General features: G+C 68.0%; 50 protein-coding genes, 2 tRNA genes and 1 pseudogene (2 of these 53 cut by a window edge). 10 read left to right on the top strand and 43 right to left on the bottom strand.

Features of this window, described 5'->3' with window-relative positions:
* The 3 genes from ACT9AS_RS11305 to ACT9AS_RS11295 form a co-directional block, all read right to left on the bottom strand.
* A protein-coding gene (locus ACT9AS_RS11305; RefSeq protein ID WP_445100225.1) for a class III poly(R)-hydroxyalkanoic acid synthase subunit PhaC crosses the window boundary here: on the bottom strand, positions 1-644 show its 5' portion. 448 nt of this gene lie to the left of the window's left edge; 644 of the gene's 1,092 nt are visible here — the first part of the coding sequence; the start codon lies at positions 642-644; the stop codon falls past the left edge of the window.
* 1 nt (position 645) lies between these two features.
* Positions 646-1,866, bottom strand: a complete 1,221-nt coding sequence (phaE, locus tag ACT9AS_RS11300; RefSeq protein WP_445100224.1) for a class III poly(R)-hydroxyalkanoic acid synthase subunit PhaE — start codon at positions 1,864-1,866, stop codon at positions 646-648.
* A 183-nt stretch (positions 1,867-2,049) separates the two neighbouring features.
* Complete coding sequence (locus ACT9AS_RS11295) at positions 2,050-2,670, bottom strand: CDP-alcohol phosphatidyltransferase family protein (RefSeq protein WP_445100223.1); 621 nt, start codon at positions 2,668-2,670, stop codon at positions 2,050-2,052.
* A 91-nt stretch (positions 2,671-2,761) separates the two neighbouring features.
* Here ACT9AS_RS11295 and dinB point away from each other — a divergent pair, with 91 nt between their 5' ends.
* On the top strand, positions 2,762-3,871 hold the full coding sequence (dinB, locus tag ACT9AS_RS11290; protein WP_445100222.1) for a DNA polymerase IV: 1,110 nt from the start codon (positions 2,762-2,764) through the stop codon (positions 3,869-3,871).
* Between the two features lie 123 nt (positions 3,872-3,994).
* On the opposite strand, the gene ACT9AS_RS11285 is transcribed toward dinB, so the two are convergent.
* Entirely contained in the window at positions 3,995-4,651 is a 657-nt protein-coding gene (locus tag ACT9AS_RS11285; RefSeq protein ID WP_445100221.1) for a UdgX family uracil-DNA binding protein, read from the bottom strand.
* A 373-nt stretch (positions 4,652-5,024) separates the two neighbouring features.
* Here ACT9AS_RS11285 and lexA point away from each other — a divergent pair, with 373 nt between their 5' ends.
* The 5 genes and pseudogenes from lexA (at position 5,025) to ACT9AS_RS11260 (ending at position 12,359) form a co-directional block, all read left to right on the top strand.
* Entirely contained in the window at positions 5,025-5,693 is a 669-nt protein-coding gene (gene lexA / locus ACT9AS_RS11280; protein ID WP_445100220.1) for a transcriptional repressor LexA, read from the top strand.
* A pseudogene (gene imuA / locus ACT9AS_RS11275) lies at positions 5,693-6,292 on the top strand (translesion DNA synthesis-associated protein ImuA); the annotation flags it as partial. The gene lexA and the pseudogene imuA, both read left to right, overlap by 1 nt.
* 450 nt (positions 6,293-6,742) lie before the next feature.
* On the top strand, positions 6,743-8,167 hold the full coding sequence (locus ACT9AS_RS11270) for a Y-family DNA polymerase (protein ID WP_445100219.1): 1,425 nt from the start codon (positions 6,743-6,745) through the stop codon (positions 8,165-8,167).
* 4 nt (positions 8,168-8,171) lie between these two features.
* Positions 8,172-11,435, top strand: a complete 3,264-nt coding sequence (locus tag ACT9AS_RS11265) for an error-prone DNA polymerase (protein WP_445100218.1) — start codon at positions 8,172-8,174, stop codon at positions 11,433-11,435.
* 174 nt (positions 11,436-11,609) lie between these two features.
* Positions 11,610-12,359, top strand: coding sequence for a DUF4336 domain-containing protein (locus tag ACT9AS_RS11260; protein WP_445100217.1), 750 nt, complete (start codon positions 11,610-11,612; stop codon positions 12,357-12,359).
* 21 nt (positions 12,360-12,380) lie between these two features.
* Here ACT9AS_RS11260 and ACT9AS_RS11255 read toward each other — a convergent pair whose 3' ends face one another.
* The 10 genes from ACT9AS_RS11255 to ACT9AS_RS11210 form a co-directional block, all read right to left on the bottom strand.
* Positions 12,381-13,553 carry a hypothetical protein gene (locus ACT9AS_RS11255; protein ID WP_445100216.1) on the bottom strand — a complete coding sequence of 391 codons (1,173 nt, stop codon included), beginning with the start codon at positions 13,551-13,553 and terminating at the stop codon, positions 12,381-12,383.
* 135 nt (positions 13,554-13,688) lie between these two features.
* A complete protein-coding gene (pnp, locus tag ACT9AS_RS11250; RefSeq protein ID WP_445100215.1) occupies positions 13,689-15,797 on the bottom strand; it encodes a polyribonucleotide nucleotidyltransferase in 2,109 nt (702 codons plus the stop codon).
* Positions 15,798-15,915: 118 nt separating this feature from the next.
* Positions 15,916-16,176 carry a 30S ribosomal protein S15 gene (rpsO, locus tag ACT9AS_RS11245; RefSeq protein ID WP_445100214.1) on the bottom strand — a complete coding sequence of 87 codons (261 nt, stop codon included), beginning with the start codon at positions 16,174-16,176 and terminating at the stop codon, positions 15,916-15,918.
* Positions 16,177-16,366: 190 nt separating this feature from the next.
* Positions 16,367-17,302: a tRNA pseudouridine(55) synthase TruB gene (gene truB, locus ACT9AS_RS11240; RefSeq protein WP_445100213.1), complete on the bottom strand. Its 936-nt coding sequence runs from the start codon at positions 17,300-17,302 to the stop codon at positions 16,367-16,369.
* A 151-nt stretch (positions 17,303-17,453) separates the two neighbouring features.
* A complete protein-coding gene (gene rbfA, locus ACT9AS_RS11235) occupies positions 17,454-17,825 on the bottom strand; it encodes a 30S ribosome-binding factor RbfA (protein WP_445100212.1) in 372 nt (123 codons plus the stop codon).
* A 6-nt stretch (positions 17,826-17,831) separates the two neighbouring features.
* Entirely contained in the window at positions 17,832-20,429 is a 2,598-nt protein-coding gene (gene infB, locus ACT9AS_RS11230) for a translation initiation factor IF-2 (protein ID WP_445100211.1), read from the bottom strand.
* A 117-nt stretch (positions 20,430-20,546) separates the two neighbouring features.
* Complete coding sequence (gene nusA / locus ACT9AS_RS11225) at positions 20,547-22,034, bottom strand: transcription termination factor NusA (protein WP_445100210.1); 1,488 nt, start codon at positions 22,032-22,034, stop codon at positions 20,547-20,549.
* A gap of 4 nt (positions 22,035-22,038) precedes the next feature.
* Positions 22,039-22,650 (bottom strand): ribosome maturation factor RimP, encoded by a 612-nt coding sequence (rimP, locus tag ACT9AS_RS11220; protein ID WP_445100209.1) that lies wholly within the window; start codon positions 22,648-22,650, stop codon positions 22,039-22,041.
* Between the two features lie 308 nt (positions 22,651-22,958).
* Entirely contained in the window at positions 22,959-24,446 is a 1,488-nt protein-coding gene (locus tag ACT9AS_RS11215; RefSeq protein ID WP_445100208.1) for an ATP-binding protein, read from the bottom strand.
* Positions 24,443-25,171 (bottom strand): winged helix-turn-helix domain-containing protein, encoded by a 729-nt coding sequence (locus ACT9AS_RS11210; protein WP_445100207.1) that lies wholly within the window; start codon positions 25,169-25,171, stop codon positions 24,443-24,445. The genes ACT9AS_RS11215 and ACT9AS_RS11210 overlap by 4 nt, the downstream gene beginning before the upstream one ends.
* Before the next feature lie 150 nt (positions 25,172-25,321).
* Between ACT9AS_RS11210 and msrB the strand changes: the two genes are divergently transcribed.
* From msrB to msrA, 3 genes are read left to right on the top strand one after another with little or no spacing between them, the layout of a single operon-like run.
* Positions 25,322-25,831 carry a peptide-methionine (R)-S-oxide reductase MsrB gene (gene msrB / locus ACT9AS_RS11205; RefSeq protein WP_445100206.1) on the top strand — a complete coding sequence of 170 codons (510 nt, stop codon included), beginning with the start codon at positions 25,322-25,324 and terminating at the stop codon, positions 25,829-25,831.
* A gap of 36 nt (positions 25,832-25,867) precedes the next feature.
* Positions 25,868-27,652: a redoxin domain-containing protein gene (locus ACT9AS_RS11200; protein WP_445100205.1), complete on the top strand. Its 1,785-nt coding sequence runs from the start codon at positions 25,868-25,870 to the stop codon at positions 27,650-27,652.
* A 19-nt stretch (positions 27,653-27,671) separates the two neighbouring features.
* On the top strand, positions 27,672-28,400 hold the full coding sequence (gene msrA / locus ACT9AS_RS11195) for a peptide-methionine (S)-S-oxide reductase MsrA (RefSeq protein WP_445100204.1): 729 nt from the start codon (positions 27,672-27,674) through the stop codon (positions 28,398-28,400).
* 138 nt (positions 28,401-28,538) lie between these two features.
* Here msrA and ACT9AS_RS11190 read toward each other — a convergent pair.
* The 18 genes from ACT9AS_RS11190 to tpiA form a co-directional block, all read right to left on the bottom strand.
* Positions 28,539-28,615, bottom strand: a tRNA-Met gene (locus ACT9AS_RS11190).
* Between the two features lie 60 nt (positions 28,616-28,675).
* Entirely contained in the window at positions 28,676-30,124 is a 1,449-nt protein-coding gene (nuoN, locus tag ACT9AS_RS11185) for an NADH-quinone oxidoreductase subunit NuoN (protein ID WP_445100203.1), read from the bottom strand.
* Between the two features lie 36 nt (positions 30,125-30,160).
* A complete protein-coding gene (locus ACT9AS_RS11180; protein ID WP_445100366.1) occupies positions 30,161-31,660 on the bottom strand; it encodes an NADH-quinone oxidoreductase subunit M in 1,500 nt (499 codons plus the stop codon).
* Between the two features lie 40 nt (positions 31,661-31,700).
* Complete coding sequence (gene nuoL / locus ACT9AS_RS11175; RefSeq protein ID WP_445100202.1) at positions 31,701-33,773, bottom strand: NADH-quinone oxidoreductase subunit L; 2,073 nt, start codon at positions 33,771-33,773, stop codon at positions 31,701-31,703.
* 19 nt (positions 33,774-33,792) lie between these two features.
* Positions 33,793-34,116 (bottom strand): NADH-quinone oxidoreductase subunit NuoK, encoded by a 324-nt coding sequence (gene nuoK / locus ACT9AS_RS11170; RefSeq protein ID WP_445100201.1) that lies wholly within the window; start codon positions 34,114-34,116, stop codon positions 33,793-33,795.
* Complete coding sequence (locus tag ACT9AS_RS11165) at positions 34,113-34,766, bottom strand: NADH-quinone oxidoreductase subunit J (RefSeq protein ID WP_445100200.1); 654 nt, start codon at positions 34,764-34,766, stop codon at positions 34,113-34,115. Before ACT9AS_RS11165 ends, nuoK begins: the two co-directional genes overlap by 4 nt.
* A 9-nt stretch (positions 34,767-34,775) precedes the next feature.
* A complete protein-coding gene (gene nuoI / locus ACT9AS_RS11160) occupies positions 34,776-35,264 on the bottom strand; it encodes an NADH-quinone oxidoreductase subunit NuoI (protein WP_445100199.1) in 489 nt (162 codons plus the stop codon).
* A gap of 7 nt (positions 35,265-35,271) precedes the next feature.
* Positions 35,272-36,321 (bottom strand): NADH-quinone oxidoreductase subunit NuoH, encoded by a 1,050-nt coding sequence (gene nuoH, locus ACT9AS_RS11155; RefSeq protein ID WP_445100198.1) that lies wholly within the window; start codon positions 36,319-36,321, stop codon positions 35,272-35,274.
* A gap of 2 nt (positions 36,322-36,323) precedes the next feature.
* Positions 36,324-38,555 (bottom strand): NADH-quinone oxidoreductase subunit NuoG, encoded by a 2,232-nt coding sequence (gene nuoG / locus ACT9AS_RS11150; protein ID WP_445100197.1) that lies wholly within the window; start codon positions 38,553-38,555, stop codon positions 36,324-36,326.
* Positions 38,552-39,910, bottom strand: coding sequence for an NADH-quinone oxidoreductase subunit NuoF (nuoF, locus tag ACT9AS_RS11145; protein ID WP_445100196.1), 1,359 nt, complete (start codon positions 39,908-39,910; stop codon positions 38,552-38,554). Before nuoF ends, nuoG begins: the two co-directional genes overlap by 4 nt.
* Entirely contained in the window at positions 39,910-40,437 is a 528-nt protein-coding gene (gene nuoE, locus ACT9AS_RS11140) for an NADH-quinone oxidoreductase subunit NuoE (RefSeq protein ID WP_445100195.1), read from the bottom strand. The genes nuoF and nuoE overlap by 1 nt, the downstream gene beginning before the upstream one ends.
* A 38-nt stretch (positions 40,438-40,475) precedes the next feature.
* On the bottom strand, positions 40,476-41,774 hold the full coding sequence (locus tag ACT9AS_RS11135) for an NADH-quinone oxidoreductase subunit D (RefSeq protein WP_445100365.1): 1,299 nt from the start codon (positions 41,772-41,774) through the stop codon (positions 40,476-40,478).
* A gap of 17 nt (positions 41,775-41,791) precedes the next feature.
* Complete coding sequence (locus ACT9AS_RS11130) at positions 41,792-42,514, bottom strand: NADH-quinone oxidoreductase subunit C (RefSeq protein WP_445100364.1); 723 nt, start codon at positions 42,512-42,514, stop codon at positions 41,792-41,794.
* A gap of 20 nt (positions 42,515-42,534) precedes the next feature.
* Positions 42,535-43,077: an NADH-quinone oxidoreductase subunit NuoB gene (locus ACT9AS_RS11125; RefSeq protein WP_445100363.1), complete on the bottom strand. Its 543-nt coding sequence runs from the start codon at positions 43,075-43,077 to the stop codon at positions 42,535-42,537.
* Positions 43,078-43,115: 38 nt separating this feature from the next.
* Positions 43,116-43,472, bottom strand: coding sequence for an NADH-quinone oxidoreductase subunit A (locus ACT9AS_RS11120; RefSeq protein WP_445100194.1), 357 nt, complete (start codon positions 43,470-43,472; stop codon positions 43,116-43,118).
* A gap of 113 nt (positions 43,473-43,585) precedes the next feature.
* A tRNA-Leu gene (locus tag ACT9AS_RS11115) sits at positions 43,586-43,670 on the bottom strand.
* Between the two features lie 152 nt (positions 43,671-43,822).
* Positions 43,823-44,275, bottom strand: coding sequence for a preprotein translocase subunit SecG (gene secG, locus ACT9AS_RS11110; RefSeq protein WP_445100193.1), 453 nt, complete (start codon positions 44,273-44,275; stop codon positions 43,823-43,825).
* Between the two features lie 45 nt (positions 44,276-44,320).
* Entirely contained in the window at positions 44,321-45,073 is a 753-nt protein-coding gene (tpiA, locus tag ACT9AS_RS11105; RefSeq protein ID WP_445100192.1) for a triose-phosphate isomerase, read from the bottom strand.
* A 92-nt stretch (positions 45,074-45,165) separates the two neighbouring features.
* On the opposite strand from tpiA, the gene ACT9AS_RS11100 reads away from it, so the two are divergent.
* The gene (locus ACT9AS_RS11100) at positions 45,166-45,690 is read left to right on the top strand and encodes a DNA-deoxyinosine glycosylase (RefSeq protein ID WP_445100191.1); all 525 of its coding nucleotides are present in this window, start codon (positions 45,166-45,168) and stop codon (positions 45,688-45,690) included.
* 12 nt (positions 45,691-45,702) lie between these two features.
* On the opposite strand, the gene ACT9AS_RS11095 is transcribed toward ACT9AS_RS11100, so the two are convergent.
* The 11 genes from ACT9AS_RS11095 to prmB all read right to left on the bottom strand — a co-directional run.
* A complete protein-coding gene (locus tag ACT9AS_RS11095; protein ID WP_445100190.1) occupies positions 45,703-46,644 on the bottom strand; it encodes a 2-oxoglutarate and iron-dependent oxygenase domain-containing protein in 942 nt (313 codons plus the stop codon).
* A gap of 65 nt (positions 46,645-46,709) precedes the next feature.
* Positions 46,710-48,053 carry a phosphoglucosamine mutase gene (gene glmM, locus ACT9AS_RS11090; protein ID WP_445100189.1) on the bottom strand — a complete coding sequence of 448 codons (1,344 nt, stop codon included), beginning with the start codon at positions 48,051-48,053 and terminating at the stop codon, positions 46,710-46,712.
* Positions 48,050-48,958, bottom strand: a complete 909-nt coding sequence (accD, locus tag ACT9AS_RS11085; RefSeq protein ID WP_445100188.1) for an acetyl-CoA carboxylase, carboxyltransferase subunit beta — start codon at positions 48,956-48,958, stop codon at positions 48,050-48,052. Before accD ends, glmM begins: the two co-directional genes overlap by 4 nt.
* Positions 48,959-49,060: 102 nt before the next feature.
* Positions 49,061-49,873, bottom strand: coding sequence for a tryptophan synthase subunit alpha (gene trpA / locus ACT9AS_RS11080; protein ID WP_445100187.1), 813 nt, complete (start codon positions 49,871-49,873; stop codon positions 49,061-49,063).
* Between the two features lie 5 nt (positions 49,874-49,878).
* Complete coding sequence (gene trpB / locus ACT9AS_RS11075; RefSeq protein ID WP_445100186.1) at positions 49,879-51,096, bottom strand: tryptophan synthase subunit beta; 1,218 nt, start codon at positions 51,094-51,096, stop codon at positions 49,879-49,881.
* A gap of 14 nt (positions 51,097-51,110) precedes the next feature.
* Positions 51,111-51,770 (bottom strand): phosphoribosylanthranilate isomerase, encoded by a 660-nt coding sequence (locus ACT9AS_RS11070; protein WP_445100185.1) that lies wholly within the window; start codon positions 51,768-51,770, stop codon positions 51,111-51,113.
* Entirely contained in the window at positions 51,767-52,576 is an 810-nt protein-coding gene (truA, locus tag ACT9AS_RS11065; RefSeq protein WP_445100362.1) for a tRNA pseudouridine(38-40) synthase TruA, read from the bottom strand. Before truA ends, ACT9AS_RS11070 begins: the two co-directional genes overlap by 4 nt.
* 85 nt (positions 52,577-52,661) lie before the next feature.
* Positions 52,662-54,518, bottom strand: a complete 1,857-nt coding sequence (locus ACT9AS_RS11060; protein ID WP_445100184.1) for a FimV/HubP family polar landmark protein — start codon at positions 54,516-54,518, stop codon at positions 52,662-52,664.
* 78 nt (positions 54,519-54,596) lie between these two features.
* Positions 54,597-55,622: an aspartate-semialdehyde dehydrogenase gene (locus tag ACT9AS_RS11055; protein ID WP_445100183.1), complete on the bottom strand. Its 1,026-nt coding sequence runs from the start codon at positions 55,620-55,622 to the stop codon at positions 54,597-54,599.
* 114 nt (positions 55,623-55,736) lie between these two features.
* On the bottom strand, positions 55,737-56,837 hold the full coding sequence (gene aroC / locus ACT9AS_RS11050; RefSeq protein WP_445100182.1) for a chorismate synthase: 1,101 nt from the start codon (positions 56,835-56,837) through the stop codon (positions 55,737-55,739).
* A 10-nt stretch (positions 56,838-56,847) separates the two neighbouring features.
* Positions 56,848-57,483, bottom strand: partial view of a 50S ribosomal protein L3 N(5)-glutamine methyltransferase gene (gene prmB / locus ACT9AS_RS11045; protein ID WP_445100181.1) — the 3' portion only. The gene runs 336 nt beyond the window's last position; the window shows 636 of its 972 coding nt (coding positions 337-972); the start codon falls outside the window, past its right edge; the stop codon is at positions 56,848-56,850.

The following is a 57,483-nucleotide window of genomic DNA, read 5'->3' as shown; positions in this document are numbered from 1 at the left end:
ATGATGTCGGCCGGCACGTTGCCGAGGGTGTCGACGAAAGCGTCGACGTCGACCCCGCGCACCCAGTTGGCCAGCATGTTGTCGTCGGTGTGGAAGTCGACCGGCGTGACCATGGTGACCAGATTGCGCACCTTGGACGGGTTGAGCGCGCTGTAGCACAGCGAGAACGCGCCGCCCTGGCAGATGCCGAGCAGGTTGATGGCGTCGAGCCGGTGCGCGCCGCGCAGGTGGTCGACCGCGCCGCCGAGGTAGCGCTGGATGTAATCCTCCAGCTCGAGGTAGCGGTCGGAGCGATCCGGGTAGCCCCAGTCGAGGATGTAGACATCCTCGCCACGCTCGAGCAGGCCACGCACGATGGACTTGTCGGCCTGCAGGTCGACCATGTAGGGCCGGTTGACCAGCGCGTAGGCGATCAGCAGCGGGACTTTCGCGGTGGGTGCTTTGTCGCCACGGAAGCGGTACAGCACCACCTTGCCGTCGCGCCAGACTTCCTCCTTTTCCGTCGCGCCGTAGTCGACGTCGTCGACCTCGCGCAGGGTGTCGAGGCCGGCGCGCAGCTTGTCCTGCGCGCGCATCGCCTCCTGCGCCAGCGTGTCGGGGCTGAAGTTGAGCGGGCCGGTGTTGAACGTGTCCTGCTTGTCCATGTCAGCGTGCCTTTGGGGCCGGCTTGGCTACCGAAGCGCGGGTGGCGGATTTTTTTGCGGGCGCCTTCTTCGCGGTCGAAGCCTTCCTGGTCGCGGCCTTCTTCACGACCGGCTTCTTCGCGGCAGCTTTCCGGGCAGGAGCTTTCGTCTTCGTGGAGGGTCTACTTGCGGCAGGCCGCTCCTCCCTCTGGCCGGACGACGACGCACCCACCATCTGGTCGCGCAAACGCCGCAACTCACGTTCCAGTTGCACGATCTTGCGGTGGGCCGCATCGACCTCGGTCCGGGTCGGCATGCCGAGCGCTTCGCCCGCCTGTTCGACCTGCCCCTGCACCGCCGCGCGCAGGCGCATCTGCGAATTCACCAGCGCGCCATAGGCATCGCGGAAACGGGGCGACAGGGCGATGTCGGCATAGGCCTCCTCGGCGGCGTCGATCCACAGGTCGAACAAGGCGCGCACCGATTCCAGTTGCCTGCCCGGCTCGCTGCGCTCGGTCAGCTTCTGCTCGAAGCGCTTGAACGCGTCCTGCGCGGCTTCGGCCATCAAGGTCTGGTAGGCCTGGCCCTGCTGCTGGTAGTCCGCCTGCGCCCGGGCGAGGTGCTGCAAGCGCTCCTGATGTTCGCGGGTGAACCCGAACGCGGGCATGCCCGACCACGACTGGCCGTCACGCTGCAGCTTCTCGATGAACGGCGCGGCCTGCTCGAACCATTGCTCGAAACCCTGCTGGCCCGGCCCCTGCATGCCGCGCAGGACCTCGGCGAACGGGTTGCCGAAATCGCCGCCAAGCGCCCGCTTCCATGCATCGGCGATGTCGGCGGCATCGGCATCCTGACCGGCGAACTGCGCCGCCAGTTGCTGCATCTGGGCATACCAGCCACGGGCCTGGGCATTGAACCGGTCGATGGTGGCGTCGGCCTGGTTGCCCGGGCTGCTGCCGAATCCGTTGCCAAGCCCGCCGCCCAGTCCGGCATTGCCCTGGGCCAGCTTCGACCACCATGCGACGGCCTCGTTCCAGCCCGGCATCGCCGCGCTCGAGCCGGGCAGGCCGGCGCCGCCGGGGACGCCCATGCCGGGAAACCCCGCACCGGAAAAATTCGCACCCGGGAATCCATTCGATGCCGGCGCCGTATCCGCGCCGGCGCGCAGCATCTCGCCCCAGCGGCTCCAGTACTGCCGCGCCAGCGCCTCGAAATCCTCGCCGCCGAAACCCTGATTGGCCATCTCGTCCTCCAAGCGTTGCCGCGATCATAGCAACGCGGATGTTGCAGGCCGTGGTCCGCTGGCGTCGCCCCCCGTTCGCGTAGGAGCGACGTAAGTCGCGACCTGTACATCGCTTCCGGCGTTCGGCGGGTCGCGACTTACGTCGCTCCTACAGGAAGCCCGGGCAGATCGCCGCCCGACGGACTACGGCTTCGGAATCCGCAACGTCTTGCTCACCATCAGCGTGCCCGACAGCGCGAACATCAGCACCAGCGGATGGAACTGCCACGGCCCCAGCTGGACCATGCCCAGCCACAAGTCGGCACCGATCGCGCCCTGCCCGGCGGCGATCCACAGCACCACCACCAGCGCCAGGCTGGTGGGGATCGGCGTGCCCTCGAAGTGCTTGACCTTGCCCTCGTCGCCCGAGAGCTGTTCGGCGGTGACGTTGTAGCGCGCCAGCCGGCTGACCCCACAGCCGACGAAATAGCTCAGCACCACCCAGTCCCAGCCGCCCTGCAGGCCGCAGGCGTAACCCAGCGCGGCGGGGGCGACGCCGAACGAGATCACGTCGGCCAGCGAATCCAGCTCGCGTCCCAGGGTCGACGCCGACTTGCGCCAGCGTGCGACCCGGCCGTCGACCGCATCGAAGATGAAGGCGGCCGGGATCAACGCCATTCCGATCATCAGGTCGCGCACCCCGCCTTCCTGCAGGAAGCGCATCGCCGCGAAGATCGCGCCGGTGCCGCAGAAGGCGTTGGCGAGGGTGACCCAGTCCGCGAGATGGAATTCGCGGAGCATCGAGAAATGGCGGCGTTGCGTCATGGGGTGCTCCGGTGGGATGCGCATCCGCCAGCCTGCCAAAGGCGGCGTGACGGCGGCAAGTGCGGGTGCAGGATGACAGAATGCCGGGGCCATGACCGCCCCGCCCTGCCCCGTGCCGCCCCGCAAGATCCTGCACGTGGACATGGATGCGTTCTATGCGTCGGTCGAGCAGCGCGACGACCCGTCGCTGCGGGACCGGCCGGTCGTCGTCGCCTGGCGTGGCAACCGCTCGGTGGTGTGCGCCGCCAGCTACGAGGCGCGCAAGTTCGGGGTGCGCTCGGCGATGCCGGCGGTGCGGGCCGAACGGCTGTGCCCGCAGGCGGTGTTCGTGCCGCCGGATTTCGTGCGCTACAAGGCGGTATCCAAGCAGGTGCGCGAGATCTTCGCCCGCCACACCGAACTGATCGAACCGCTGTCGCTGGACGAGGCCTACCTCGACGTCACCGCCCTCGCCTCCGGCCTGCCCTCGGCCACCGCGACCGCCGAAGCGATCCGCGCCGCGATCCGTGAGGAAACCGCGCTGACGGCCTCGGCCGGGGTCGCGCCGAACAAGTTCATCGCCAAGATCGCCTCGGACTGGAACAAGCCCGACGGCCTCTGCGTGGTGCGGCCGCGGCAGGTCGACGCGTTCCTGCTGCCGCTGCCGGTCGGCCGCCTGCCCGGCGTCGGCAAGGTGATGCAGGGCAAGCTGGCCGAGCTGGGCGTCGCCACCGTCGGCCAGCTGCGTGCGCTGCCGGCGGCCGAGCTGGAACTGCGCTTCGGCCGCTGGGGCCGGCGTTTGCACGAGCTGTCGCTGGGCATCGACAACCACCCGGTGCGGCCGGAACGCCCGACCGTGCAGATTTCCTCGGAGGACACCTTCGAGCACGACCTGGCACTGGAGGAACTGGCACCGCACATCCGCCGCCTCGCCGAAAAGACCTGGGCCGGCTACCAGCGCGAGCGCGCGCAACACCATGGCCGGCTTGCGCGCACGGTGGTGCTCAAGCTCAAGACCGCCGACTTCCGCATCCTGACCCGCAGCCTGACCCCGGCGCAGCGACCGTCGACGCTGGAGGCTCTGGCCGACATCGCCTGCGAGTTGCGCGCGCGGGTGGAGTTGCCGGCCGGGACGCGCTATCGGCTGGTCGGTGTGGGGTTGTCGGGGTTCGTCGACGAGGATGATGTTCGCGCGCAGTCGGACCTGTTCGAACTGGCGTAAGCCGCGCGGTGGCTGGGGGCACTGTTTTTTGTAGGAGCGACGTAAGTCGCGATCGGAACCTCAACCGCCACACGATTGGCCATCGCGACTTACGTCGCTCCTACAGAAAAGCAAAAGACCGCGCTAGGCCAGCCCCCTGACCACCTTCGCCACCTTCCCCAGATCCTCCACCAGCTCCGCATAGCCCGCCTCACGCCGCTCCCCCGGCATCCGCAGCACCGCCGACGGATGCCAGCTGGCAATCCCCTGCACATCCCCGGGCAAGTCCCGCCACTGCCCACGCTCGCGGGTGACCCGGAAGCGGTTGCCGAACACCGTATGCGCGGCCATCGCGCCGAGGGCGACCACGACCCGCGGCCGCACCTGCAGCAGTTCCGCCGCCAGCCACATCCGGCAGGCCTCCTGCTCGGCCGCATTGGCGCGCTTGTGCAGGCGCGCCTTGCCGCGCATCTCGAACTTGAAATGCTTGACGGTGTTGGTCAGGTACAACGTGTCGCGATCGAGGCACGCATCGTCGAGCGCACGGTCGAGTAGCCGACCCGCCGGACCGACGAAAGGCGCGCCGGCCAGGTCCTCCTGGTTGCCGGGCTGCTCGCCGATCAGCATCGCCAGCGCATCGGCCGGACCCTGGCCGAACACGGTCTGGGTGGCAGGTCGCCAGAGCGGGCAAGCCTGGCAGTCGCGCGCCTTGCGTTGCAGGGTGCGCAGCTTGCCGGTGGGGATCTCGTCGACCGGCTTGGCGAGTGGCAACGAGGAAAGATCGGGAGCGGCGCGCGGCATCGGGTCGTCGTCGGCTCGGGAGTCCGATGCTGCCGCAAGCGCAGTGAAGGGCTTGAAGCTGCGCAAGCAGGGGCCTCGCGTGTAGGAGCGACGTAAGTCGCGACCCGCTGACTTCGGAACCGGAGTCGGCATTGCAGCAACGCGAGGGAGACGATCGGGCGGTTGTTGGAGTGTGTTTGGCGCGGGGCTTTGATGTGTCAGTGGGTCGCGACTTACGTCGCTCCTACACAGGGCGGAGCTCGTCCGAACAGATGAGACGGGCGCAAGAGAAGCTGGGACCAATTCCAAGCGAATCCACATCAGCTATCTATTGCAACTTGTTGAATAGAAAAGCTTCAGGTTCGTCCGCTTCATTGTTACTACAATTAGTACCATGCACCTGACCGACACCCAGCGCCGTCTGTTCGACTTCCTCCGCGAACACCTCGCCAGCCACGGCTACCCGCCGTCGCAGATGGAGATCGCGCGCGCGTTCGGCTTCCGCCAGAACCGCTCTGCGCGCTATCACCTGGAAGCGCTGGAACAGGCTGGCTTGATTGAGCTGTCGTCCGGACGTGCGCGCGGGATCCGGCTCACTTCCCCACGTCATTTCTCGCAGCCGTCCACGCCGCATCTTTTCGCATCCGCCACCGGTGCCACGGCGATGCCGCCCGCCGATTTGCTGCAGGTGCCGTTGCTCGGCCGGGTCGCCGCCGGCACCCCGATCGGCTCCGACCCCGAAGTCCGCCACGACGTCAGCCTCGACCCGTCCCTGTTCCGCCTGCGCCCCGACTACCTGCTGGAAGTCGAAGGCGAATCGATGCTGCTCGACGGCATCCTCCCCGGCGACCTGATCGGCGTGCACCGCGTCGAACAGGCCCGCAGCGGCCAGACCGTGGTCGCCCGGGTCGAAGGCGAGCTGACGGTCAAGCGACTCGACAGCGGCAAGTCACACCTGCGCCTGCTGCCGCGCAACCCGGCCTACGCACCAATCGAGATCGACGCCAGCGTCACCGACTTCGCGATCGAAGGCCTGTTCGCCGGACTGGTGAGGCCCAGCTGATGGCCGCCGTCGTCGCCCTCGATGCCCTGCTGGAATCGCGCCGCATCTGGCGCGGCCAACCCGCCCCACGCGCACCCTCCACGCAGCCCACCGGTTTCGACCTGCTGGACGAAGCCCTCCCCGACGGCGGCTGGCCCGAGACCGCCCTGACCGAACTGCTGCTGCCGGCCGACGGCATCGGCGAACTGCGCCTGCTGTGGCCAACCCTCGCCCGGCTGTCCCGCACCGACGGCATGATCGCTCTGATCGCCCCGCCCTACCTCCCGTTCGCCCAAGCCTGGGCCAACGCCGGCGTCCAACTCAACCGCCTGCAGGTGATCCGCACCGACCCGCGCAACGCCCTGTGGGCGGCCGAACAATGCCTGCGCTCGGCCGCCTGCTCGGCCGTGCTCTGCTGGCCCCACCAAGCCAATGACCATGCCCTCCGCCGCCTGCAGGTCGCCGCCGAAACCGGCCAGTGCCTCGGCTTCGCAATGCGCCCGATGAAGGCCGCCGCAAACCCCTCTCCGGCCGCCCTGCGAATCGCCATCGACGCCGCCCCCACCCAACTGCGCGTACTCAAGTGCCGCGGCGGCAACCCACCCACGCGCCCCATCCCGTTTCCCTCCGTCGCAGCCTCACTCTCCCAGTCGCCGACAAACCCCGCTTTCCCTGCCCGGTCGCCCACAACAATCGGACAGGAGCCGGCCGGTGGGGGTATTGCGCAGAAGCCGGCCATGGATGGCCGGCGGCCCGCCTCAGGGCAGGAAGCCCTGATGAAGGGCCGGAGCAATACCCCCACCGGCCGGCTCCTGCGCGACCAAGCCACGCGCACTTCCACCAACCGCCAGCTGCACGCCCAAGCCACACGCACTCCCACCGACCACCCGCTGCACGACCAAACCACGCGCATTCCCACCAACCACCTGCTGCGCGCCCCAACCACACCTTCCGCCGGCAACTTCCTGCACGACCAACCAGTACGCGCCCCAACCACCATGCTTCCGGCACCAGCCACCATCCCCTTCCGTCCCCGCCTCCTGCCCACGCAGGCGCAGTGAGCCCGACCCATGCTCTGGGCCTGCATCCTCCTGCCACAACTGGCGCTCGACGGCGTCCTGCGCCGCCACCCCGACCCCGACGCCCCCCTGGCCCTCGTGACCGGCCCGGAGCAACGCCGCGTGCTGCGCGCAGTCAACCCCGCAGCGAAAGCCGCCGGCCTCCGCCCCGGCCAATCCCTCGGCGCCGCCCAAGCCATCTGCAGCCGCTTCGCCGCCATCGAACACGACCCCACCGAAGTCGACCGTTGGCACGACTTCCTCGCCGCCTGGGCCTACCGCTACAGCTCGCTGGTCAACCGCAGCATGCCCTCGGCCCTCCTGCTGGAAGTCGAAGCCAGCTTCAAACTGTTCGGCCCCTGGCCCCGGTTCGAAGCCCAGTTGCGCGCCGACCTGACCGGACTCGGCTTCCGCCACCGCATCACCCTCGCCCCCAACCCCTACGCCGCCCGCGCACTGGCGAACGTGCATGACGGCCTGGCGATCACCGACGAGATGCCGCTGCACAACGCCCTCGGCCAGTTGCCGGTCGATCGCAGCGGACTCGCGCCCGAAGTCGCCACCAGCCTCAACCGCATGGGCCTGCGTAAACTGCGGCAGGTCCTCGCCCTGCCCCGCGCCGCCCTCGGAAAGCGGATCGGCAAGGACGCGCTCGCCCACCTCGACCGCCTGACCGGCGCCCTGCCAACCCCGCTGCGTTACTACCAGCCGCCGGACTCGTTCGCGTCGAGGATCGAACTCAACTACGACGTCGAATCCAGCCAGGCCCTGCTGTTCCCGCTGCGCCGCCTGACCGCCGACCTCGCCGCCTACCTCGCCGGTCGCGACGGCGGTGTGCAGCGTTTCACCCTCGTGCTGGAGCACGAACGCTGCGCCGACAGCGAACTCGTCATCGGCCTGCTCGCCCCCGAACGCAACCCGGCGATGCTGTTCGAACTCGCCCGCGGCCGGCTCGAACAGATGCGCGTCCCGGCACCGGTGCGTGCGGTGCAACTGGTCGCGCGCGAACTGCCGCCGTTCGTGCCGGCAGGCCGCGACCTGTTCGATGCCCGGCCGCAACAGGCCGTGCCGTGGGAGCAACTGCGCGAACGCCTGCGCGCGCGCCTCGGCGACGACGCCGTGCACGGCCTGGCCGTCCGCGCCGACCACCGCCCCGAACGCGCCTGGCAGGAGCAACCCGCCCGCGACGTCCCCGTCCCGCCCAACCCGCGCCCCGGCTGGCTGCTGCCGCACCCCGCGCCCTTGCGCGACCACCGCCCTCACATCCTCGCCGGCCCCGAACGGATCGAAACCGGCTGGTGGGACGGCGACGTGCGCCGCGACTACTACCTCGTCGAAACCAGCCTCGGCCAGCGCGCCTGGGCATTCCGCGCCGCCGGCGACCCCGTCCACGACGGCCGCGCCGACGGTTTCATGCTGCACGGCTGGTTCGGGTGACTCGATGAGCATCACCCCGCTCTTTCCCCATCCTCCCAGCGGCAGCAAGGACTCGATAACGCCGCCGGACCGGCTCCCCGCCTACGCCGAACTGCACTGTCTCTCGGCCTTCAGCTTCCAGCGCGGCGCCTCGATCGCGCCCGAACTGTTCGAGCGCGCGAAGCAGCTCGGCTACACCGCGCTGGCGATCACCGACGAGTGCTCGCTGGCCGGCATCGTGCGTGCGCTGGAGGCCTCCGAACGTTTCGACGTCAAGCTGATCGTCGGCAGCGAAATACAGGTCGACGGCGGCCCCAAACTCGTGCTGCTGGTCGAAGACGCCACCGGCTACACCGCGCTGTGCAGCCTGATCACCCGCGCCCGCCGTCGCGCGCGCAAGGGCGAGTACCGGCTGCTGCGCGAGGACTTCACCGACACCGACGGCCTGCTTGCGCTGTGGGTGCCCGGCGAACAGCCCGACGACGCGCATGCCGGCTGGGTCAAGACGACCTTCCCGGATCGCGCCTGGCTCGCGGTCGAACTGCACCGCGGCCCCGACGACGACGCGCGCATCACGCAGCTGCGCGAGGCCGGCGCCCGCTTCAACCTGCCACTGGTCGCCGTCGGCGACGTCCACATGCACGTGCGCGGCCGCCGCGCCTTGCAGGACACGATGACCGCCATCCGCCACCACGTCACCGTCGCCGAGGCCGGCCATCGCCTGTTCCCGAACGGCGAACGCCACCTGCGCAGCCGCCGCGCGCTGGCCGCGATCTACGGATCAGACGGTCAGGCCGACCTGCTGGCCGAAACCGTACGGATCGCCGACCGCTGCCGTTTCGACATGCGCGCTGACCTGAAATACCAGTACCCGCACGAACTGGTCCCGACCGGCCACGATGCCGGCAGCTGGCTGCGCCACCTCGTCGAGGAAGGTGCCCGCTGGCGCTGGCCCGAAGGCGTGAGCGAAAAAGCCCGCGGGCTGATCGAGAAGGAACTCGCGCTCGTCGCCAGGAAGCACTACGAGTCCTACTTCCTGACCGTGCACGACATCGTCCGCTACGCCCGCTCGCAAGGCATTCTTTGCCAGGGCCGCGGTTCGGCCGCCAACTCGGTGATCTGCTACACGCTGGGCGTGACCGAGATCGACCCGGCGCTGATGAACATGCTGTTCGAGCGTTTCCTGTCGGATGAGCGCGACGAACCGCCGGACATCGACATCGACTTCGAGCACGAGCGCCGCGAGGAAGTGCTGCAGTACGTGTTCAACCGCTACGGCCGCGAGCGCGCCGCGCTGACCGCGGTGGCGACGCAATACCGCGGCCGCGGCGCGGTGCGCGATGTCGGTCGCGCCCTCGGCCTGCCGACCGACGTGGTCGGCGAACTGGCATCGACGATGGACCGCTGGGGCGGCCACGCACCAATCGCCGAACACCTGCGCGAGCGTGGTTTCGATCCGGAGTCACCGGTGCTTCGGCAGGTGATCGCGCTTACCGCCGAGTTGATCGGCATGCCCCGCCACCTGTCGCAGCATCCCGGCGGCTTCGTGATCTCCGAGCATCCGTTGCACACCCTGGTACCGGTGGAAAACGCGGCGATGGACGACCGCACCGTGATCCAGTGGGACAAGGACGACCTCGACACAGTCGGGCTGATGAAAGTCGACTGCCTCGCGCTCGGCATGCTGACCGCGGTGCGCAAGACGCTCGACCTGCTGCGCGACAGCGGCCGGCGCGACATGACCGTCGGCGACATCCCGAAGGAAGACAAGGCGACCTACGAGATGATCAGCCGCGCCGACACCATCGGCGTGTTCCAGATCGAATCGCGCGCGCAGATGGCGATGCTGCCGCGACTGCGGCCGAGGACGTTCTACGACCTGGTGATCCAGGTCGCGATCGTCCGCCCGGGTCCGATCCAGGGCGACATGGTCAATCCCTACCTGTTGCGGCGTACCGGAAAGGAACCGATCGAGTATCCATCTGAAGAGCTCAAGGACGTGCTCAAGCGCACTCTCGGCGTGCCCCTGTTCCAGGAACAGGTGATGCAGCTGGCAATCGTCGCCGCCGACTATTCCGGCGGCGAAGCCGACCAGTTGCGCCGCTCGATGGCGGCCTGGAAACGTCGCGGCGGGTTGGAGCCACATCGACAGAAGCTGACCGACGGCATGCTGGGCAATGGCTACACGCTCGAATACGCCAACCGCATCTTCGAGCAGATCAAGGGCTTCGGCGACTACGGCTTCCCCGAATCGCACGCGGCCAGCTTCGCCCTCGTCGCCTACACCAGCAGCTGGCTCAAGTGCCACGAACCGGCCGCGTTCGCCTGTGCCCTGATCAACTCCTGGCCGATGGGTTTCTACTCGCCCGACCAGTTGCTGCAGGACGCACGCCGGCATGGCATCCGCACCTTGCCAGTCGACGTGCGTTACAGCCACTGGGATTGCAGCTTGGACGACGGCTCGACGGCATCGCCCCCGCTTCCTGTAGGAGCGGCGTCAGCCGCGATCGGAGAATCGGTCGCCCGCACCGGTTCCAAATCGCGGCTGAAGCCGCTCCTACAACAGCAAACACAGCAACCGGCAATCCGCCTTGGCCTGCGCATGATCCGCGGCTTCCCGCTCGACGCCGCCGAACGCATCGAGACCGCACGCAAGCAGCGCCCCTTCACCGACGTCGCCGACCTCTGCGCCCGCGCCGCGCTCGACCGCCGCGTGCAATCCCTGCTCGCCGACGCCGGTGCCCTACGCGGCCTCGCCGGCCACCGCCACCGCGCCCGCTGGGCGATCACTGGAGTCGAGCCGCAGTTGCCGCTGTTCGCCGACACCCCGGCGACACGGGAAAGCGACCCGATCGTGTTGCCGCTTCCCAGCGCCGACGCGGACATGCGCGCCGACTACGCCATGACCGGCACCACCCTCGGCCGCCATCCACTCGCAATGATCCGCAAGCAACTGTCGGCACGTCGCTACCGGCGCTCCGCGGAGATCGCGACGATGCCGCACGGCCGCCACGTGCGCGTCGCCGGCCTGGTGACCCTGCGGCAACGCCCGCAGACCGCCAGCGGCGTGATCTTCATGACCCTGGAGGACGAGGACGGCATGACCAACGTGGTGGTCTGGCGCGACCTCGCCGAGCGCCAGCGGCGCGAGTTGCTGGAGTCGCGCCTGCTCGCGGTCGAAGGCCGGCTGGAGTGCAAGGACGGCGTGCAGCACTTGGTCGCGCAGCGGTTGCAGAACCTGAGCGGACTGCTCGGCGACCTCGACACCCGCTCGCGCGACTTCCATTGAGCAAACCTGCGGCCGCAAACAATCCCTGATGTAGGAACGACGTAAGTCGCGATTGCACGGCGATTCCGGATATCCGTGAAATCGCGACTTACGTCGCTCCTACAGATCGCGCTTCCTACGGGTGCAATCACCCGGCAGGCATAATCGAACCAGGCATCAAGGAGAAACACCCGGATGACCCGCGAACCCGCCGCCACCTACCCGCCGCTCAACACCCTCAAGCCGGTGGCCGACGATGTCTGGATCGTCGACGGTCCGACCATCGAGTTCGGCATGCCGTGGCCGAAGATGCCGTTCCCGACCCGGATGACCGTGGTCCGCCTCGGCGGCGACGATCTCTTCATCCACTCGCCTACACCACTGACCCGCGACCTGATTAGCGAGGTCGAAGCGATCGGCACTCCGCGCTGGATCGTCGGCCCCAACCGCATCCACTACTGGTGGATCCCGGAGTGGCATGAGGTGTTTCCCGATGCGCGCGTCTATCTCGCCCCGCGCATCCGCGAACAGTCCGACGGCCGAATCGACTTCGAGGCCACCGAACTCGACCGGGCCGACGGTTATCCGTGGGACGAGGCCATCGCCACCCTGCCGATTACCGGCAACTTCATGACCGAGGTCGAGTTCTTCCACCCTGCCAGCCGCACGCTGGTGCTGACCGACTTCATCGAGAATTTCGAGCCCGGCAAGCTCGACGCCTGGTGGATGCGCTGGCTGACCCGGCTGGGCGGCGTGCAGGACCCCGACGGCCAGATGCCACGCGACATGCGGCTGACCTATTCGAAGCAGAAGCCGCAGCTCAGGGCCGCGGTCGAGCAGATGATCGCCTGGAACCCCGAGCGTGTGATCCTGGCCCACGGCCGCTGGTACCCGTCCAACGGCGCCGCCGAGCTGCGTCGTGCGTTCCGCTGGCTGCTGGAGTGACGCGCCGGACCGCGTCCGGGCTCAGCCGTGCATGGCCAGGAAATACAGCATCAGCGCGAACAGCACCAGCATGATCGTGGTTTCCAGCTTGTTGACCGCGCCGTCGTCGGTGATCGACTTCCACAGGATCAGCAGGGCCGGAAAACCGAACAGGATCACCGAGACCGTCTCCAGGTCGATCGCGAGGATGCCGCCCTCGGGCAACAGCGGCACCACCCCGAGGGTCGACAGCAGCGCCGCGAACAGCAGCACCGCCGGCAGGATCACGAACGGCACCTGCACGATTCCGCCGAACACGTTGGACAGCGCCAGCTGGGTCTTGCCCTTGAGGTGTGCGCTGGTGACCAGGATGTAGGCCGGCATGCCGGCGAGGAAGGCGACCACGATCGCGCCGATCATCTCCGAGTAGCCCTCCCCGCGCAGGAAGCCCACCAGGTTGTCGGCGAAGTCGCCCACCGCATGGCCGCCGATCAACGCGCCGATGCTGCCGAGCGCGCCGTAGAACGCGATCATGCCCCACGACGCCGATGTCCGCGTGGTGCCACCCTCGGCCTGCTCGGCGCCAGCTTCGGTCGACGTCCCGGAGAAGCGCCGCACCAGGCCGCGCAGGTACACCACCATCACCGCCAGCAGTGCAGCCGCGATCATTACCAGGTCCCACAGCCCGAGCCCTTCACCGGCATGGCCACCGGCGTCGAACGAGGACATCGCGATCATCAGGAAGCCCATCGCGATCATCAGCCCGGCGGCGCACGCGAGCATGTCGGTGCCGAGCACGCTGATCGCCTTCGGCAACGACGCATGCCCGCGCTCGTCGCGCGGCATCAGCACGCAGAAGATCGAGAACACCAGCGCGTTGATGTGCAGCGTCAGCAGGGTCACGACGAACGCGATGCGCACGTCGGCGGCAACCACGAAGGCGAGCATCGCGATCTCCGGCAGGTTCGACGCGAGCCCGGCGATCACGCCGGCGACGTACTCGTTCCAGCGCAGCTTCCCGGCCAGGCCGACCGCCGCGAGGATCATCACCTCGCAGGAACCGGCGATCGTCAGCAGCCCGCCAAGCGCGAGCATCGCGTTGACCGGCAACGGCCAGTGCGGCCCGAAATGTTCCATCGCCATCGCCGCGGCCACGATACCGATGCCCGCCGGCAGCCCCCATTTCCACCACGTCCCGCCGCTGCCACCCGCCATCGTCGACTCCATCCATGCCTGATGACGGCCACGCTAACGCAAACCGGCATGAAGGATGAACAACGTGGCGTATTCCGGACAAAGAAAAAGCGGGCCGAGGCCCGCTTTTTCCGTATCCGGCAATGACGCCCGCGCTTACGCGGCCGGCGCGCCCTCGCCTTCCTCGATGGCCTTCATCGACAGGCGGATGCGGCCCTGCTTGTCGACTTCCAGCACCTTGACCTTGACCACGTCGCCTTCCTTGAGCACGTCGCTGACCTTCTCGACGCGATCGTTGGAGATCTGCGACACGTGCACCAGGCCGTCCTTTCCGGGCGAGATGGTGACGAACGCGCCGAAGTCCATGATCTTGGCGACCTTGCCCTCGTAGATGCGGCCCGGCTCGACGTCGGAGGTGATCTGCTCGATGCGGTCCTTGGCGGCCTGGCCGGCGATCGCATTGACCGAGGCGATGGTGATGGTGCCGTCGTCCTGGATGTCGATCTGGGTGCCGGTTTCCTTGGTGATCGCCTGGATCACCGAACCGCCCTTGCCGATCACTTCGCGGATCTTGTCGGGGTGGATCTTGATCGTGATCAGGCGCGGCGCGAACTCGCTCAGCTCGCCACGCGGCGCGGTCAGGGCGTTGGCCATCTCGCCGAGGATGTGCAGGCGACCCTGCTTGGCCTGGGCCAGCGCGGTCTTCATGATCTCCTCGGTGATGCCCTGGATCTTGATGTCCATCTGCAGGGCGGAGATGCCCTCGCTGGTACCGGCGACCTTGAAGTCCATGTCGCCGAGGTGGTCCTCGTCACCGAGGATGTCGGACAGCACGACGAAGTCGTCGCCTTCCTTCACCAGGCCCATCGCGATGCCCGCGACCGGCGCCTTGATCGGCACGCCGGCGTCCATCAGGGCGAGCGACGAACCGCAGACCGACGCCATCGACGACGAGCCGTTCGACTCGGTGATCTCCGAGACCACGCGGATGGTGTACGGGAAGGCTTCCATCGTCGGCATGACGGCCAGCACGCCGCGCTTGGCGAGGCGGCCGTGGCCGATCTCGCGGCGCTTCGGGCCCATCATGCGGCCGGCTTCGCCCACCGAGTAGGGAGGAAAGTTGTAGTGGAACAGGAAGTGTTCCTTGTACTCGCCCGAGACGGCGTCGATGATCTGGCCGTCGCGCGCGGTGCCGAGGGTGACCGCGACGATCGCCTGGGTCTCGCCACGGGTGAACAGCGCCGAGCCGTGCACGCGCGGCAGCACGGTGACCTTCGAGGAAATCGGGCGCACGGTATCGAGCGCGCGGCCGTCGATGCGGACCTTGGTGCCCAGCACGGCGCCACGCATGGTCTCGTACTCGAGCTCGCCGAACTGCTTGGACAGCTCCGCGGAGGTCCAGCCGTTGGCTTCGCACTGCTCGGCCAGCGAGGCCAGCACGTCCTTCTTCAGCGACGAAATCGCATCGCGGCGCTCGGCCTTGTCGCGGATCTGGAACGCGGCGCCGAGGCGGTCGCCGATCGCGGCCTTGAGCGCGCCGACCATGTTCTCGTCGGCGGCCGGGGTCGACCAGTCCCACTTCGGCTTGCCGGCTTCGGCGACCAGCTCGTTGATCGCGTTGATCGCGACCTGCATTTCCCGGTGGCCGAACATCACCGCGCCGAGCATCACGTCTTCCGACAGCACGTCGGCCTCGGACTCGACCATCAGCACCGCGTCGGCGGTACCGGCGACGACCAGCTCCAGCCTGGAGTCTTCCAGCTCGGTCTTGCTCGGGTTGAGGATGTACTGGCCGTCCTTGTAACCGACCTTGGCGGCGCCGATCGGGCCGGCGAACGGCGCGCCGGTCAGGGCGACGGCGGCGGAGGCACCCAGCAGCGCCGGGATGTCACCGTCGATTTCCGGGTTCAGCGACATCACCGTGGCGATGACCTGCACTTCGTTGCGGAAACCATCGGGGAACAGCGGGCGGATCGGGCGGTCGATCAGGCGCGAGATCAGCGTTTCCTTCTCGGTCGCGCGGCCTTCGCGCTTGAAGAAGCCACCCGGGATGCGGCCGCCGGCGTAGAACTTCTCCTGGTAGTCGACGGTCAGGGGGAAGAAGTCCTGACCCTCGCGCGCGGTCTTGTTGGCGACGGCGCTGACCAGCAGCACGGTGTCCTCGATGCGGACGATGACGGCGCCGCCGGCCTGGCGGGCGATCTCACCGGTTTCCAGGGTGACCTGGTGTTTGCCGTACTGGAAGGTCTTGGTAATTTTTGCCACGTTGGTTTCCTATCGGTGCTGTGCGATCCGGGGAGGGCCCTTGCCCTGCCGGTCGGCCGCCGGCTCGCGGCCACAAAAACAAACCGCGGCGCATGGGAGCGCCGCGGTGGGAGTCTGGTTAGCGACGCAGGCCGAGCTTGGTGATCAGGGCCTTGTAACGGGTGGCGTCCTTGCGGTGCAGGTAGTCGAGCAGGCTGCGACGACGGTTGACCATCATCAGCAGGCCGCGGCGGCTGTGGTGGTCCTGCTTGTGCTCCTTGAAGTGACCCTGGAGCTGCTCGATGCGTGCGGTGAGCAGGGCGACCTGGACTTCCGGCGAGCCGGTGTCGTTGTCGCCGCGCTTGTTTTCTTCAATGACCTTGCTGGTATCGATCGACATTTCTTGTTGCCTCTGTGATGCGCGACCTGCAGAAACTCACCGACGCTGGAAATACCGACGCCGGCGCACCGCATGGTCCGCCGCTTGCTGGAAAGTGAAAAACTGCGTGTTGGCTTGAAAAAGCCCGGGAATTGTAGCCCTCCGGCCGAACCGGGACAAGGCGCGGCGCCGCCGGAACGGGAGGCGCCGCTCAACCGGCGTGTGGCGTGGCCCAGATGAACAGCCGGCGGGGATGCAGCCGTCCCTCCGCGTCGATCCGCCCCAGGCCCAATGCCCGCCCGGAGGTGTCGTGGACGGCGACGGTGTCGACGGGCGACGCGCCGGTCAGCTGGACCGGCTGGCCGTGGCCGAGGGTCCCTGCGTCGGCGGGGGCAAGGGTAACGGAGGGGAAGCCGACCAACCCGGCCTCGACCGGCAGCAGGCAGGCGTCGAGCGCGGCGGCGCCCTGTTCAGCCAACGCCTCCAACTGGTCCAACGTGTACATCGCCGGTTCCGTGAATGGCTCGACCCAAGTCCGGCGCAGCACTTCGACATGGGCGCCGCAACCGAGCGCTTCGCCGAAGTCGCGGACCAGGCTGCGGACGTAGGTGCCGGAGCCGCATTCGACATGCAGCTGCAGGCGCGGGCCGTCGCGATCGAGCAGTTCCAGGGCCTGGACGACGACCTCCCGTTCCGGCGCCTCGATCGCCTCGCCGCGGCGGGCCTTGGCGTACAGCGGTTCCCCGCCCTGCTTGAGCGCGGAGTAGATCGGCGCGCGCTGGATGATCGGGCCGCGCAGGGGCGCCAGTGCCGCCTCGATCGCGGCGGCGTCGAGCGGCGGAACCGGCCGTTGCTGTAGCGGCTGGCCGTCGGCGTCGTCGGTGTCGGTGGTCAGGCCCAGCATCGCGGTGGTGCGGTAGGCCTTGCGCGCGCCGAGCAGCAGGCCGGCGATCTTGGTCGCCTCGCCGAAGCACAGCGGCAGCAGGCCGGTCGCCAGCGGATCGAGCGCGCCGGTGTGGCCGCCCTTCTCCGCGCGGAACAGGTGGCGCACGCGCTGCAACGCCTGACTGGAGCTGAGGCCGGCCGGCTTGTCGAGCAGGAGGATGCCGTGCAGCGGGCGAAATCTGGTGCGGGAGCGTCTGGTCATCGCGTGGTGGGGGTCTCGCGATTGTGGCGGCGGCCCCGGTCGCGACGACGGCCTGATTCCTTGTAGGAGCGACGTGAGTCGCGACCCGCCGAACGTTGGAGGTGGTGTACAGGTCGCGACTTACGTCGCTCCTACATCGAGACGAGACCGGTCAGGCCGTTTCGTCGTCGTCCGACACCGGCGGCTTCTCGCGCAGCAGGTGCTCGATGCGCTCGCCGCGGTCGACCGAGTCGTCGTAGTGGAAATGCAGTTCCGGCACGTGGCGCAGCTTCATCGCCTTGCCCAACTCGTAACGCAACGGCTTGGTCAGTTCCTTGAGCCCCTTCATCGCCTCGGCCGAACGTTCCGGCTGCAATGCCGTCACGAACACCTTGGCATGCGCCAGGTCACGCGTGACCTCGACGTCGGACACGCTGACCGACGGAAGGCCATGCTCGCGCACGGCCTGGTGGACCAGCGTGCCCAGCTCCCTGCGGAGCTGGGCGGAGACGCGGTCGCTGCGATAGAACGATTTCTGCGCCATGGCCGGTTACAGCGTGCGCTGCACTTCGATGCGCTCGAAGCACTCGATCTGGTCGCCCGGCTTGACGTCGTTGTACTGCTTCACGCCGATGCCGCACTCGGTGTTGACCCGGACCTCGTCGACGTTCTCCTTGAAGCGGCGCAGCGATTCCAGCTCGCCCTCGAAGATGACGGTGTTGTCGCGCAGCACGCGGATCGGCTTGCTGCGCTTGACCACGCCTTCCACCACCATGCAGCCGGCAACCGCGCCGAACTTGGAGCTGCGGAACACGTCGCGGACCTCGGCGGTACCGATGATCTCCTCGCGGATCTCGACGCCGAGGATGCCCGAGGCCACCTGCTTCACCTGGTCGATCACGTCGTAGATGATCGAGAAGTAACGCAGGTCGACGCCGTTGGTCTCGATCAGCTTGCGCGCCGAGGCGTCGGCACGGACGTTGAAGCCGATGATCGTGGCCTTGGAGGTCGATGCCAGCTGCGCGTCGGACTCGGTGATGCCGCCGACGCCGGAGCCGATCACGTTGATCCGGATCGCGTCGGTCGACAGCGCGGTCAGCGCCTCGCGCAAGGCCTGCACCGAACCCTGCACGTCGGCCTTGATGATCAGCGGCAGGCTGAGCTGGCCTTCACCCTGGCCCAGCTGGGCCATGATGTCTTCCATCCGGTTGCCGCCGGCGGCGGCGACCAGGCGCGACTCGCGGCGCTTGGCGTCGCGCTGCTGGGCCACGTCCTTGGCCAGGCGCTCGTCCTCGACCACGACGAAGTCGTCGCCGGCATCGGGCACGCCCGACAGGCCGAGCACCTGCACCGGGATCGACGGGCCAGCCGACTCGACCTGCGAACCGGTCTCGTCGAACAGCGCACGCACGCGACCGTACTGCACGCCGCACACGAGGTAGTCGCCCTTCTTCAGCTCGCCCTGCTGGACCAGCACGGTCGCGACCGGGCCACGGCCCTTGTCGAGCGCGGATTCGATCACCACGCCGGCGGCGCGGCCTTCGGCGACCGCCTGCAGTTCGAGCACTTCGGCCTGCAGCGAGATCGCATCGAGCAGGCCGTCGACGTTCTGGCCGGTCTTCGCCGACAGCTCGACGAACTGGATGTCGCCACCGAACTCCTCGGCGACCACTTCCTGCTCCAGCAGCTCGTTCTTGACCTTCATCGGGTCGGCGCTGGCCTTGTCGATCTTGTTGACCGCGATGATCAGCGGCACGTTGGCGGCCTTGGCATGCTGGATCGCCTCGATCGTCTGCGGCTTGACGCCGTCGTCGGCCGCGACCACCAGCACCACGATGTCGGTCAGCTTGGCACCGCGGGCACGCATCGACGAGAACGCCGCGTGGCCCGGGGTGTCGAGGAAGCTGATGACGCCCTTGTCGGTCTCGACGTGGTACGCACCGATGTGCTGGGTGATGCCGCCGGCTTCACCAGTCGCCACCTTGGTGCGGCGGATGTAGTCCAGCAGCGAGGTCTTGCCGTGGTCGACGTGACCCATGATGGTCACGACCGGCGGACGCGCGACCTTGTCGCCGTCGTTGCTCTCGACATGCGCGAGCAGTTCGTTCTCGACATCGGCCGCATCGGCGCGGACCACGTTGTGGCCGAGTTCCTCGGTCACCAGCGCGGCGGTGTCGTGGTCGATGCTCTGGGTGATGGTCGCCATCACGCCCATCTTGAACAGCGCCTTGACCACCTCGCCGCCCTTGAGCGCCATCTTCTGGGCGAGGTCGGCAACGGTGATGGTTTCGCCAATCGCGACATCGCGCACGATCGGCGCGGTCGGACGGGTGAAACCGGTGCCGGAACGGGCCTGGTCGGAATGACGACGCGGCTTGGCACGGCCGCGGGCACTGGTGCTGCGACGCGCGCGGTCGGAGGCACTGAGGTGCATCTGGCCGGCGAAGCGCTTGGTGCGGTCGTCGTCCTCGACGCCAGCGGTCATCGCGTGCGAGCCGCGCGCCGGCTTGTGCTTCGAAGGCGCGCCGCGATCGTCGCTGCGTGGCGCGGCCGGCTTCGGATGGCCGTGGCCGTGCGTGGCCGCTGCCTTGGCCGGGATTTCGTCGTCGACGGCCAGCGCGCTGACGTCGGCAGCCGCGGCCTGGGCGGCTTCCTCCTCCTTGCGGCGGGCGGCCTCCTCGGCCTCCTGCTTCGCCCGCTCCGCCTCCTCGGCACGGCGCTTGTCGGCTTCGGCCAGGGCCTTCTGCTCGGCAAGGTTGCGCTGCTTGGACTCCTCGAGCTTGCGCAGGATCTCGGCGCGCTCGTCGGTCGGCTCCGGCTGGTCGGCATCGGAACGGTTCAGGGTCACCTTCTTGCGCACCACCACGTCGACCGTGGAGCGCGCGGTCTTGCCGCCGCCGACGGTCAGCTCCTGCTTGCGGCTGCGGCTCAGGGTGATCTTCTTTGGCGCGGCAACGTCCGAGGCGGCCTTGTCGGCCTTGCCATGGGTGCGGCGCAGGAAGCCGAGCAGCTTGACCTTTTCGGTACTGGTGACGGCCTGGTCGGGGCCGCTGAAGGACATGCCGGCCTCGGCCAGCTGTTCCAGCAACTTCTCGACCGGCGTGTTCACCAGTTCGGCCAGCTTGCGGATGGTGGTTTGCTGCGACATTCGGTTTCCGTGTCCTGTGGCGCGGGGCCAGCCCCGAGCGTGAGCGTTCAATTCTAGTCCTGCTACCTCATGGGCGCAGTCCCGTGTTCATGGGGAGATCGTCGACATCGTGCGTTCCTACTCGAACCAGTGCTTGCGCGCTTCCATGATGAGCGCGGCGGCACGGGATTCGTCGACGTTGTCCAGGTCGGCCAGTTCGTCGGTCGCCAGGTCGGCCAGGTCGTCCCGGGTGACCACCCCGCGTGCCGCCAGGGCGTAGGCCAGTTCGTCGTCCATGCCTTCCAGCGACAGCAGGTCTTCGGCCGGCTGGTGCTCGTCGAGCTCCTCTTCCGCGGCCAGCGCCTCGTTCAACAGCGCGTCGCGGGCGCGAGCACGGAGTTCCTCGACGATGTCCTCGTCGAAGCCCTCGACCGCCAGCAACTCGCCGACCGGCACGTAGGCGATTTCCTCGACGGTGCTGAAGCCTTCCGCCACCAGGATGGCGGCGATCTCCTCGTCGACCTCGAGCTTGGCCTGGAACAGTTCGCGCGCGGTGGCCTGTTCGGCTTCCGACTTGGCGGTGACCTGGTCCTGGGTCATGACGTTGAGTTGCCAACCCGACAGGCGGCTGGCCAGGCGCACGTTCTGGCCGCCCTTGCCGATCGCCTGCGCAAGGCGATCCTCGGCGACGGCGAGGTCCATCGAGTGCTTTTCCTCGTCGACGATGATCGACTGCACCTCGGCCGGCGCCATCGCGTTGATCACGAACTGCGCCGGGTTGTCCGACCACAGCACGATGTCGACGCGCTCGCCGTTGAGCTCGTTGGTCACCGCCTGCACGCGCGAACCGCGCATGCCGATGCAGGCGCCGATCGGATCGGTGCGGTTGTCGTGCGCGAGCACCGCGATCTTGGCGCGGTCGCCCGGGTCGCGCGCGCAGCCCATGATCGAGACCAGGCCCTGGCCGACTTCCGGCACTTCGAGCTTGAACAGTTCCATCATGAATTCCGGCGCGGCACGGCTGATGAACAGCTGCGGGCCGCGCGGCTCGGTGCGCACATCGAACAGGTAGCCACGCACGCGGTCGCCGGCGCGCAGCACATCGCGCGGGATGCCCTTGTCCTTGGGGATGATCGCCTCGGCGTTGCCGCCCAGGTCGACGTAGATGTTGCCGCGCTCGACCCGCTTGACGATGCCGGTGACCAACTCGCCGACGCGGTCCTTCCACTGGTCGACGACCTGCGCGCGCTCGGCTTCGCGCACGCGCTGCACGATCACCTGCTTGGCGGCCTGCGCGGCGATGCGGCCGAAGCCGGGGTTCTCGATCTGCTCCTCGATGTAGTCGCCGACCTCGACGCCCTCGACCTCGTCGATGGCGTCCATCAGGCGGATCTGGCGGTCGGGCGACTCCATCACCACGTCGTCGGCGACCACTTCCATCCGGCGGAAGGTCTCGTAGCTGCCGTCCTTCTGGTCGATGGTGACGCGCACCAGCACGTCCTCGTCGTGGTAGCGCTTCTTGGCGGCGGACGCCAGCGCGGCCTCGATCGCCTCGAAGATCACCGATTCCGGCACGCCCTTCTCATTGGCGACCGCGTCCACGACCAGCAACAGTTCCTTGCTCATCTCTCTACTCCGCCGGGGTCGGCTTGTCGGCCGCCGGCTTGTTGGTTGGTTTGTTGGTTTGCTTCTTGCCCTGCCCCGGCTTTTCCGGGGCCAGTCCCAGCGCGGCCCAGTCCGGGACCAGCCGCGCCTTGTCGATATTGTCGAAGGCGGCGGTGAATTCGGCACCGTCGACCAGGAACGTGATGTCGTCGCCATCGATGGTGGCAATCGTCCCGGTCAGACGACGGCGGCCTTCCTGCGGCAGCTTCAATGCCACCTTGGCGGTTTCACCGGCGAAGCGCCGGAAATGCGCCAGCGTGAACAGCGGGCGGTCGATGCCCGGCGACGACACTTCCAGGGTGTAGTTGCCGCTGATCGGGTCTTCGACGTCGAGCTGGGCCGAGACCTCGCGGCTGACCGCCTCGCAATCCTCGATGCTGACCGAGACCGGCAGGCCGTCGCCCGCGACTTCGCCGTCACCGGTGGCATCGGCCTGCTCACCCTCGGGCTTGTCGATGTAAAGCCGCACCACCGCGCCACCGGGCGCCGGCAGGTACTCGATGCCAAGCAGTTCCAGCCCGAGGGATTGAACCGTCGGCGCGAGCAACGTAGCGATTTGGGTTGCCTTGTCGGTCATCTGCTTTCGTGGATATTTCCGTGGGGGTCCTGTCTGAATGCCGTTGCGTCGCAGGGCCCAAACAAAAAGGGGCCCGCTGGGCCCCTTGTCCAATACTGCTGGATTTCGGCGCCGAGGCGTGGAACCTGCCTCGATCAAGCCCGACTCGTCGCCATCAAAAAAAGCCTCCGCGGAGGCTTTTCGTCGATTGCGAAAAGCTGTCAGCGGGGCAGGTCGGTGACTCCCTGCAGGAAAACGCTTGCCATCCCGCTCAGCCGCTGAATATTAATGGATTACGGCAGCTTATAGCAACCTCCGGCCCCTTCCATTCAGGAACCTTCGAGCGGACGCGTCGTCGTCGGCAGCTCGAACCGGAACACCGCCCCGCGGCCATCCTCCACCAGTTCGATGCCGCTGCCATGCAATTGCAGGATCTGCCGGACGATCATCAGGCCGAGGCCACCGTCGGCGCGATCGCCCGACGCCAGCACCGATGGCGTCTCGAACAGGCGCCGGCGCAGCTCCGCGGGAATCCCCGGGCCATCGTCCGCGACCGTCACCACCACGCCGCGGGCGCCGGTACGCAGCGCCAGTTCGATGCGCCCTCCCCCGGGCGTGTGCCGTATCGCGTTGTCGATCAGGTTGGTCAAAACGCGCTCGACCAGCCCGATATCCGCGACGACGGCCGGAACACCCGGGGGGATGTCCGCCACCAGCACCTGTCGCCGGGCCTCGGCCGCCAGCTCGAACTTCTGGAACACGTCCTGGACCAGGTCGGGTAGCGAGAACGCCTGCCGATCCAGTTGCACGGCGCCGTACTCCAGGCGCGCCAGTTCGAACAGCTCCTGCACCAGGCGTCCGACCTTGCGGCTTTGCCCCAGCGCGATCTCCAGGTAGCGCCGGCGCTCGGCCGGGTCCAGCGTCCCGTCCTTCAGCGCCAGCGTCTCGAGATAGCCGTGCAGCGACGAAAGCGGGGTGCGCAGGTCGTGCGAGATGTTGGCCACCAGCTCGCGGCGCTGCTGGTCCTGCCGGCTCAGCTCCTGCCACTGCTCGCCGATGCGCCGGGACATGTGGCTGAAGCTGTGCTCGAGGATGGCGATTTCGTCCTTCTCGCCCGGCGCCAGTGGAGGCTGCCGGTCGTCCGGCGCCCGTGGCGCGCGCCCTTCCACGTCGAATGCCTGCATGCGCGCAGTGAGGCGCCGCAGCGGACGGGTGACCCAGCGGAAGGCGGCGATACCCGCCAGCAGCCCCAGCACCGCGACCAGCGACACCGACCACAGCGTGGTGCGCAGCGCGGCGCTCGCGGTGACATCGGCCACCAGCGCGTCGCGCTCCTCGCCAAGCAACACGACGTAGATGTAGCCGACATCGCGCCCCTGCACCCGCAACGGGGCGGCGTTGAACACCTTGCGACCGTGTGCGCTGCGCGGGTCGTCACCGAGGATCGGTAGCCGGTCGCCGCGCAACAGCTGTTGGATCGGCGCGACATCCACCTGCTTGCGCCGCAGGTGGCCCTCGGGTGCATCGTGGCCGAGGATGCGGCCGCGATCGTCCAGCAGGTAGACCTCGACGCTGGGATTGACCGCCATCAACTTGCCGAACAGGTCGCGCACGTTCGCCGGCCGCAGGCCGTCCCGGTCCATCAACTCGCCGCTCTGGGCGATGTGCTCGGCCAGTCCGCGCGACAGGCGCTGCACCACCTCCTGCTCGTGCATCACGCTGGTGCGCATCTGCATCATCGCCAGCGCGCCGCAGCACACCAGCAACAGGCCGCAGAACACGACGGACAGGCGCTGCGACAGGCTCAACCGGATCACGCGTCGCCCTCCCCGACCATCGGTGCGGCGGCGAACCGGTAGCCCCTCCCCCATACCGTGAGGATGCGCCGGGGCTGGGCCGGATCGGGCTCGATCTTCGCGCGCAGGCGGTTGATGTGGGTGTTGACGGTGTGTTCGTAACCGTCGTGCCGGTAGCCCCAGACCCGGTTGAGCAGGTCCATCCGCGAGAACACCTTGTCGGGGTGGCGGGCGAAGAAGTGCAGCAGGTCGAACTCGCGCGGCGTCAGTTCCAGCACCCGGCCGTCGATGGCGGCCGTGCGCGCGACCGGGTCGATGTGCAGGCCGTTGCGCTCCAGCACGCCGGAGTCGATCTTCGCGTCGTTCGCCACCGCCTCCACGCGGCGCAGCAGCGCCTTCACCCGCGCCACCAGCTCGAGCATGGAAAATGGCTTGGCGAGGTAGTCGTCCGCCCCCAGTTCCAGCCCCAGGATCCGGTGCACTTCGCTGGAGCGGGCGCTGGTGATGATGATCGGCGTGTAGCGGGCCATCGTGCGGGCGCGCCTGCAGATTTCCAGCCCGTCGACGCCCGGCAGCATCAGGTCCAGCACGAGGGCATCCCAGCCACCGCCTTCGAGCAGGCGCAGGCCTTCGTTGCCATCGGTCGCGTGCACCACCTCGAAGCCTTCGTCGTGCAGGTGCAGGCGCAGCAATTCGGCGATATGCGCGTCGTCTTCGACGATCAGCACGCGTTTGGCTGTGGACATCCCGGGATCCGGCAGGCCTCGTGGCTCCAGCCCGGATTATGGTCAATCGCCGCGCTGGAGGTATCACGCAAAGTTTAAGTTTGCGTGAGGACTTGGCGATGGGACCGGGCGAATCATTCGCCTGTCCCGTCACATTGCCAGGAGAAGACCATGTCCTTTACCCGCAGGGAACTGTTGCGCGTCGGCGGCCTCGCCATGGCGGGCGGCCTGTTGGGACTCGGCGCTTGCAGCCGCGCACCCGCCGCGGCTGCGGCGGCGGCCAGGCCCCGGCGCTTCGAGGTCATGCACAGCGACGCCGAATGGCGCGCGCGCCTGACACCTTCGCAGTACCGCGTACTGCGGGGACACGCCACCGAGCATCCCTACAGCAGCCCGCTGAACGACGAGCATCGGCGCGGCACGTTCGCCTGTGCCGGTTGCGCGCTGCCGCTGTACTCCTCGGCCACCAAGTTCGAAAGCGGGACCGGCTGGCCGAGTTTCTGGGCGCCGCTGCATGACGCGATCGGAACGAGCACCGACTCCAGTTTCGGCATGGTCCGCCATGAAGTGCACTGCCGACGCTGTGGCGGGCACCTGGGCCACGTGTTCAACGACGGCCCTGCTCCCACCGGCCTGCGCTACTGCATGAACGGCGCGGCGATGACGTTCGCCGCGGGTTGAAACCCGTCCTCCTCCTTCCCTCCCTGGAAAATCCCGATGCTCCTTCTCCTCCTCGCCTACCTTGGCGGTGTCCTGACCATCCTCAGCCCGTGCATCCTGCCCGTGCTGCCCTTCGTGTTCGCCCGTTCGGACAAGCCGTTCCTGCGCGCGGGGCTGCCCATGCTCGTCGGCATGGCGGTTACCTTCGCGGCCGTCGCGACACTGGCGGCCGTTGGCAGTCAGTGGGTCGTGCAGGCCAACCAGGTGGGACGCTGGCTCGCGCTCGCACTGATGGCGGCGTTCGCAATCGCACTGCTGTGGCCGGCGCTGGCGAGCCGCGTGGGTGCACCGTTCCAGGCACTGGGCGGGCGCCTGAGCCGGTCCGCCGACAGCGCCGATGAGCGCGGCCGTGGCGGGATCGGCACTTCGCTGCTGCTGGGCGTGGCGACGGGGCTGCTGTGGGCGCCCTGCGCCGGTCCGATCCTGGGGCTGGTGCTGACCGGCGCCGCCCTGCAGGGGGCAAGCACGGGAACAACCGCGCTGCTGCTGGCCTATGCACTGGGCGCGGCCACCTCGCTGGCGATCGCGCTGCTGGTCGGCGGCCGCGTCTTCGCTGCACTGAAGGGCTCGCTCGGCATGGGCGAATGGGTGCGGCGTGGACTCGGCGTGCTGGTGCTCGCCGCGGTTGCGGCGATCGCGCTGGGGCTGGACACCGGCCTGCTGACCCGCCTGTCGACGGTCAGCACCGCACGCGTGGAGCAATCATTGCTCGATCGCATCCAGCCACCGGCGATGTCCGGGTCGAACGCGATGATGGAAGGCGCGACGGATGCGCCGGCCATGATGATGATGGGCACCGACGCGGCCGGAACACCGGTGCACACGGAAGGCAACCTGCCCTCGCTTGCAGGCGCCACCGGCTGGTTGAACAGCGAGCCGCTCGACCCCGCATCGCTCCGCGGCAAGGTCGTGCTGATCGATTTCTGGACCTACTCCTGCATCAATTGCCTGCGCGCGCTGCCGCATGTGCGCGAGTGGGCGGACAAATACCGGGACCAGGGGCTGGTGGTGATCGGCGTGCATGCACCGGAGTTCGCCTTCGAACGCGACCCCGACAACGTGCGCCGTGCGGTTTCCGACCTGCGCGTGACCTATCCGGTGGCGATCGACAACGACTACGCGATCTGGCGCGCGTTCAACAACCGGTACTGGCCGGCCCACTACTTCATCGATGCGCAGGGCCGCATCCGCGCCCACCACTTCGGTGAAGGCAATTACGCCGAATCCGAAGGGATCATCCGCGGGTTGCTGCAGGAAGCCGGACGCGCGCGACTGCCAGCCATGGCCGCCTCGGGGACGGAGGCCAGCGGCGTGGAGCAGCCGGCCGACCGGGACAACCTGCGCTCCCCGGAGACCTATGTCGGCTACGCCCGCGCCGAGAACTTCGCTTCCGCCGGCGGCCTGGTGCACGACCGCGAGCACCGCTACGCAGGTACGCCGCCGTTGACGCTCAACCAGTGGGCGCTGTCGGGCGACTGGACGGTCGGTCGCGAGGACGCGCGCTTGGAGCAGGCCGGTGGCGGCATCCGCTTCCGCTTCCATGCCCGCGACCTGCACCTCGTCCTCGCGCCGGGCGCCGAACCCGTGCGGTTCAGGGTGCGCATCGACGGCCGTGCGCCGGGCGATGCGCACGGCGTGGACACCGATGCGTCAGGCTCGGGCGTGATCGACGAACACCGCCTGTACCAGCTCGTACGCCAGCGCGGCGACGTGGCCGAGCACACCTTCGAGATCGAATTCCTCGACCCCGGCGTCCGCGCCTACGCCTTCACCTTCGGCTGACACCCACGGAGAACCCGCCATGAGACTCCCGATGGAAAACCTCCTCGCCGGTGGCGTCGCCATCGCCGTTGCCGCGCTGATGCTGGCGGTCGCCTTCAACCTGCACGGCCAGCCGGGCGTCGGCAACGCACAGGCCATGGAGTTACCGCCGCCGGCCGCCATGCAGGCACCTGCCGAGGCACCCGCGCGCAGCGAAACGGCGGTATTCGCCGCGGGCTGCTTCTGGGGCGTACAGGGCGTGTTCCAGCACGTGAAGGGCGTGCAGTCAGCCGTGTCCGGGTACATCGGCGGTAGCGCAGCGACGGCCCGCTACCCTCTCGTCGGCACCGGACGCACCGGCCACGCCGAAGCCGTGCAGGTGACTTACGACCCCGCGCAGGTCAGCTACGCACAGCTGATGCAGGTGTTCTTTTCGGTCGCCCACGATCCCACCCAGCTCAACCGGCAGGGGCCGGACCGCGGCACCCAGTACCGTTCGGCGATATTCACCACCAGCAGTGAACAGGCGCAGGCCGCCCGGGCCTACATCGCCCAACTCGACAGGGCCGGGGTATTCGATGCGCCCATCGCCACCCGGATCGAGAGCGGCAAACAGTTCCATCCCGCCGAGGCCTACCACCAGGACTACATGACACGGCACCCGCGCAATGCCTATATCCGCATCAACGACCTGCCGAAGGTCCGCGAACTGCAGCGCCTCTACCCGGCCCTCTACCGGTCCGATGCCGTGCTGGTCTCGGAGAACTGAGCGGCGTGAACTGCCCGGCGGAAACACGGCGGCGCTCGACGAGGCATGCGGGAAACGAACACGCCGACACGAAACATGCGGATACGAAAACGGCGACTCCATTTCGGGAGTCGCCGTTTCGTCTGATGCATATCAACTTGGTAGCGGGGGCAGGATTTGAACCTGCGACCTTCGGGTTATGAGCCCGACGAGCTGCCAGACTGCTCCACCCCGCATCAGGCCGATCATAATAGCGATGAACCCTGTTCCTGGCAACCCCGGACAGGGTTTTATTTTCAGATTCCGAACGCCTGCCGGCACCACGCCATGATCGGATTCCACGCCAGGCCGAGCACGAGCAGCGCGAACGCGTTGACGCCGAGCACGATGCGCATCGGCCGATGGCTTGTTGGCGCCGGCATCACGCCTTCCGGCTCGTCGAAGTACATCACCTTGACCACCCGCAGGTAGTAGAAGGCGCCGATCACCGCGAACACGATGCCGACGATCGCAAGCCACAGCATGTCGCCTTCGATCGCGGCGCGCAGCACCGACAGCTTGGCCCAGAAGCCGAGGAACGGCGGCACCCCGGCCAGCGAGAACATGACCAGCAGGATCAGCCCGGCCATCCACGGATCACGCGCATTGAGGCCCTTGTAGTCGTCGATCCGGTCGGCCTCGAAACCACGGCTGGACATCGCCACGATGGCGCCGAACGCCGCGGTCGCCATCAGCGCGTACACCAGCGCGTAGAACGTCGCAGCCGCGAAACCTTCCGCCCCGCCGCCGGCGAAGCCCATCAGCAGGAAGCCGATGTGCGACACCGTCGAATACGCCAGCATGCGCTTGAAGTTGCTCTGCATGATCGCGCTGAGGTTGCCGATCGCCAGCGACAGCACCGCCAGGACGGCGAGCATGACCTGCCAGTGGACCTCCAGCGGCCCGACCGCGACCTCGAGCAACCGGTAGGTCATGCCGACCACCGCAAGCTTCGGCGCGGAGCCGATGAACAGCGTGATCGGGGTCGGCGCGCCGTGGTAGACGTCCGGGAGCCACATGTGGAACGGCGCGGCACCGAACTTGAACGCGATGCCGGCGACCATGAACGCCACGCCGGTGACCAGCATCGTCATCGACGCCGTGGACTGCGCGGCGATCGCGATCTGCTGCAGGTCGAGCGTGCCGGTGGCGCCGTAGACCAAGGACAGGCCGTACAGCAACAGGCCGGAGGCCAGTGCGCCGAGCACGAAGTACTTGATGCCCGCCTCGGATGCGAGCGGGTTCTCGCGATCGATCGCGACCAGCGCGTACGAACACAGCGCCAGCATTTCCAGCCCGACGTAGATCATCACCAGGCTGCCGGCGGACACCAGCAGCATCATGCCGAGCACCGCGAACAGCATCAGCACCGACATCTCGCCCTTGTACAGGCCGCGATCGCGCATGTACGGCCACAGGAACACCATCGCCAGTGCCGAGATCGCCGCCAGGCTGGCGCCCAGGACATCGGAGATGCCATCGCGCACGAACATGCCGCTGAGCACCGTGCCCTGCCCGCCGACACCGAATGCGATCATCGCGGCCACCACCAGCAGCAGTGCGATCGACAGCAAGTGGGTGGCGACACGCTGGCGCTCGGACAGGAACAGGTCGAGCATGAGCAGCGCAAAGGCGCCGCCGACCAGCACCAGCTCTGGCAGCAACGGCATCAATTCGGCGGCGGAACGTAGGGGAACGGCGGTCATCTTCGGCTCTTGATCCGGTGGGTGCCCGTCAGGCGCTTAAAGCTTGGAACCTGCGATCTGCATCGCGAGGTTGGCGATCGATGGTTCCATCAGGTCGGTCAGCGGCTTCGGCCAGACACCGATCAGCAGCGTACCGGCGGCGAACACGCCCAGCACGAAGGTCTCGCGTGCGCTGATGTCCTTCATCGTGGCGACGTTTTCATTGCCGACCTCGCCCCACAGCACGCGCTTGACCAGCCACAGGGTGTACCCGGCACCGATGATCAGGGTCAGCGCCGCGGCGAAGGCGATCAATGGATGTTTCTGGAACGAGGCCATGATCACCATGAACTCGCCGACGAAGCCCGACGTGCCCGGCAGGCCCGAGTTGGCCATCGCGAACAGCACGTAGAGCACCGCGAACCACGGCATCACGTTGGCAACGCCGCCGTAATCCTTGATCCGCCGCGTGTGCAGCCGGTCGTACAGCACGCCGACGCAGGTGAACATCGCCGCCGAGATGAACCCGTGGCTGACCATCTGCACCATCGCGCCCTGCAGGCCGAGGCGCGCGGCGTCGAGGTTGCCGTAGTCACGCACCAGGCCGAAGGCGATGAAGGTGCCGAGGGTCACGAAGCCCATGTGCGAGATCGACGAATAGGCGATCAGCTTCTTCATGTCGTCCTGAGCCAGCGCGACCAGGCCGACGTAGACGATTGCGATCAGGCTCAGCGCGATCAGCAGCCACGCCCACTCCGCGCCGGCGTCCGGCACGATCGGCAGGGTGAAGCGCAGGAAGCCGTAACCGCCGATCTTCAGCATGATCGCGGCCAGGATCACCGAACCGGCGGTCGGCGCCTCGACGTGCGCGTCCGGCAGCCAGGTGTGCACCGGGAACATCGGCACCTTGACCGCGAACGCGATCAGGAAGCCGAACATGATCCACATCTGCTCGGTCGCCGACAGCTGCAACTGGTACAGGTCGGCCAGCTGCCAGCTGCCGCCCTTCAGGTACAGGTAGATCAGCCCGATCAGCATGAACAGCGAGCCGAGGAACGTGTACAGGAAGAACTTGACCGAGGCGTAGACCCGGCGCGGGCCGCCCCAGACGCCGATGATGATGAACATCGGGATCAGCATGCACTCGAAGAACACGTAGAACAGCATCGAGTCGAGCGCGGCGAACACGCCGACCATCAGGCCTTCGAGGATCAGGAACGCGGCGTAGTACTGGTTGACCCGCTTCTCGACGTTCCAGGCACCGATCAGCACCAGCACCGAGGTCAATGCGGTCAGGCCGATCAGCGGCACCGAAATGCCGTCCGCGCCCAGGTGGTAGCGGATGTCGAACGCCGGGATCCACGCGTGGTCCTCGACGAACTGCATCGCCGGGGTGGCCATGTCGAATCCGGTGAACAGCGGCACGCACACCAGCAGCGTCAGCGTGGCGACGCCGGTGGCGAACCAGCGCGCGGCGTTGGCGCGCGCGTCACCGAACGCGAGGGTCAGGAAGCCGCCGATGATCGGCAGCCACACGAGCAGGCTCAACAAGGGCAGCGCACTTTGCAAGGGCTCAGGGTTCACGTCGCAGTCCTTGTCAATTCAGGTAACGGATGAGTACGGCCAGCATCACGATCAGGCCGACGATCATCGCGAAGGCGTAATGGAACAGGTAACCGGATTGGACGCGGCGGCTGACCGAGGCGACCAGTTCGACCAGGCGGGCGCTGCCGTTGACGGCGACACCGTCGATCACATGGGTGTCGACCGCGCGCGATGCCTTGCCCAGGCCGAGGCTGCCGCCGGCGAAACCGCCGATCCACAGGGCGTCGAAGCCGTACTTGTTCTCCAGTACCCGCACCGGCCAGGCAAATGCCTTCCGGGCGCGGGTGGCCAGCTCGGGCTTCCACAGATACATGACCACGGCCAGCGCGAACCCGGCGAACGCCAGCCAGAACGCCGGCGACTGCAGGCCGTGCAGTGCGAACGCGACCGGGCCGTGCCAGACCTCGTGCTTCAGCGTGGCCATCACGTCGTGGGCGGCATCGACCTCGATCGCGCCGAGGAAGAACGGCAGCTGCTCGACGTGCCCGCTCCAGTCGGTCCCGAACAGCATCGGGCCCGCGGTGAAGAAGCCGACCAGCACCGACGGGATCGCCAGCAGGATCAGCGGCACGGTCACCACCCACGGCGACTCGTGGGGCTCGTGCACGCCGTGGTGGCCGTGGTCTTCCGCGGCATGATCGTCGTGGCCGTGCGCATGCCCGACCTCACGGAAACGCTCCTTGCCGTGGAACGTCATGAACAGCAGGCGGAAGCTGTAGAACGCGGTCACGAACGCACCCAGCAACACCGCCCAGTAGGCGTACTGCCCGATCCAGCCCGCGCGCTCGCTGGCGTGGTGGGCCGCCTCGATGATCGTGTCCTTGGAGTAGAAGCCGCTGAAGAACGGCGTGGCGACCAGCGCCAGCGTGCCCAGCAGCATCGTCCAGTAGGTGATGGGCATGTACTTCCTGAGGCCACCCATCTTGCGCATGTCCTGCTCATGGTGCATCGCAATGATGACCGAGCCGGCACCGAGGAACAGCAGCGCCTTGAAGAACGCGTGCGTCATCAGGTGGTAGACGCCGGCGCTGTAGGCCGACACGCCCAGCGCGACCGTCATGTAGCCCAGCTGCGACAGCGTCGAATACGCGACCACGCGCTTGATGTCGTTCTGCACGATGCCGATCAGGCCGGTCCAGAACGCGGTGGTGGCGCCGATGAACAGCACGAAGTTGAGCGCGGTCTGGCTCAGCTCGAACAGCGGCGACATGCGCGCGACCATGAAGATGCCGGCCGTCACCATCGTCGCCGCGTGGATCAGCGCCGAGATCGGGGTCGGGCCTTCCATCGAGTCCGGCAGCCAGACGTGCAGCGGCACCTGCGCCGACTTGCCCATCGCGCCGATGAACAGGCAGATACAGATCACCGTCGCGACCGACCATTCGTGGCCCTCGACGATCGCCATGTTCAGCCCGGCGATGCTCGGTGCGTTGGCGAACACGGTGCCGTAGTCGAGCGAACCGAACATCAGCAGCACGCCGGCGATGCCGAGCAGGAAGCCGAAATCGCCCACGCGGTTGACCAGGAACGCCTTGAGGTTGGCGAACACCGCGGTCGGCTTCTTGAACCAGAAGCCGATCAGCAGATACGACACCAGGCCCACCGCTTCCCAGCCGAAGAACAGCTGCAGGAAGTTGTTGCTCATCACCAGCATGAGCATCGAGAAGGTGAACAGCGAGATGTAGCTGAAGAACCGCTGGTAGCCCGGATCCTCGTGCATGTAGCCGATGGTGTAGAGGTGCACCAGCAGCGACACGAAGGTGACCACCACCATCATCATCGCGGTCAGGTTGTCGACCATGAAGCCGACATGGGCCTCGATGCCGCCGACCTGGAACCAGGTGTAGATGTTCTCGTTGAACGGTGCCGCGCCCTGCCCGACCAGTTGCCACAGCACCCAGGCGGACATCACGAAGCTCGCGGCGACGCCCAGGATGGTGACGACGTGCGCACCGGCACGACCGATCCTGCGGCCGAACAGGCCCGCGATGATGGCACCCAGCAGCGGCGCCAGCACGACGGCCAGCAGCAGGGACTTTGAAATAACGACGCTGCTATCAAGCATGTCCACACCCTGCATCGGATCAGCCCTTCATCGAATCGATTTCGGCGACGTTGATCGTGCGCCGGTTGCGGAACAGCGTGACGAGGATCGCCAGGCCGATGGCGGCCTCGGCCGCGGCCACGGTCAGGATGAAGAACACGAACACCTGGCCGGCCGGGTCGCCGAACTGGCGCGAGAACGTCACGAAGTTGATGTTGACCGCAAGCAGCATCAACTCCAGGCACATCAGCAGCACGATCACGTTCTTGCGGTTGATGAAGATGCCGGCGACGCTGATGCAGAACAGCGCGGCGCCGAGCGCGAGGAAGTGGCCGGGGGTCAGGCCGGATGCGAACAGGTTCATGGCTTCACCTCGTCGGCGGCACCGGAGGCATCCGACGGCTGCGCGGGCGCGGGTCTCACCGCGTCCATCTTGACCAGGCGCACACGGTCGCCGGCACGGGCGCGGGCCTGCTCGCCCGGGTTCTGGTGCTTGGCACCCTCGCGGCGACGCAGGGTCAGGGTCACCGCCGCGATCACCGCGACGGTCAGGATCACCGCGGCGGTCTCGAACGGCAGCAGGAACCGGGTGAACAGCGCATGCGCCAGCCACTCGGTATTGGGGATATCGGCCGCCTCGGCCGCATTGGGCGCCAGCGGCACCGCCAGCTGCGTCTTGACGCCGATCAGCACCAGCATCTCGGCCAGCATCACCGCGGCGACCACCAGCCCGACCGGCAGGTAACGCACGAAGCCCTCGCGCAGTGGCGCGACGTCGATATCAAGCATCATCACCACGAACAGGAACAGCACCATCACCGCACCGACGTAGACCAGGATCAGGGTCACGCCGAGGAACTCGGCCCCGATGATGATCCACAGGCAGGCGACCGAGAAGAACGTCAGCACCAGCGACAGCACCGCGTGGACGGGGTTCTTGACGGTGATCACGGCCAGCGCGGATGCGATTGCCGTGAGGGCGAAGACGATGAAGGCGATGAAAGCGAGGTCCATGGCGGGCACTCAGCGGAAAGGTGCGTCGGCGGCGCGGCGTTCCGCGATCTCGGCCTCGAGCCGGTCGCCGATCGCCAGCAGTTGCGGCTTGGTGACGATGTTCTGTCCGCGCTGGTCGAAGTGGTATTCGTGGATGTGGGTCTCGACGATCGAGTCCACCGGGCACGACTCCTCGCAGAAGCCGCAATAGATGCACTTGAACAGGTCGATGTCGTAGCGCGTGGTGCGGCGGCTGCCATCCTCGCGCTTCTCCGAGTCGATGGTGATCGCCAGCGCCGGGCACACCGCCTCGCACAGCTTGCAGGCGATGCAGCGCTCCTCGCCGTTGGGATAGCGGCGCAGCGCATGGATGCCGCGGAAACGCGGCGACTGCGGGGTCTTCTCCATCGGGTACATCAGCGTGTACTTGGGCCGGAACAGGTACTTGAGCGTGAGCCACATGCCCTGCCCGAGCTCGACCAGCAGAAGACTTCTGAAATAGGAAACGATGCGGTTCATGTCAGTCTCATTGCCCCGGCAGGAACACGTCGTAATAGGCCATCAGCGCGACCACGACGATCCACGCGATCGTGATCGGGATGAACACCTTCCAGCCCAGCCGCATGATCTGGTCGTAGCGGTAGCGCGGGAACGTGGCGCGGAACCAGATGTAGCAACTGGCGAAGAAGGCGACCTTGGCCAGCAGCCACCACCAGCCGTCGACCGACAGCAGCGGGATGCCAAGGCCCTGCAGCGGGCTCAGCCAGCCGCCGAGGAAGAAGATCGAGACCAGGAAGCTGACCAGGATCATGTTGGCGTATTCGGCCAGGAAGAACAGCGCGAACAGCGCGCCCGAGTACTCCACCATGTGGCCGGCGACGATCTCCGACTCGCCCTCGACCACGTCGAACGGCGCGCGGTTGGTCTCGGCCACGCCGGACACGAAATAGATCACGAACAGCGGCAGCAACGGCAGCCAGAACCACTCCAGCAGGCCGGCGTTGCCCGACTGCGCCATCACGATTTCCGACAGGTTGAGGCTGCCGGCGGCGACCATCACGCCGACCAGCGCGAAGCCCATCGCGATCTCGTACGACACCATCTGCGCCGCGGCACGCATCGCACCGAGGAAGGCGTACTTCGAGTTGGACGCCCAGCCGGCGAGGATGATGCCGTACACACCCAGCGAGGTCATCGCCAGCAGGTACAGCAGGCCGGCATTGGCGTTCGACAGCACGACCTGCGCATCGAACGGGATCACCGCCCAGGCCGCGAACGACGGCACCAGCACCAGCAATGGCGCCAGCTTGTACAGGAACGGCGATGCACTCGTCGGCTGCAGCACTTCCTTGAACAGCAGCTTGAACACGTCGGCGAACGTTTGCAGGATGCCCATGCCGACGTACATCGGCCCGTGGCGCGCGTGCATCCAGCCGATCAGCTTGCGCTCCCACAACACGTAGAACGCCACCGCGAGGATCACCGGCACGGCGATCAGCAGGATCTTCAGCACGATCCAGGCGCCTTCGCCGAGCATGCCGAAGGACGTGAAGAACTGGTGGATCATGTCGACCATGCTCAAGCCCTCCCCGCCTGCACCCGACCGGCACCAAGCGGCGCGGTCGCCCCGTGCCCACCCTCGATCCAGACGGTGCCGGGCGCGACCTTGTCGCTGACGGAGACCGGCAGGGTCGCGGTGCCCGCGTCGGTGCCGAACTTGCCGGTGCCCCCGTCGACCAGGCCGAGCGTGTCGGCATCGGCGCGGTTGAGTACCGCGCGCGGCGCGACGTTCAACGGATGCGACTGCAGTGCGGCAGCGCGGCGCACGACCGCATCGCCCCGGTAGATCGCGGTGCTGACGGCGACCTCCAGCCCTTCGGTGCTGATTGCCGGCGGCCGTCCGACCATCGGCGCCACCTCGCGCTTGGCCACTCCGGCACGCAGGCCGGCGAGGTCGGTGAACTCGAATCCGGTCGCTTCCAGCGCACCACCCAGTGCCCGCAGCACGCGCCAGCCGGGACGTGCCTGGCCCGGCAACTTGCCGCCGGCAGTAGCGGACTGCTCGCGGCCATCGAGGTTGGTCAGGGTCGCGTCGATCTCGGGCAGCAAGCCGATCGGCAGGATCACGTCGGCGACCGCGCGGGTCGACTGGCAGGCGAAATGGCTGAACGCCACGACCTGCGCACTGCCCAGCGCCTTCATCGCGGTTGCGGTGTCGGCGAAATCCAGGCCCGGCTCGATGCCGTAAAGCACGTAGGCGGTGCGCGGCTCGGCCAGCATCGAACCTGCGTCGCGACCGCTCGGCAGCACGCCATGGTCGGCCAGGCCAACCGCGTTGGCGCCCTGCGGAATGCGGCACAGCGCGGCACCGGTGGCCGCCGCGAAATCCGACGCGGCGGCACGGATCGCCGAGGCATGCACGCTGTTCTCGGCGAGCCCGCCGACGATGACGACCGCGTGCGAACCGGCCTTCGCGGCCTCGCGCAAATCGGCATTGCCGAGCGCGGCGGCCAGCTGCGACGGCGCGACGATCTGCTTGCCGGCCAGGTCGAAGGTCTGGTCGAAGTCGACCGGATTGACCACGTGCACCTTCGCGCCGTTCTGCCAGGCCTTGCGCACGCGCGCATTGACCAGCGGCAGCTCGTGGCGCAGGTTGGCGCCGACGATCACCACCATGTCGGCCTTGTCGATGTCGGCCACGCGCATCGCGAAGGTTTCGGCGACGGCGGCGTCCGACAGGTCGCGCTGGGAGATACGGTGGTCGAGGTTGCCGGTACCGAGCGCATCGGCAAGGCGGGCGAGCAAGGCGCCCTCCTCGTTCGAGGTCGCGGGGTGCACCAGCATGCCGAGCTGGTCGGCGCCGTTGTCGCGCAGGATCTGCGCGGCCTTCGCCAGCGCCTCGTCCCACGACGCCTCGCGCCAGTCATCGCCATCGCGCAGCATCGGGACCGTCGCGCGGTCATCGGCGTACAGGCCCTGGTGCGAATAGCGGTCGCGATCCGACAGCCAGCATTCGTTGACCGCATCGTTGTCGCGCGGGACGCTGCGCAGCACTTCGCCGCGACGCACGTGGTGGAACAGGTTGCTGCCGAGCGCGTCGTGATAGCCCAGCGACTCGCGCGCGACCAGCTCCCAGGCACGCGCCTTGAACTGGAACGGCTTGTTGGTCAGCGCGCCGACCGGGCAGACATCGATGACGTTGCCCGACAGCTCGGTGGTCAGCGGCTTGCCGTCATAGGTGCCGATCTGCAGGTTCTCGCCGCGGTACATGCCGCCCAGCTCGTAGGTGCCGGCGACCTCCGCGGTGAAGCGGATGCAGCGGGTGCACTGGATGCAGCGGGTCATCTCGGTGGCGACCAGCGGACCGATGTCCTCGTCGGGCACCACGCGCTTGCGCTCGGCGAAGCGGCTGACCGAACGGCCGTAGCCCATCGACAGGTCCTGCAACTCGCACTCGCCGCCCTGGTCGCAGATCGGGCAGTCGAGCGGATGGTTGATCAGCAGGAACTCCATCACGTTGCGCTGCGACTTCAACGCCTTGTCGCTGCGGGTGGTGACCTTCATGCCGTCCATCACCGGCGTGGCGCAGGCCGGGGCCGGCTTGCCCATCTTCTCGACCTCGACCAGGCACATGCGGCAGTTGGCCGCGATGGACAGCTTGTCGTGGTAGCAGAAACGCGGGATCGGGATGCCGGCCTTGTCGGCGGCGTGGATGATCATCGAGCCCTTGGGCGCGGTCATCGGCACGCCATCGATCTCGATCGAGACGTGGTCCGGCGGCACGTTCGGGTTGGCGGGTTGCGCACTCATGCGGCCACCTTCTCTACGACAGTGCCCGCGGCCTGGTCATCGACCAGGAACCGCCTGTTGACGATCGCGTACTCGAACTCGTCCCAGAAGTGGCGCAGGAAGCCCTGCACCGGCCATGCCGCGGCCTCGCCGAACGCACAGATGGTGTGGCCTTCGATCTGGCCGGCGGCGGCCTTGAGCATGTGCAGGTCCTCGACCGTCGCCTGCTTCTCGACGATGCGGGTCAGCATGCGGTACATCCAGCCGGTGCCCTCGCGGCACGGCGTGCACTGACCGCAGCTTTCCTTGAAGTAGAAGCGCGCGATGCGCTGGCAGGCGCGGACCATGCAGGTGGTCTCGTCCATCACGATTACCGCGCCGGAGCCGAGGCCGGAACCGGCCTTCTGGATCGCGTCGTAGTCCATGGTCAGGCCCATCATGGTGTCGCCCGGCAGTACCGGCATCGACGAGCCACCGGGGATCACGCCCTTGATCCTGTTCCCGTTACGCACGCCACCGGCCAGCTCCAGCAGGTCGGCGAACGAGGTGCCGAGACGGATCTCGTAGTTGCCGGGCCTGGCGACGTGGCCCGACACCGAAAACACCTTGGCGCCGCCGTTGTTGGGCTTGCCGAGGTTGAGGAACCACTCGGCGCCGTTGCGGATGATCGCCGGCACCGAGGCGTAGGTTTCGGTGTTGTTGATCGTGGTCGGCTTGCCGAACAGGCCGAAGTTGGCCGGGAACGGCGGCTTGAACCGCGGCTGGCCCTTCTTGCCTTCCAGCGACTCCATCAACGCGGTTTCCTCGCCGCAGATGTAGGCGCCGGCGCCGAGCGCGTTGTGGATGTCGATGTCGATGCCCGAACCGAGCACGTCCTTGCCGAGCCAGCCGTGCTTGTAGGCCTCGGCGGTGGCTTCCTCGAGGTGCTCGAACGGCTCGTGGTGGAACTCGCCGCGCAGGTAGTTGTAGGCAACGGTCGAACCGGTCGCGTAGCAGGCGATCGCCATGCCCTCGATCACCGCGTGCGGGTTGTAGCGCAGGATGTCGCGGTCCTTGGCCGTACCCGGCTCGGACTCGTCCGAGTTGCACAGGATGTACTTGGTGCCCTCGCCCTTCGGCATGAAGCTCCACTTCAGGCCGGTCGGGAAGCCCGCGCCGCCACGCCCGCGCAAGCCCGACTGCTTGACCATCTCGATCACGTCGGCCGGCGCGATCTTCTCCTCGAGGATCCTGCGCAGCGCGCTGTAGCCACCGGTCTTGAGGTAGTTGTCGTACGACCACGGCTTGTCGAAATGCAGGGTCGTGTAGACGACGCTGTGCTCCTGCGGTGCCGGGCCGACCGGGCCATAGCCCTGCGAGTAGTCGTGGTGCGCCATTACTTGAGCCCCTCGAGCAGTTCGTCGACCTTCGCGGTGTCGAGCTTCTCGTGGTAATGACCATTGATGACCACCACCGGCGCGCCACAGCACGCTGCCAGGCACTCTTCCTCGCGCTTGAGGAACACCCGGCCATCGGCGGTGGACTCGCCCAGCTTGCAGCCGAGCTTCTTCTCGGCGTGGGCCACCAGCGCTTCGCCACCGTTGAGCCAGCAACTGATGTTGGTGCAGAAGGCGACGTTGTTGCGGCCGACCTGCTCGGTCTCGAACATCGAGTAGAAGCTGGCGACCTCGTAGGCCCAGACCGGCGGGATCGACAGGTACTTGGCGACGGCGGCGATCAACTCGTCGCTCAGCCAGCCCTCGTTCTGTTCCTGCGCCGCATGCAGGCCCTGCAGCACCGCCGAGCGCTTGCGGTCGGGCGGGAACTTGGCCAGCCAGTGGTCGATGTGGGCACGGGTCTTGTCCGACAACGCCACCATCGGGTCGACGTGCTGGCAGGCCTCGAAATTTCCGGTCGCTTTCATTGCTCAGTAGATCCTCAGTCGATCGCCGCCGTTCACGGCTAGCGATCGATCTCGCCGAACACGATGTCGTAGGTGCCGATCATCGCCACCACGTCGGCCAGCATGTGGCCCTTGACCACGGTGTCCATCGAGGACAGGTGGGCGAAACCGGGCGCGCGCAGCTTGACCCGGAACGGCTTGTTGGCGCCGTCCGACACGAGGTAGCAGCCGAACTCGCCCTTGGGCGCCTCGACCGCGCAGTAGGTCTCGCCGGCCGGCACGCAATAGCCTTCGGTGAACAGCTTGAAGTGGTGGATCAACGCTTCCATGTCGTCCTTCATCTCCTCGCGGGAGGGCGGCGCGACCTTGTAGTTGTCCAGCATCACCGGGCCGGGGTTGGCCTTCAGCCACTTCACGCACTGCTTGATGATGCGGGTCGACTGGCGCATTTCCGCGATGCGGACCAGGTAGCGGTCGTAGCAGTCGCCGTTGACGCCGACCGGGATGTCGAAATCGACCTCGGCGTACCGGGCGTACGGCTGCTTCTTGCGCAGGTCCCACTCGACGCCGGAACCGCGCAGCATCGGCCCGGTCAGGCCCCAGGCGAGGGCCAGCTCGGGACTGATCACGCCGACGCCGACGGTACGCTGCTTCCAGATGCGGTTATCGGTCAGCAGCGTCTCGTACTCGTCGACGCGGTTCGGGAAGTCGTCGCAGAACGCGTCGAGGTAGTCGAGCAGCGAGCCTTCGCGCCAGTTGTTGAAGCGCTTGAGGTCCTTGCCCTTGCGCCAGGGCGACTCCTTGTACTTCGACATCCGCTCCGGCAGGTCGCGGTAGACGCCGCCCGGACGGTAATAGGTCGCGTGCATGCGCGCGCCGGAGACCGCCTCGTAGCAGTCCATCAGCTCCTCGCGCTCGCGGAAGGCGTACAGGAACACCGCCATCGCGCCGAGGTCCAGCCCACTGGAACCCACCCACATCAAGTGGTTCAGGATGCGGGTGATCTCGTCGAACATGGTGCGGATGTACTGCGCGCGCTCCGGCGCCTCGATCCCCAGCAGGGTCTCGATCGAGCGCACGTAGGCGTGCTCGTTGCACATCATCGATACGTAGTCGAGCCGGTCCATGTAGCCGATCGACTGGTTGAACGGCTTGGACTCGGCCAGCTTCTCGGTGCCGCGGTGGAGCAGCCCGATATGCGGATCGGCGCGTTGCACGACCTCGCCGTCCATCTCCAGGATCAGGCGCAGCACGCCGTGCGCGGCCGGGTGCTGCGGGCCGAAGTTCACGGTGTAGTTGCGGATCTCCATGCTGTTGAGGCCGGAGGTGTTGACGAGTGGCATGCCGGTGGCCGGCATGGGATGGGCTGGCGTGTTCATGGCTTGGCCTCGCGCGCCTGGCGGGCTTCGCCGGCAGCGGTCTGGTAACGCGAGTCGTCACGGATCACGCGCGGTACCAGCACGCGCGGTTCGATCGACACCGGCTCGTAGATCACGCGCTGCTTGTCGGCGTCGTAGCGCACTTCGACATTGCCGATCAGCGGGAAGTCCTTGCGGAACGGATGGCCGACGAAACCGTAGTCGGTGAGGATCCGGCGCAGGTCCGGATGGCCCTCGAACACGATGCCGAACAGGTCGAACGCCTCGCGCTCGAACCAGTTGGCGCCGGGCCAGACCGAGGTCAGCGAACCGACCACCGGCAGCGCATCGTCGGCCGCGAAGGTACGCAGCCGGACCCGCAGGTTGTTCTGGCACGACAGCAGGTGGGCGACCGCGGCAAAGCGGCGCTCCGGGGCGTCGGCCGCGCCGTTGGGCGACTCGCCCCAGGCGAAACGACCCATGCCCTTGCCCTCGACACCGCGAGAGAAGCCTTCCGAGGACACCTCGGTATCCCACTCGTCGGAACCGTAGCTGAGATAATCCACGCCGCTGACATCGACCAGTTGCTCGAAGCCGAACTCGTCGCGCAGGGCTTGTGCCGCGGCCAGCCAGCCGGCCGGATCCACGTCCAGGCTGACCTCGCCCCGCGGTTCGGCGACATCGACCAGCCCTTCGGGGAACCGCTCGCGCAGGCGCTCTGCAAACACGGCGACGGTCATGCCTTCCACGCCCCCGGCCATCAGCGCACGCCCTGCTTGCCGTCACCGAAATTGGTGCCGCGGCGGATCTTCTTCTGCAACTGCAGGATGCCGTAGACCAGCGCCTCGGCGGTCGGCGGGCAACCCGGCACGTAGACATCCACCGGCACGATGCGGTCGACGCCGCGGGTGACTGCGTAGGAATAGTGGTAGTAGCCGCCGCCGTTGGCGCAGCTGCCCATCGAGATGACCCACTTCGGGTCCGGCATCTGGTCGTAGACCTTGCGCAGCGCCGGGGCCATCTTGTTGACCAGGGTACCGGCGACGATCATCACGTCGGACTGGCGCGGCGACGGGCGGAACACCACGCCGTAGCGATCCAGGTCCAGCCGCGAGGCGCCCGCATGCATCATCTCGACCGCACAGCAGGCCAGGCCGAACGTCATCGGCCACATCGAGCCGGTGCGTGCCCAGTTCCAGAGGGTATCGAGGTTGGTGGTGACGAAACCCTGTTGCAGCAGCGGATTGTCGCCCTCCGGCCGCAGGATGTCGTCCAGGCGCCCTTCCGGCACCGGGTTGTGCATCAGGCCCGACACGCGGTCGCCCAGGGTGCGCGGCTCGATCACTCCCATTCCAGCGCTCCCTTCTTCCACACGTAGATGAAGCCGAGCAGCAACATGCTCGCAAAGATGCCCATCTCGACCAGGCCGATGATCCCGAGATCACGGAACACGGTCGCCCAGGGCACGATGAAGATGATTTCCAGGTCGAAGATGATGAACTGGATGGCGATGAGGTAGTAGCGCACGTCGAACTGCATGCGCGCGTCCTCGAAGGGCGCGAACCCGCATTCGTACGGAGACAGCTTCTCCGCGCCGGGACGCTTGGGGCCGAGCAGGTTGCCCACCACCAGCAGGGCGACGCCGATACCGCTGGCGACGATAAGGAACAGCAGGGTCGGCAGGTATTCGGCCAGCACTTGTGTTCTCTCACTTCTTCTAGGCTAGAGCCGCGTTGCCGCGGCCTTGGCTTGCGGCACCGCCGGTGCCTCGATTCGGCATGTGGATGCCGTCGTTTACCGCTTTGCTGGAGTGGTGCCCAAGAGGGGACTCGAACCCCTACGACCTAAGCCGCTACCACCTCAAGGTAGTGCGTCTACCAATTCCGCCACCTGGGCACATGATTCCAGCGAACCGCTGACATCCATATCGACATCCCTGCCCTGTTTGTGGCCCCGGCCAGCGACTGGCTGGAACCACATTCCGGTCATCGTGACCAGACCCCCGAGCCTCCATGCCGGGCGTCAACAACACCATTGTATCGCCTGTATTACTCCCCGGCAGGTTCGGACGGTGCCGAACCGGGCGATTCCGCCGCCGGTGCGGCCGGAACGCTGTCGTCCGCCGCGGGGACCTGTGACGGGTTGGCCGCCGGGACCACTGCCGCCGGGGCCGTCGCTGCGGGCACCTGGGCCGCGCCTTCCGGCACCGCGGGCGCCACCGGAACCTGCGCCATGACGCCCAGGCTGGCCGATTCCGCGGGGTTCGCGTTGCGCTGGGTCGCGTGCCAGGCCATGTACAGGCTGATCGAGAAGAACACGATCGCCAGCCACTTGGTGGCCTTGGTCAGGAAGCTGGATGCACCGCGCGCGCCGAACACGGTCGCCGAGGCGCCGCCGCCGAAGCCCGCGCCCGCCTGCGCACCCGCGCCACGCTGCATCAGGATCAGCGCGACCATCGCAATCGCGACCAGCAGATAGATGACGGTGAGGAACAGCAGCATCGGAAAACTCTTTGTTGGTTCGGTGACGGGCAGGCCCGGAACCGGTCAGGGCGCCGCCGCGGCTGCGATGGCGTTGAAATCGTCGGCGACCAGCGAGGCCCCGCCAACCAGACCGCCATCCACGTCCGCCTGCGCAAACAGCGCGGCCGCATTGTCGGCCTTCACGCTGCCGCCGTAAAGCAGCGGCAGCGAGCCAGCGATTCTAGCATCGTGCGCTGCGATTTCGCTACGGATGAATGCGTGCACCGCCTGCGCCTGCTCCGGCGTGGCGGTCTTGCCGGTACCGATCGCCCAGACCGGCTCGTAAGCGACGATGGCGCCGTCCAGCGCCGCGGCGCCGTCTTCCAGCAATGGGGCCAGCTGTTCCTGCAGGCGCCATTCGGTCTGGCCGTCCTCGCGCTCGCTGAGGGTCTCGCCGATGCAGAGGATCGGCACCAGGCCCGCGGCCTTGGCGGCACGGAACTTGGCAGCGACGATCTCGCTGGTTTCACCGTGGTACTGGCGGCGCTCGGAATGGCCGACCAGGCCGTAGCGCGCACCGACGTCGACCAGCATCGCGGCCGACACCTCGCCGGTGTAGGCGCCCTTCACGTTGGCACTGACGTCCTGCGCGCCGAACTGCAATCCGCGGGCGCCGTACTTCGCGACCAGCTCGCCCAGGTAGGGCAGCGGTGGAAACACGATCCGGTCCACGCCCGCAGGCGCATCCACCGCCGCGATCGCATCGAGCAGTTCGCCTGCGAAACGGCGATCGCCGTGCAGCTTCCAGTTTCCGGCGACGACCTTGCGACGAGCCATGGACCACTCCGTGATGCGGGAGCGGGGATTGTACCGAAGCGGGCCACCGGAAGCATGCCGGGACAGGCGTCCTGCGCGGTAGGATCGGAGCGATGCAACCGGTAGTCCACAGCTTTCCGCCGCTCACCGGCAACGACGTCCGCGTGCTGGTGCTCGGCAGCATGCCCGGGTTGAAGTCGCTGCAGGCGCAGCAGTACTACGCGCACCCGCAGAACCGCTTCTGGCCGTTCATGGGCGAACTGGTCGGCGCCGATCCGGCACTGCCCTACTCCGAACGCTGCAACCGGCTGGTCGGCGCCGGAATCGCACTGTGGGACGTGCTGGCCAGTTGCGAGCGTCCCGGCAGCCTCGACAGCGCAATCCGCGACGACACCGCGCTGGTCAATGATTTCCCGCGCTTCCTCGCCGCGCATCCGGACATCGGGACGGTGCTGTTCAACGGGGCCAAGGCCGAGAGCACGTTCGTCCGCCGGGTGTTGCCACATCTCGCGGAGCGGTCGATGCGTTACCTGAGATTGCCGTCGACCAGCCCGGCCAACGCGTCGCAGCGCCACGACGACAAGCTTGCGGCCTGGCATGAAGGCCTGCACGCGGGCGGCATAGCCACCCGCGGGTGAGGCCCGGTCCGGCTACTTCAGCTTGATCTCGCGCAGCCGCTCGTCCAGGTAGGCCTGGGCGGTGATCGGCTCGGGATAGCGGCTGGGGTTGCCGGGCGTGATCGTCGACGGCAGCACGTCGATCAGGAAATCCGGATTGGGATGCAGGAAGAACGGCGTGGAATAGCGCGGCTGACGTGCGGCCTCGCCCTGCGGGTTCACCACCCGGTGGGTGGTCGACGGGTACACGTGGTTGGTCAGGCGCTGCAGCATGTCGCCGATGTTGACCACGATGGTGTCGGCCTCGGCGGTGAACGGCATCCACTCGCCCTGGTGCGACCGGACCTCCAGCCCCGCGGCGCTCGCCCCGACCAGCAGCGTGATCAGGTTGATGTCCTCGTGCGCGCCGGCGCGCTCGTTGGGGATTTCGGGGGTAGTGATCGGCGGGTAATGGATCGGCCGCAGGATCGAGTTGCCGCAATTGGTCTTGTCGGCGAAGTAGTCTTCGGCCAGGCCGATGTGCAGGGCCAGCGCGCTCAGTATCCGGGCACCGAGCCGGTCGAGCGACTCGTACAGGCCGTAGGCGATCTCGCGGAACTCCGGGATCTCGTCCGGCCACAGGTTCGGCGGCATCACCGCCGCGTACTTCGATTCGCGCGGAACCTCGCGGCCCACGTGCCAGAACTCCTTGAGGTCGAAGTGCTGCGCGCCCTTGGCGGTTTCCACTCCGTACGGCGTGTAGCCGCGCGCGCCGCCGCTGCCTGCGACGTGGTACTTGCGCTTGACCTCTTCGGGCAGCGCGAAGAAACGCTCGAACACGTCATAGGCCGCGGCGATCCGCTCCTGCGGAATGCCGTGCCCACGGATGCCGGCGAATCCCCACTCGCGGTACGCGGCACCGATCTCGGCAACGAAGGCATCGCGGTCGCTGTCGAAACGGCGGATGTCGAGGGTGGGAATGCGGGCCTGGCTCATGCGGATTTCTACGACTTTCTGTGGATTTGCGATGGGTTTCGATATCGGAACGGTGTCGCGGCCGCTCAGCCGGCGGCGGCGCGCACGGCATCCGCAAGGCGGTCGAGGGTCGCCTGCACAAGCTCGGCGTCGTCCGCTTCGACGGTGACCCGCACCACCGGCTCGGTGCCGGAAGGACGCAGGAACGCGCGCCCCCGGCCCTTCACCGCGAGTTGCGCATCGGCCAGCGCCGCCTGCACCGATTCGGCCTCGGCCGGCCGGGCGCCGTTGCTGAAACGCACGTTGACGGTCCGTTGCGGCACCCGGGCCAGGCCGGCCAGCGCCTCGCGCAGGCCGATCCCGCGCCGGCGCAGCACTTCCAGCACCTGCAGCGCGCTGACGATGCCGTCGCCGGTGCTGGTCCGGTCCAGGCACAGCAGGTGGCCGGACGCCTCGCCGCCAAGCACGCCGCCATTTTCGACCAGTTGCCGGTGGACGTGGCGGTCGCCGACCTTGGAGCGCAGGAAGCCGATCCCGGCCCGTTCGAACGCCTGCTCCAGGCCGAAGTTGGTCATCAGCGTGCCGACCACGGGGCCCTGCAGGCGGCCGCTGTCGCGCCAGTCGCGCGCGAGGATGTACAGCAGGTCGTCGCCATCGCAGACCTTGCCCTGGTCGTCGACGAACATCACCCGGTCGCCGTCGCCGTCGAACGCGATGCCGAGGTCGGCGCCGGTGTCGCGCACGCGCGCGGCCAGCGTTTCCGGGTGGGTCGAGCCGACACCGTCGTTGATGTTGAGGCCGTTGGGGTCGGCGCCTATCAGCCCGACCTGGGCGCCCAGCTCGCGCAGGACGATCGGCCCGACCTGGTAGGTCGCGCCGTTCGCGCAGTCCATCACGATGCGCAGGCCGCCGAGGTCGAAGCCCTTGGGCACCGAGTTCTTGCAGGCCTCGACGTAGCGTCCGATCGCGTCGCGGGTACGCACGGCCTTGCCGAGTTCCTCCGAGGAAACCGTGCGGAACGGCGACTCCAGCGCGGCCTCGATCGCCAGCTCGGTGTCGTCGTCGAGTTTCTCGCCCTCGGCCGAGAAGAACTTGATGCCGTTGTCGTAATGCGGGTTGTGCGAGGCGGAAATGACGATGCCGCCATCGGCGCGCAGCGAATGGGTGAGGTGCGCGACCGCCGGGGTCGGCATCGGCCCCATCAGCTGCACGTCGACGCCGGCCGCGACCAGCCCGGCCTCCAGCGCGGCCTCGAACATGTAGTTGGAGATCCGGGTGTCCTTGCCGATGATCACCAGCGGCTTGCGCCATGCATTGCGCTTCAGCGCGTGGCCGTAGGCGTTGCCGAGGCGCAGCACGAAGTCGGCCGAGATCGGGCCTTCGCCCACCCGGCCGCGGATGCCGTCGGTGCCGAAATACCTGCGGCTCATGCGCCGCCCTTCTCGAGCGTGACCTCGGCTTCATCGTCCGGTTGCGGCTGCTTCATCATCAGCGCCAGCAACTGGGCGAGCCGGTCGCGCATTTCGCGGCGGTCGCAGATCTGGTCGATCGCGCCGTGCTCGAGCAGGAATTCGCTGCGCTGGAAGCCCTCCGGCAGCGTCTCGCGCACGGTCTGCTCGATCACCCGCGGGCCGGCGAAGCCGATCAGCGCCTCCGGCTCGGCGATGTTGATGTCGCCCAGCATCGCCAGCGACGCCGACACGCCGCCGGTGGTCGGATGGGTCAGCACCGCGATGTACGGCAGCCCCGCCGCGCGCAGGCGGCCGAGCGCGGCCGAGGTCTTGGCCATCTGCATCAGCGAGAACAGGCTCTCCTGCATGCGCGCGCCGCCGGTGGCGGTGAAGCACACCAGCGGGCAGCCCGCCTCCAGCGCGGCTTCGGCGGCCAGCGCGAAACGCTCGCCGACCACCGAGCCCATCGAGCCGCCCATGTAGGCGAAATCGAACGAACAGGCCACCAACGGGCGCTGCTTGAGCGTGCCCTGCATCGCCACCAGCGCGTCGCGCTCGCCGGTCGACTTCTGCGCGGCCTTGATCCGGTCGGCGTACTTCTTCTGGTCCTTGAACTTGAGCACGTCGACCGGGCCGAGGCCGGCGCCGATTTCGCTGGTGCTGCCTGCGTCGAACAGGGCCCTGAGCCGCGCGCGGGCGCGGATCGGCATGTGGTGGTTGCACTTGGGGCAGACCTCGAGGTTCTCCTCGAGTTCGGGGCGGTACAGCACCGCGCCGCAGCGGTCGCACTTCTCCCACAGTCCCTCGGGGACGCTGCGCCGCTTGGCGGTGCTCCCGGTTTCGGTGCGGATGCCGGACGGCATGAGTTTCTTGAGCCAGGACATGCTTTGAGGTCTTCCCGTTCAGGCTGTTGCAATGCGGTCGGCGCGCCTGCGGTATCGGATACGGGCAGCGTCGGCCAAGCGGGTCAGTTTAACGCAGGGCCCCTATCCCGGCCGCAGCGCGTCCAGCGCCGCGCGCAACGGCGCCAGGAAGGTGCGGGCGCGAGCTGCGGCGTCATCGGGATCCGTCGCCCCATCGAGCGCTGCGACCAGTGCGCTGCCGACCACCACGCCATCGGCCTGCCGTGCCATCGCGGCGGCACTGGCGGCGTCCTTGATGCCGAACCCGGCCACCACCGGCACCGGGCTGTGCGTGCGGATTTCCTGCATGCGGTTGCCGGCGACTCCGGTATCGAGGCGGTCGGCGCCGGTCACGCCGGCATAGCTGACGTAGTACAGGTATCCGCTGGCGTTCGCGCACAACCGGGCCATGCGCGCGTCGGAGGTGGTCGGCGCGGCCAGCAGGATCAATGCGAGGCCATGGGCGGAAAACGCGTCGCGGAACCCGTCGGCCTCCTCCGGCGGCAGGTCGACCAGCAACACGCCGTCGACGCCTGCATCGACCGCCTCGCGGGCGAAGCGCTCGGCGCCACGGATCTCGACCGGGTTGAGGTAGCCCATCAGGACCACCGGCGTGTCGTCGTCGCGCTGGCGGAACCCGCGGACACTCTCGAACACGTAGGACAGCCCCGCGCCGCGCTCCAGTGCGCGTTCGGAGCTGCGCTGGATGGTCGGGCCGTCGGCCATCGGATCGGAAAACGGCACCCCGAGTTCGATCAGGTCCGCGCCGGCGTCGACCAGCGCGTGCATCACCGGAACCAGCGCCTCCAGCGACGGGTCGCCGGCCGTCATGAACGGGACCAGCGCCTTGCGGCCATCGGCCCGCAGCCGGGCAAAACGGGTGTCGATACGGTTCATGGCGCTCAAAATTCAATGCCGTCGCGGGCGGCGATGGTATGCACGTCCTTGTCGCCGCGACCGGAGAGGTTGCACAGGACCAGCTGGTCCTTCGGCATTTCGCGCGCGAGCTTGATCGCCTGGGCGATCGCGTGGCTGGATTCCAGCGCCGGCAGGATGCCTTCGGTCCGCGCCAGCTGGTGGAACGCGGCCAACGCCTCGTCGTCGGTGACCCCGACGTACTCCGCGCGACCGGCATCCTTCAGGAACGCGTGCTCGGGACCGACGCCCGGGTAGTCCAGCCCGGCGGAAACCGAGTGGGTCTCGATGATCTGGCCGTCGTCGTCGCACAACACGTAGGTGCGGTTGCCGTGCAGCACCCCCGGGCGACCGGCCGCCAGCGAGGCGGCGTGGTGGCCGCTGTCGATGCCATCGCCGGCTGCTTCGGCACCGACGATGCGCACGCCGGGATCGTTGAGGAAAGCGTGGAAGATGCCGATCGCGTTGCTGCCGCCGCCGACGCAGGCGGTCACGGCGTCCGGCAGGCGGCCGTACTCGGCCAGCATCTGCGCCCTCGCCTCGCGCCCGACCACCGCGTTGAAGTCGCGCACCATGCGCGGATACGGGTCGGGACCGGCGACGGTGCCGATGATGTAGAAGGTGTCGGCGACGTTGGTCACCCAGTCGCGCATCGCCTCGTTGAGGGCGTCCTTCAGCGTCGCCGAGCCGCTGGTCACCGGCACCACGGTCGCGCCGAGCAGCTTCATCCGGTAGACGTTGATCTTTTGCCGCTCGATGTCGGTCGCGCCCATGTAGACCACGCACTCCAGCCCGAGTCGCGCGGCGACGGTGGCGCTGGCCACGCCATGCTGGCCGGCGCCGGTCTCGGCGATGATCCGCGGCTTGCCCATCCGCGCCGCCAGCAGGCCCTGGCCGATCGTGTTGTTGATCTTGTGCGCGCCGGTGTGGTTCAGGTCCTCGCGCTTGAGCAGGATGCGCGCGCCGCCGACCTCGTCGCTGAGCCGTTGCGCGTGGTAGATCGGGCTCGGCCGGCCGACGTAATGGGCCAGGTCGCGGTCGAAGGCGGCGATGAAGTCCGGGTCGACCCGGGCCGTGTCATAGGCTTCGGCCAGTTCCTGCAGCGGTCCGATCAGGGTCTCGGCGACGAAACGGCCGCCGAAGCGGCCGAAGTGGCCGTCGGCATCGGGCCAGGCGTGGAAATCGATGGGGGATTGGTCGGGCATGTCCGGTTACGGTCTCAGTCGAGGATGTGGCAATCGGCGCGGCGCACTTCTTCGACGAAGTGGCGCATCCGGTCGCCGTCCTTGATTCCAGGGGTGCTCTCGATGCCGCTGGACACGTCGACGCCCCATGGCAGCGTCGCCATGATCGCATCGAACACGTTGTCGCCCGACAGGCCGCCGGCCAGCATGAACGGCTTCTGCACGCCGGCCGGGATTTTGCCCCAGTCGAACGGCTTGCCACTGCCGCCGGAGCCGCCCGGCGGGTGGCTGTCGAACAGGAAACCGCTCGCCGCCGGGTAGCGCACGTGCAAGGCCGCCGGGTGCTGCAGCGCGAGTTCGCTGCCCATCGGGATCGCCTTCAGGTACGGCACCCCGAAGCCGCGGCAGAACGCGTCGTCCTCGTCGCCGTGGAACTGCAACAGGCTCGGCCGTACCTGCCGCACCACCTCGCGCACCTCGTCCACCGGGTTGTCGCGGAACAGCGCGACCGCGTCGACCAGCGGCGCCAAGGCGTGGCGCATGGCGCGCGCCTCCTCGGGCTCGATCCGGCGGGTGCTGCCCGGGGCGAAAACGAAACCGATCGCGTCGGCGCCCAGTTCGCAGGCCAGGCGGACGTCGCCGGGCCGCGTGAAGCCGCAGAACTTGATTCGGGTGCGGAACAGGATCCGGTTCAAGACATCGCCTCGTGCAATTCCACCTCGACGGGAAGTCCCCATTGTGCCGGGTAGCGGGGGCCGAGGAACACCAGTCCGGCGGAAGGGGCGGTCGGGCCGGCGACGGCGCGGTCGCGGCCGGTCAGCAGTTCGGCGATCCAGTCCTCGCGCTGGTCGCCCCGGCCCACCGGCAACAGGCTGCCGACGATGTTGCGGACCATGTGGTGCAGGAAGGCGTTGGCCTGGACCTCGATAGCGACCACCTCGCCGCTTCGCACGACACTGATTTCGTGCAACTGCCGGCGCGCGTGCGGCGCCTGGCAATGGACGGTGCGGAACGCGGAAAAATCGTGGTCACCGACCAGCGCCTGCGCCGCGCGGTGCATCGCGTCGACGTCCAGCGGGCGGCGTTCCCAGGCCAGGTACTGGCGATGCAGCGCGGGCCGGACCTGGCGATTGAGGATCGAATAGCGGTAGCGGCGCGCCCGTGCGGAAAACCGTGCGTTGAAATCGTCCGCCACCGGGACGCACCAGCGCACGCACACCGAGGGCGGCAGCTGGCTGGAAGTGCCCAGTACCCAGCCTCGCGGGTCGCGCCCGGCCGGGCCGTCGAAATGCACGACCTGGGCGGAGGCGTGGACGCCGGCATCGGTGCGGCCGGCGCAGACCACGTCAACCGGACTGCCGGCGACGAAAGAAAGTGCCTTTTCCAGCGCCGCCTGGACGGTGGGCTCGTTGCGCCGCTCGGGTTCGCCGCGCCGGTTCAGGCGTTGCCAGCCGGAGAATTCGCTGCCGTCGTATTCGACGCCGAGCGCGAAGCGTCGCAGGCCCTCGCCATGGACCTTCCCGCCTGTGTCGGTCGGGGAGGATGCCTGCTCGGCCTGAGGTGACACGGGTACTGCCGGCACGACGTCAGTCGAGTTCGCGCAGCATCTGCGTCGCCTGCTGGCGGAGGGCGTGGTCGCCGTTGATCGCGATCTCGCCGAGCAACTGGCGGGCGCTGTCGCGGTCGCCGAGGTCGAGGTAGGCACGGGCGAGTTCAAGACGCTCGCGGCCCGGGGCCTCGGTGTCGGCCATGATGGGCTCCACCGGCGCGGGCGCGGGCACGTTCAACTTGGGCGAACCCGCATGCCATGTAGGCGCAGGCGCGACCGGGGTGGCCGCAGGCGCGACTGGCGTGGGCACGACCGGGGTGGTCGCGACCGCTGCCGGGATGCCCGGGGCCGAAGGCGTGGCCGCGGTGGCCTCCCTGGCGGCCGCGGGATCCGGCATCACCGGTTCGCGATGCGGTACGGGGTCCGCTTTCGCGACCGGGAAACCCGCGGCCAGCGGTGACGGGTGGTCCTGCGGCGCGGGCGCGCGGAATCCGCCGGTATCGACCTCGGCGCGGCGGCGCATCCACCAGCCACCCAGCAGGCCCAGCACCAGCAACCCGGCGCCGCCCAGCAGCCATGGCAGGCCCGGGGCACCTGCGTCCTGCTCGGCCGCCTGGGTCTCGGCGAGACGCTGCTGCACCGCGGTCAGCTCGTTGTCCTTCATCTGCAGCAGTTTCTGCTGGTCGGCCTGGAGCTTCTCGAGGTCGGCGACGCGGCTCTTGAGGTCGGCCAGCTCTGCATTCCTGGCGGCCAGGGTTTCCCGGGTCTGTTGCATTTCCTGTCGCACCATGTCGCCCTCTGCGCCGGCGCTGATGCCGGACTGGGTTCCCGCCTGCGACGCGCCGCTGGCGCCCGGGGGAACGATTTCAAGCCGGGCGCCGCCGGCCGCGGTGGCCGACGCGTCCGGGGAGTTGTCGTCCTTGGAGCCGGCGTCCGCGGCTGCGCCCGCCGGCTCCGCGGCCAGTGCGGGCTGCGGCACCGGCGCGCGCGCGGTGCGCCAGGCACGGGTCTGTTCGCGCACGCGCGCCATCGCCTCGGCGACGTCGACGCCGCGCACCTCGGCCGCCTCCGGCACGCGCAGCACCGCGCCCTGCTTGAGCAGGTTGACGTTGCCGTTGATGAACGCATCGGGGTTGGCATCCAGCAGCGCGATCATGGCCTGGTCGAGGCTGGTGCCGAAATCCAGGCGCTCGGCGATCTCCGACAGGGTCTCGCCCGCCTGGACCGCCCCGTATTCGCCGGGACGGGCCGCCGGAGCCGGTGGCGGCGCCGAAACCACGGGCCTCGGCGCAGCGGCGGGTTCGGGCGTCGGCTCTATTGCCGTGTCCGGGCTCGACTCGGTGCCGGGCTGTTGCGGATCGGCGGGCTCGGGCGACTCGAGGGCGTCGTCAACCACGGCTTCGGGCGCGTTCGCGGTCGCCGCGGGCTCGCTCGCGATCATGTTGGATGGCGCAGCGACCGGTGCTTCGATCGGGGGCTGCAGCGGCGCCGATACCGTCCGTGGGGCGTCGATCAGGGTCGAATACTCGCGGACCAGCTTGCCCTGCCCCCAGTCGACCTCGACCAGGAAGGTCAGCAGCGGCTGCTCGATCGGCTGGACGCTGGTCACCCGGATCACCGGGTTGCCGCGCTCGTCCAGCGCCGATACGAACTGCAGGTTGGCGACCACCGAATCCGGCGGGCGCAGGCCGATCCGGGCGAAGGTTTCCGGCGATGCCAGCCCCGCGCGCAGGCGCTCCAGCTCGGCGGGATCATTGGAAATGATCGGAATCTCGGCCAACAGCGGCTCACCGAGCTTCGACTTCAGCTCGATCTGGCCCAGTCCCAGCGCCGCGGCCGTGCCGCTGGCCAATGCCAGCCCCACCGCCAATGCCGTACGCACGAATCGCTTCACAACCACTCCCGACTGCTGTCCCCTGGCCGCGACTCTAGCGACCGGCGCCTGCCGCGGCAATGCAAAACCGTGCCGTGGTCAGGGTTTGGGACGTTCGGCCAGCACCAGTTCCGCCAACTGCACGGCATTCAACGCCGCACCCTTGCGGATGTTGTCGGAGACCACCCACAGCGACAGGCCACGCGGATGCGAGATGTCCTCGCGAATCCGGCCGACGAACACCGGGTCGTTGCCCGACGCGTGGGTGACCGGGGTCGGATAGCCGCCACCCACCGGCTCGTCGACCACCTCGATGCCCGGCGCGCCCTCCAGCAGCTTGCGCGCATCGGTGGCGGTCAGCTTGTCGCGGGTCTCGATGTGCACCGCCTCGGAATGGCCGTAGAACACCGGCACCCGGACCACCGTCGCGTTCACCGCGATGCCGTCGTCGTCGAGGATCTTGCGGGTTTCCCACACCAGCTTCATTTCCTCGCTGGTGTAGCCGTTGTCGCAGAAGTCGCCGCCGTGCGGGATCACGTTGAAGGCGATCTGCACCGGGTAGACCTCCGGCCTGGCCTCCTGGAAGCCGAGCAGGCTCGCGGTCTGCCGGCCCAGCTCCTCCAGCGCGCGCTTGCCGGTGCCGGAGACCGACTGGTAGGTCGCGATGTTGATCCGCTCGATGCCGACCGTCCGGTGGATCGGCGCCAGCGCGACCATCAGCTGCATGGTCGAGCAGTTCGGGTTGGCGATGATGCCGCGCGGACGGTCGCGCGCGGCGTCCGGGTTGACCTCGGCCACCACCAGCGGCACGTCGTCGTCCTGGCGGAACACCGAGGAGTTGTCGATCACCACCGCGCCCGCGGCGGCGAACTTCGGCGCGTATTCCTTCGAGACCGAGCCGCCGGCGGAAAACAGGGCGATGTCGATCCCGGTCGGATCGAAACCGGCCAGGTCCTCGACCACGATCTTCTTTGCCCCGAACTCGATTTTCTCGCCGGCCGAACGCTCGCTGGCGAGCAGGTGCAGCTTGCCGATCGGGAACTGCCGCTCGGCGAGGATCTTCAGCATGGTCTCGCCGACGGCACCGGTGGCGCCGACGATGGCTACGTTTACGGGCTTGCTCATCTGTGTTCCTGGTGGATGTGATGGCGGAGTCGTTGCAGGAGCGACGTAAGCCGCGATTTCCTCGGTGCTTCGCGCGTTCAGAGGGTCGCGACTTACGTCGCTCCTACAGGGGATCTACGGTTTTCGGCCGGGGACGCGCGGGGTGACGTTGCCGACGTCGCCGCACTGGGCGCGGTGGCGCAGGGCCTGGTCGACCAGCACCAGCGCGACCATCGCTTCGCAGATCGGGGTCGCGCGGATGCCGACGCAGGGGTCGTGGCGGCCGGTGGTCACCACCTCGACGGTGTCGCCGTGGATGTCGAGGCTGTCGACCGGCAACCGCAGGCTGGAGGTCGGCTTGAACGCGACCGAGCAGCGCAGCGTCTGGCCCGAGCTGATGCCGCCGAGCACGCCGCCTGCATGGTTGGACTCGAAGCCGTCCGCGGTGATCCGGTCGCGATGCTCGCTGCCCCGCTGGGCGACGGACGCGAAGCCATCGCCCACCTCGACGCCCTTGACCGCATTGATGCTCATCAGCGCACCGGCGAGTTCGCCGTCGAGCTTGCCGTAGACCGGCTCGCCCCAACCCGGCGGCACCCCATCGGCGACCACGTCGACGCGCGCACCCACCGAATCGCCCGACTTGCGCAGCGCGTCCATGTAGCTTTCCAGCGCCGGCACCTGGGCGGCATGCGGCCAGAAGAACGGGTTGTCCTCGACCACGGAAAGGTCGTGGCAGTCGGGGACCAGCTCGCCGAGCTGCGACAGGTAACCCTGCACCCGGACGCCGTGTTTCTCGGCCAGCCACTTCTTGGCGATCACTCCGGCGGCGACCCGCATCGTGGTCTCGCGCGCGGACGAGCGGCCGCCGCCACGCGGGTCGCGGATGCCGTACTTCTGCCAGTAGGTGTAGTCGGCGTGGCCGGGGCGGAACTGTTCGGCGATCTTCGCGTAGTCCTTGCTGCGCGCGTCGGTATTGCGGATCAACAGCGCGATCGGGGTGCCGGTGGTGACGCCCTCGTAGACGCCGGACAGGATCTCGACCTCGTCCGCCTCGTGGCGCGCGGAGGTGTGGCGGGACTTGCCGGTGGCGCGACGCGCGAGGTCGTGGGCGAAATCCCCCGGCGCCAGCGCCAGCCCCGGCGGGCAGCCATCGACCACGCAGCCGATCGCCGGCCCGTGGCTCTCGCCGAAGGTGGTGACCGCAAACAGTTTTCCGAAAGTGTTGCTGGCCACGTGGAATCCTTCAGCCGCGGGCGTCGGCCAGTCGCCGGATGCTCGCATGGTGCGCGACCAGGTCGGCGCGCTCGGCCACGAAAATGCCCATCTGCCCGACCCGGAACTCCACCCAGGCCAGCGGCAGTTCCGGCAGCAACTCGACCAACGCGCGCTCGGCCTCGCCGATCTCGCAGACCAGCAGGCCGTTCTCGCTGAGATGGTCGGGCGCATCGCGCAGGATCTTCAGCGCGAGGTCGAGGCCGTCGTCACCGGCACGCAGGCCGAGCTCCGGCTCGTGCGCGTACTCGGGCGGCAGCGCGTCGGTCTCGTCATGGGTGACGTAGGGCGGATTGGTCGCGATCAGGTCGAACACCTCGCCCTGCAGCCCGGCGAACAGGTCCGACTGGCGCAGCTCGACGTTGTCGGCGTGCAGCCGCGCCTTGTTCTCGGCGGCCAGCGCCAGCGCATCGTCGTTGATGTCGGCGCCGATGACCTCCCAGTCCGGCTGGTAATGGCCCATCGCAATCGCGATGCAGCCCGAGCCGGTGCACAGGTCGAGCGCGCGACGGACCTCGCGGCCGCCAAGCCACGGCTCGAAACCGCCCTCGATCAGCTCGGCGATCGGCGAACGCGGCACCAGCGCGCGCGGATCGGACTTGAAGCT

This window comes from Lysobacter sp. F60174L2 (assembly GCF_052547135.1).
Note: the sequence above shows the minus strand (reverse complement) of the source record. Positions and strands in the feature narration are given on the sequence as shown.

Bases quoted from the DNA above. Each gene is read 5' to 3' on its own strand.
- nusA (WP_445100210.1), bottom strand. From the start codon at position 22,034: ATGAGCAAGGAACTGTTGCTGGTCGTGGACGCGGTCGCCAATGAGAAG.
- tpiA (WP_445100192.1), bottom strand. From the start codon at position 45,073: ATGGCTCGTCGCAAGGTCGTCGCCGGAAACTGGAAGCTGCACGGCGAT.
- ACT9AS_RS11055 (WP_445100183.1), bottom strand. From the start codon at position 55,622: ATGAGCAAGCCCGTAAACGTAGCCATCGTCGGCGCCACCGGTGCCGTC.
- nuoF (WP_445100196.1), bottom strand. From the start codon at position 39,910: ATGGCGCACCACGACTACTCGCAGGGCTATGGCCCGGTCGGCCCGGCA.
- ACT9AS_RS11100 (WP_445100191.1), top strand. From the start codon at position 45,166: ATGCAACCGGTAGTCCACAGCTTTCCGCCGCTCACCGGCAACGACGTC.
- trpA (WP_445100187.1), bottom strand. From the start codon at position 49,873: ATGAACCGTATCGACACCCGTTTTGCCCGGCTGCGGGCCGATGGCCGC.
- rpsO (WP_445100214.1), bottom strand. From the start codon at position 16,176: ATGTCGATCGATACCAGCAAGGTCATTGAAGAAAACAAGCGCGGCGAC.
- trpB (WP_445100186.1), bottom strand. From the start codon at position 51,096: ATGCCCGACCAATCCCCCATCGATTTCCACGCCTGGCCCGATGCCGAC.
- ACT9AS_RS11135 (WP_445100365.1), bottom strand. From the start codon at position 41,774: ATGCCGGCCACCGGCATGCCACTCGTCAACACCTCCGGCCTCAACAGC.
- nuoH (WP_445100198.1), bottom strand. From the start codon at position 36,321: ATGGTCGACATGATCCACCAGTTCTTCACGTCCTTCGGCATGCTCGGC.
- ACT9AS_RS11295 (WP_445100223.1), bottom strand. From the start codon at position 2,670: ATGACGCAACGCCGCCATTTCTCGATGCTCCGCGAATTCCATCTCGCG.
- infB (WP_445100211.1), bottom strand. From the start codon at position 20,429: ATGTCGCAGCAAACCACCATCCGCAAGCTGGCCGAACTGGTGAACACG.
- nuoE (WP_445100195.1), bottom strand. From the start codon at position 40,437: ATGAAAGCGACCGGAAATTTCGAGGCCTGCCAGCACGTCGACCCGATG.
- lexA (WP_445100220.1), top strand. From the start codon at position 5,025: ATGCACCTGACCGACACCCAGCGCCGTCTGTTCGACTTCCTCCGCGAA.
- secG (WP_445100193.1), bottom strand. From the start codon at position 44,275: ATGCTGCTGTTCCTCACCGTCATCTATCTGCTGGTCGCGATTGCGATG.
- ACT9AS_RS11260 (WP_445100217.1), top strand. From the start codon at position 11,610: ATGACCCGCGAACCCGCCGCCACCTACCCGCCGCTCAACACCCTCAAG.
- ACT9AS_RS11130 (WP_445100364.1), bottom strand. From the start codon at position 42,514: ATGACCGTCGCCGTGTTTGCAGAGCGCCTGCGCGAGCGGTTCCCCGAA.
- ACT9AS_RS11125 (WP_445100363.1), bottom strand. From the start codon at position 43,077: ATGCACAACCCGGTGCCGGAAGGGCGCCTGGACGACATCCTGCGGCCG.
- accD (WP_445100188.1), bottom strand. From the start codon at position 48,958: ATGTCCTGGCTCAAGAAACTCATGCCGTCCGGCATCCGCACCGAAACC.
- glmM (WP_445100189.1), bottom strand. From the start codon at position 48,053: ATGAGCCGCAGGTATTTCGGCACCGACGGCATCCGCGGCCGGGTGGGC.
- nuoL (WP_445100202.1), bottom strand. From the start codon at position 33,773: ATGCTTGATAGCAGCGTCGTTATTTCAAAGTCCCTGCTGCTGGCCGTC.
- nuoN (WP_445100203.1), bottom strand. From the start codon at position 30,124: ATGACCGCCGTTCCCCTACGTTCCGCCGCCGAATTGATGCCGTTGCTG.
- dinB (WP_445100222.1), top strand. From the start codon at position 2,762: ATGACCGCCCCGCCCTGCCCCGTGCCGCCCCGCAAGATCCTGCACGTG.
- rimP (WP_445100209.1), bottom strand. From the start codon at position 22,650: ATGACCGACAAGGCAACCCAAATCGCTACGTTGCTCGCGCCGACGGTT.
- nuoI (WP_445100199.1), bottom strand. From the start codon at position 35,264: ATGAACCGCATCGTTTCCTATTTCAGAAGTCTTCTGCTGGTCGAGCTC.
- msrA (WP_445100204.1), top strand. From the start codon at position 27,672: ATGAGACTCCCGATGGAAAACCTCCTCGCCGGTGGCGTCGCCATCGCC.
- ACT9AS_RS11200 (WP_445100205.1), top strand. From the start codon at position 25,868: ATGCTCCTTCTCCTCCTCGCCTACCTTGGCGGTGTCCTGACCATCCTC.
- ACT9AS_RS11210 (WP_445100207.1), bottom strand. From the start codon at position 25,171: ATGTCCACAGCCAAACGCGTGCTGATCGTCGAAGACGACGCGCATATC.
- ACT9AS_RS11095 (WP_445100190.1), bottom strand. From the start codon at position 46,644: ATGAGCCAGGCCCGCATTCCCACCCTCGACATCCGCCGTTTCGACAGC.
- ACT9AS_RS11285 (WP_445100221.1), bottom strand. From the start codon at position 4,651: ATGCCGCGCGCCGCTCCCGATCTTTCCTCGTTGCCACTCGCCAAGCCG.
- ACT9AS_RS11265 (WP_445100218.1), top strand. From the start codon at position 8,172: ATGAGCATCACCCCGCTCTTTCCCCATCCTCCCAGCGGCAGCAAGGAC.
- ACT9AS_RS11255 (WP_445100216.1), bottom strand. From the start codon at position 13,553: ATGGCGGGTGGCAGCGGCGGGACGTGGTGGAAATGGGGGCTGCCGGCG.
- rbfA (WP_445100212.1), bottom strand. From the start codon at position 17,825: ATGGCGCAGAAATCGTTCTATCGCAGCGACCGCGTCTCCGCCCAGCTC.
- ACT9AS_RS11270 (WP_445100219.1), top strand. From the start codon at position 6,743: ATGCTCTGGGCCTGCATCCTCCTGCCACAACTGGCGCTCGACGGCGTC.
- msrB (WP_445100206.1), top strand. From the start codon at position 25,322: ATGTCCTTTACCCGCAGGGAACTGTTGCGCGTCGGCGGCCTCGCCATG.
- phaE (WP_445100224.1), bottom strand. From the start codon at position 1,866: ATGGCCAATCAGGGTTTCGGCGGCGAGGATTTCGAGGCGCTGGCGCGG.
- nuoK (WP_445100201.1), bottom strand. From the start codon at position 34,116: ATGAACCTGTTCGCATCCGGCCTGACCCCCGGCCACTTCCTCGCGCTC.
- nuoG (WP_445100197.1), bottom strand. From the start codon at position 38,555: ATGAGTGCGCAACCCGCCAACCCGAACGTGCCGCCGGACCACGTCTCG.
- ACT9AS_RS11165 (WP_445100200.1), bottom strand. From the start codon at position 34,766: ATGGACCTCGCTTTCATCGCCTTCATCGTCTTCGCCCTCACGGCAATC.
- truB (WP_445100213.1), bottom strand. From the start codon at position 17,302: ATGACCAGACGCTCCCGCACCAGATTTCGCCCGCTGCACGGCATCCTC.